This is a genomic window from Shewanella sp. SM20, assembly GCF_025654545.1.
Taxonomy (GTDB): domain Bacteria; phylum Pseudomonadota; class Gammaproteobacteria; order Enterobacterales; family Shewanellaceae; genus Shewanella; species Shewanella oncorhynchi.
This window is the reverse complement of sequence record NZ_JAKKRK010000046.1, coordinates 1-44,896: the sequence shown is the minus strand read 5'-3', so window position 1 is coordinate 44,896 and position 44,896 is coordinate 1. Positions and strand designations below refer to the sequence as shown.

Below are 44,896 nucleotides of genomic sequence, written 5' to 3'. Positions count from 1 at the left end.
TCTTATGATGATCAACGGGGTAAAAGCCTTTATTGATTATGATCCAGACGCTGAAACATTCCGTGGTGAGTTCGTAGGCTTAAACGGCGGCGCGGATTTCTATGGTGAAAGCGTCGCTCAATTGGAAGCCGAGGGCGCGAAGTCATTAAGCGTTTTTTTAGAGATGTGTCAGGAGCGTGGCATTGAGCCTTACAAAAACTTCTCTGGCAAATTCAACGTTCGGATCTCGCCAGAGGTTCACGCTCGACTTAATGAAATTGCGCTATCGCAAAGCATTAGTTTGAATGCAGCGGTAGAAAATGCAGTCAATGACTACATTGCACATTCAGCGTAGGACGGAAAATTGTTCCTCGTTTTGCGGGGATGCAAGTGTTGGCATATAGCTAATGTTAAACGGGGTTCACCATGTCAATTAAAGCATGGGCTTGGCAATCTAATTCCTGACTTGCATCTACACCCAGGCAGTCGTCGCTTTGCGGCGTTCTAGATCTTAGCTTCTAAATCGCCTCTACCGCCATTTTCAGCACGACACTATCCTTTGGCATTAATGCTATACGAAACCCGACTCCGCTAAAAACTCGATTAATCAACTCAACACCGTTTTTACCTTTATCACTTTCGATATCAGACAATGCTTTACGGCTAACGCCAACCATTTTGGCATATTGGTCCTGGCTCAGTGATAACAACTCAACTCTCAGCCATTTAAGTACTTGACCTTGAGTCTTTTTCCCCGAAAAGAGATCCAATGTAGCGGCTAATAATAAATCTTCCCTATCTTTAAGGGTCAAAGGCTTTCGATTAACCGAAATTTTTTTTCGACCACCTCTGCCTTTTGTTTCAATCGAATCCGTTGCAACATTAGATGAAACCGTCATAATAGCCCCCATTGCTGCATTCTCGCTTCTAACGTGGCAAAACCAATTCCCGAATGCGCAAGAATCGATTCTGGCACACCCCGCTGACGTAAACGTTGCTCAAGACCAAGCAAACGAGCAGCGGTTTCATTCAAAGCGCTCATTAACTCATTAGGCGACAGTAAATCAGATAAATGTTCTGCAATTGCAGGAAAGTTATACACGCCACCTAACTCCATTCCCTCACCCCAGGTAAAGGTACGAGTGATCATCTCATAATCTGCTTTCATTGGCGCAAAATCATAAATGGGTGCCAGCTGGACGCGGTTTCCATACTTGATAAAAGAGGTATTTCGGCCATGATTATCTGAATTTCCAAAGGCAATATTTAATAAATCTCTACGTACCCATTCAATAACAAACGCCTCAATGCCACTCTTGCCTTCAAGCTCAGCCTCAACGTCGAGTAGCGTCCTGGTATTACCATAATTTTCTTTTTTATTAAACGCGGCCAAAAGCCGTCTAATCACATCGGCATGTAGCAAAGGCTTTGCTGTCGGCTCACCTAAAATGGCATAAACCGACTCCATGCCATAACTCACCATTGCTCCCGCCTCAACACCGTAATCAAAGCGTGGCAACCATAAAGAAGGGCCACGTTCAGCTTCAATAAGCTTCATCGACTCAACGGAAATAGTCTCAAAGCCCAATTGTGTAAGCTCATGATAAAAATCATACTCTGCTCGCAAAATATCGCCATCCAGAGTGGTTTTACCCCTTGGAAACTTAACTAAATAAGGCTGATCGAGATTACGCGGATCATCTTGAAAGGTATCAATCCAAACATCTTGCTGCGCATTTAATCGCACTAATAACTTAGGTGCGGCCCCGCCTGCGCCGGAAGCGCCACCTGCTGCTGCACCGCGAGACTGGGCATACTCAATAAAATCAATCTGCAACTCACTGACATCAGCGATACTAAAGGTAACAGGTAATGATCTTTTAGCCTTTTCAGGCACCGATTCTTTTATACGTAAGTTGCCAATTGGCGCGATAGTTCCATATTTCAACAATTGGAAATCACGTTCCAAATTAGGCAAATCCTGCAATCCAAGCCGCTTAACCCAATAATCCCGGCTGGAACCTGCTGGCATAATATCTTCTAAAAAACGATGCCAGTGAGGGCTTCGCAACGGGATATTATCAACGGGTAACGATACACTCACTGCAGTTTGCGCAAATTGATGGAAGTAAGACGTGACATGTTCAATCTCATAATTTAATACACATGGCCCGCCAGTGCCCTTATCTGGCGCATAAAACTCCACCAAAGCAACATCACGCCATTCTCCGGCAATGTTCATCTGCACCGTTAAAATTTGCATTACCTAACCCCTAAAAGCAGACGACAATTAATGAACACTATAGCACTCAAAAATAGATAAAACAGCTAATTAATGCAACCTACAGCACTCAGTAATTAAGAAAAATACTAATTAATGACACCTAAAAAACGCAAAAACAGTCAGAGAAAATAAGATGGGAGGAAAAGCAAAGACGTTGACGGTTGACGGAACGATCGCAAGCTCACCGTCCGGGCGGAGCCCGTTCAGTAACCTGCAGCGGTAAAACGGCGTTCCTAGATGTATGGACTCCCTCCCACTAAGAGGGTACGGTCTTAATCGATTCAAAGATTAGCCAAAGGAGTCCATACATCTCGAGCAACGCTCCAGCTTCTGTTATATGCCAGTAATCAAAAAATCGATAGCCGCTACGATCTCATCCCTGAAACTACTCAACTCATTGACAGGCTCACGTAAAATCTTCGTTGGTACACTTGCCATTTGGTGAGTTAACATCACGAAGTCACCCTCATCGATATGGATCACAGGGCATAAATGCCTAGGGGCTTTTTTCTCCAATAGTTCAACAGGTGTTAGCGGAATAACTAACCGAGTATTCAAGATATTAAGCAATTCACTTTGAACATCAACAAAGTAAGGATATGCAATTGCAGTGCTCTTATCGTGGTTTTGGTATAAGGCAAACTGTGACATTAGAATACTCGGTAAGAATCAGAAAATAAGCCTTGTTTTTCAACCAATTCATTGCAAGCGTTAATCGCTTGGGCATTTTGTTCTAACCATTCGGCTTTTAGGCGATGCTTTACTTCTTTCTCAAGAGCCTTTTCCATTGTCGCTGAAAGATTTATGTTCAGGCGTTTAGCTTCCGCTAATAACTCACTGTTTAAGCTTAAATTTGTAGCTTTTTTGTGTACTTGATTGCTATATTTGTTTCTCATAACAATAACCCATGCGCGTTGTTTGTGCGCATAAATTATAAGTATGGATAGGATATATAACAAGCCATCAAAGATGGCGCTGAGTGCATCTATAAACTGCAGCAGTAAAACAGCATTCGTAGAATGCTTAAGCGCATCGCTACTAGAGTCTAAACCCTAGAGCCACGTAGTGGCGTTCTAGCAGTTGCGTCGCAACGCCAAAGCGTCTCCCAGCCGAAGGCCGTCCTTTTTGCTGCGCCTTATATGCTATATACTCCCCCTGTATTCATTAAATCGTGCAATGGGCCTATGCAACAACTAAATGAAAGCATTATTTGATGTTCAGTTTGGTGCACTCTGTGCCGTCATTGCAGGGGCTCGTGGTTGGACGGACATTCGTGAATACGTTCTGGGTCACCATGAATAGTTTCGCCGTCAACAGTTAGATGTAATATTTGGCGAGGATGCCTGCCAAATTTATCGGGAGAATGCGGCATAAAATGTCGCTAATTTGCATCATATGTCACTGAACATGCTACGAGCTACACCTCAAGCCCATACCGATTACCGATATACTTTTCAACGACCTGCTTCATTGCAATTAACATCTTACTATTGAAGTCCCTACCTCCTGCAAAATCAAGATATTCACTATATCGATTTGATTCTCGGCACAAACGCTGTGAAGTTCCGCCCTGAAAAACCAAGTTATCGAGTACCCTAGCTTCATCCAGTGCATACAAGATGTCGTAATGAAGAAGTTCTTTCTCAATGACAGGGCGCATATCCTTTGCGCCTCCTTGTTCCACAGCTTTAAGTTACTTTTATCCTACGAGTTTAGAAAATCAAAGCAATAAACCAACTACTTTTTTATAGCACCTAAAGGTGTTGTACTGAACTCTTCATGGCTACTAGAAAAAGGGTATAGTTTACAATTACAAGATCGATACAAAAAAGTCAGTGGTTCAAATCAGTTGGCAGAGGCGCTTTGATACGTAATAAGGATCTGTTGATTATTAATTGAAATAAGTTGAGCTACGCTGCCGTAAGCTCACCATTAAACGTTAAACGCTGATTGTTTCATGGTTTGCTCGGCTCGGCTGACCCCTAGCCGCTTAGCAACGGTTTGCCATTGCTTAACCGCCATTAATACTTCATCGTAAATTTGCGTGGCTTGGGTTTGCGAAAGCCGGAAGAAGTCTTTTACGTCAAAGGCTAATTGGTAGTCTAGAGCGTTGTCTGTATCGGTAATATTCAGATGCAGGCCATGCTTACCCACTATCGGGTTTAAATCATAAGCGGGTGATAACTTCCAACCATTCTTTGTTAATAAAAACCCATGGTTACGCAGGTGATCATCCGTGTTGGACACCGCAATATTAAACACGATACGTCGCCATAACTGTGCTAAATCAGCTTCGGTTTGCGCACCACAATTGGAAATAAATTCAGCAATCTCTAAGTAGCTGGCACCTTGAAATTGTTCACCATCATAGTATTGAAGCTGTGTCATGGCCGATGAAAAATGCAGTCGCTTTTCGCCATCGCGGTCAAACCGTTTTGTTAAAAAGGTATGGTGCTGTGACGAAAACTGCTTGATCTCACTTGGAAACATGTCAACACCTGCCGCCAAAGCCAATTCATAACAGACCATCTCCCATGCGCCCACGTCATGGGTATCATTTAGATTGGGAAACTTTGCAATCCACAAGTGGCCTTGTTCATCTGTGACACAAGCCTTGGGCCTTGCACCACCTAATGATGAGCCTGGAGAAATCAGCATTTTCAACCAGCGATAATACTCGTCACTGTCGATGTCATCGTCTTTTTCAATCTGCATGGCTGCGTGCTCTAGCTCTCGCAAAGAAGCCATTGGCGGCGCAGCAAATTCAGAATTGTCGTCCAAAAAAGCATTCGAGCCTGCTCGCTTAAATCGAATACCACCCATCCGGTAAGAGTCGTGCACGCCCAACAGGTAATCCAATTCGTTTAATCGACTTGTTGCTCGAATGCCTTTGCGCGCATCAATCGCCGCACGCCGTTGCATTAAAATACGTCCCCATCTATCAGGCGATGAATCAAGAAATGCGCGAAAGTTTTTATCGGCTTCATCGTTGTAGAGTTCACCGGAGTGAAGCGTCAAGATTGGATCAATTTGCAAGCGACAGGTTGAGGTTAAAAATGCTTTATCGTAGGCAAAACTAAACACGCCACCTCGGCTTGAATCGCTATAAGTAAGCCGCCCTATTAGCAGTGGCGCTTCGATTGGCTGCCAGTCGGCATAGACTTCGACGATTTCACGGCTCATCTTGAACCTTCCAGCAATTTTATGTTTTGCAGCTTGATACCCACTTCATCATGAGCGGCCATTTCCGCAAAGTTGCTTTCCATGCCAAGTACGGCCATTACTTTTAAGTAAGTGCCTATGGCAACGCCCGGATCACCTGCGAAGACTTTGTTCACGGTTTTATGATCAAAACCAGTACGTTCACACAGCAGCTTTTTTGTAAAACCACGTCGTTTCATCGCCAACAACAAGTCCTCACCAAAATGAGTCAGGATTTTGCGTTGCTTTGGAAACAGTACATTGTGTAAATCACGCTTAGCCACACCACCAACCAAAGGGACTATATTCCCACTATTCAGCCATTAATGGGAATATAGTCCAACTTTGAAATCAAAGCAACTCTAACATGTGAAAGGCAGGACTATATTCCCACTTTACTGAATATTATAGGATTTATATCCCACTTTTAGGTTTAGATTGCGCGTTGGCCAAAGCGATGATGTGAATCCCTGAATGTCAAAGGCAACCAAATCACACTTTTGTGTGATCTGATCCAGTAGTTCTGTACACCGCGCTAAGTGAGTAAAATCACATAACGAGGTGCCTATGACAACTAAAAAGAACCGTAAGACTTATACCGCAGAATTTAAAACCGAAGCCCAGAAACTGACCGAGCGTGTTGGCGTGGCCGAAGCAGCACCGCAGTTGAAGCTATACGAAACCCAGATTTACAACTGGCGTAATGCATCAGAGAAAAAATCCACTACTAGCCAGCGTGAAGCTGAACTAGCGGCCGAAGTAGCTAAGTTACGTCGCCAACTGGCTGATCAGGCTGAGGATTTAGCCATCTTAAAAAAGGCCGCAACCTACTTCGCGAAAAATCAAAAGTAGCTGCATTTGAATTTATGCTGGAGCACCAACACAGGTTCCACCTGCTGCGCATGGCCGCTGTGTTTGGTGTATCGCGAAGTGGGTATTATCAGTGGCGTCGTACCGGTGAAGAACCTGGCGAGAAAGCCCTACGGCGGGCCGCGCTGGACGAGAAAATCAATAAGGCTTTTACGCAAGGTAAGCAACGTGACGGTGCGCGCCATATTCAGGTTGCGTTGGCTGAAAATGGCGACCATGCAGACCTGAAAACGATATTGAACAGCATGAAAAGACAAGGGTTAAAAGCCAAAGCAGCTCGTAAGTTCAAGGTGACCACAGATAGCAACCATCAGTTGCCAGTGGCCCCAAATTTGCTGCACTACAGCAAGATCGGTGTTTTTCAAGGTAGTTACCCCTCAAACTGAAGCAGTGTTACCAACTACAATACACCTCCCGCTTGGCCCGCACCTAAAGGAGCGGGATTGCGCGGGCGTTTTGTTCAACGATTTTCTCGCGTATACCATAGTCGCAGCATGTAGATAATCGAATCAAGGATCTCATAACGAACATCGTACTCCCCAACCAAAATCCTCCTAACCTCACAGGGCTCAAACTGGAACAGTTGCTCTCCAATTCGTGGGTTGGTGAGCAAAACCGCCACCATCTAATCAAAATGATTGCATCATTTTGATTAGCCATATACTATAAAGCGCACTAAAGCAAAATGAGAAGTCCTATGTCAAGACTTGGTGATTTTCATCTCTATCCTCATGCTCAACGTAACCGCTTGGAGTTTATAGACTTCTGCCTCTACTACTTTGGCGAGGTGAGCAAAACCGATCTGCTACGCCAGTTTGCGGTCGGATCTGCCTCCTGTACCCGGGATTTGGCGCTATACCGTGAACTGGCTCCGGAAAACCTAGAGTTCAAACACCAAACCAAGCGCTATCACATAACGCAAAAATTTGTACCGCTGTTTAACCATGAGCCGGAAACCCTGCTCAGCCGCCTGAGCCAGGGTATGGGTGAAGGCGTAAAACAGATCTCGCCACCCGGCGAACACTGTGTAGATGCCATCCGCCTCATCCATCCAGACAGCAACACCATAGCCACCCTGATGCGCGCCATCACGCAGCGGCGGGCCATCAGCGTGCGCTATCACTCCTTAAGTTCCGGTGAGACAGAGCGTGAGCTGGTCCCCCATGTCTTGGTTAACAACGGCCACCGTTGGCATGTCCGCGCCTACGACCGGCGGCATGGTGAGTTTCGCGACTTCGTCACAACCCGCCTGCTGCAAGTGCACGAATTGGCGCAAGCCCCAAACACAGAACAGCGCGAGGCAGATCTCGCCTGGCAGCGACAGATGACGCTGACACTCGTCCCCCACCCCGCGCTTGTCCACCCAGAAGCCATAGCCTTGGACTATGGCATGACCGATGGACAATTAACGCTGACAGTGCGCGAGGCGCTGGTGGGTTACTTGTTGCAACAGTGGCGAGTCGACTGCTCACCAGATGCCCGGCTCGATCCCCGTTCCCATCCGCTCAGACTGGCCAACCATGACGTAGTCGCCACACTGACCAACTGCCGCCTGCTGCCTGGAGTTGCCCCATGAATCAGGATCTGAGCTTTGAGTTTCTGGAGCAGTTCAAGGAGCAAAGCTTGGCGCTGCGTCTGTTGCGCTCCCCTCACTTTGCCCTGCTCGCCAGCTTTCTGCATCGGGCCTTTCTGGCTAAAAACCGCCGTGCCATCCCCTATCAGGAACTGATCGACGCACTGGAACATCATCTGCAGGACATTGCCGACAGCCATGGTCCCGAGCTGTTTCCCAAGAGTGCCCGCGCCTATGTCGACGACTGGATCAACAGCCGGGGCGGCTATCTGCGCAAATACCTGCCACTGCAGAGCGATGAACCCGAGTGCGACCTGTTGCCCGAGATCGAAAAAGCCCTGCGCTGGATCGAGGAGATGCAGGGGCGCCGGTTTGTCGGCACCGAGTCACGGCTCAAACTGTTGCTCGATCTGATCGGAGAGCTGGTCCACGGCACCACTGAAGACAGTGCATCCAAGCTCGCCACCCTGAGCGCTCGCAAGGCCGAGATTGAGCAGGCCATCTGTGCCGTCGAGCAGGGACAGGATACGGGGATGTCAGCGACCCAGATCCGCGAACGGCTGTTTTTTCTGGGCGATCTCTCGCGCCAACTGCTGGGGGATTTTCGCCAAGTGGAAGCCAACTTCCGCAGTCTGGACAAGGAGACACGCAAGACCATCACCCAGAGTGGCCTGCATAAGGGACTGGTACTGGATCAGGTGTTTGGCGATCAGGATGTCATCGACAACTCGGACGAAGGACTGTCCTTCAGCGCCTTCTTCGAGCTACTGATGACGCCACAGATGCGCAGTGCCATGCGCCAGAACCTGCAGTCACTGCTAGAACATGAAGAGGCGAGAAATCTGGTGCAACAGGACACCCTGCTCAGTCATCTCTACAGTTACCTGCTGGATGCGGGAACCAAGGTGAACATCACCCGCCAGCAGATCACCGACCAGTTGCGCCGTTACATCCAAGAGCAATCCCAGGACAATAAACGCATTTTGGAACTGATCCGCGACTTCGAGGCACAGGCGCATCGCTTGGAAGGGCTTGATAGCCGCAGCTATCCGGATTTTGCCTCTGTGTCAGAGCAACAGGCCACGCTCTCTGTACTGCTGAGTCGCGGTCTCTACCATCAGCCGCAGAGCGAACAGTTCAATAACTCGGTAGCCGAAGCCGTGCCACAGGCAGAAGTGGATCTGCGTACCCTGTTCGAGGTGAGCCATATCGACGAACAGCAGTTGCAACGCCACATCCAACGTTGTCTGAGTGACTATCAAGGTCAGGTGAGCCTGGCCCAGGTCATCGAACACTACCCGATACGCCATGGCTTGGATGAGGTGCTCACCTATATCAAGCTGGCCTGCGAGCAAACGCTGCCTGCTCACATCGACACCACCCGGGAACAACAGATCCGCTGGCAGGCCGAGCCTGAACTCTGGCGGATATTGCGCATTCCAGCCATCACCTTTGTCAGGGAGCTGTAACCATGTCGACCATCCATGAAACAAGCGCACTGGGGGCGGATGCCCAACGGGACAAGTCTGCCGTGCTCATCCGGCTGCTCAAGGGCCCTCTCTATCTGCATCGGCAACGGGATCTCTGGCAGGTATTACTGCGCGAACAACACAGCATCCGCGACTACTTCCAGCAGATTGGCCTCTCCTTGCTGATCGACGAGGCCGAAGGGTACGCCTTCTTGAAGCAGCCCGAGAGCGCGGAAGAAGAGTCCGGTCAGGAGTTACCACGCCTGATCAGCCGCCGTAACCTGAGCTTTGGCCAGACACTGCTATTGGTCTGCCTGCGCAAGCGGCTGGCCGAGCACGACAGCGCAGAGAGTGCGCCCCGCCTCATCGTCACCCGGCAGGAGATCCACCAGTGGTTGTTACCCTACTACCCCGAGGTGGGTAATGAGGTAAAGCAACGCCGCGAGCTGGATGCGCTGATCAAAAAATGCGATGAGATGGGCTTCCTCTCAATGCTACCCAAGCATCCGGATGACTTCGAGGTGCCGCGCATTCTCAAGGCCTTTGTCACCGCCGAACAGATAGTGGAATTCAACCAGCTACTAGCGCAAAAACTGGCTGTCGCCGGGAATACGACAGAGAACGCTGAAGAGTACAACGAGGAGAACACCGAGTGAATAGTGAGCTGAACGCGCAAATCTCAGCCAAGCACAGCCTGCCAAACCAGGCCCTGCAGGGCTTTCGCCTGATGCGTTTCGAGGTGTTCAACTGGGGCACCTTCGATCAGCAAATCTGGCATCTGGCCGTAGAGGGCGACAACAGCCTGCTGACCGGCAACATCGGCAGTGGCAAATCGACACTGGTGGACGGTCTCACCACCCTGCTGGTTCCCACCCGCAAGCTGGCCTTCAACAAGGCGGCAGGCGCCGAGGAGAAGGAACGCTCGCTGGAGTCCTACTTCCATGGCTTCTATACCTCCCAGCAGGATGACTATGGCAAGGCGCGTCCGGTCGGCCTGCGCGGCAAGGATCACTACAGCGTTCTGCTGGCCCAGTTCCACTCCGCCGCCCTGCAACAGAGCGTGACCCTGGCCCAGGTATGCTGGCTGCCACCCGCAGAGAAGCGGGTCAAGCGACTGTTTCTGGTGGCCGAGCAGCCCCTTACCATCGCCAACCACTTCAGCGGCTTTGGTGACAAGATAGCCGGACTGAAAAAGCAACTAAAACAGCAGGGTGGCTGCGAGCTGTTCGACAGCTTTGGCCCCTATCAGCAAGCCTTTTGCAAGGCGCTGGGACTGGGTAACGATGGCAAGGCGCTGGATCTCTTCAATCAGACCATCTCGATGAAGTCCGTGGGCTCGGTCACTGACTTCGTACGCCAGAACATGCTGACCCAGCCCGATGTCGAGGGGCTGATCCAGGAATTGGAGCGCAACTATGACGATCTCAAGCGGCTGCATGATGCGGTGGTCGCAGCCCGCCAGAAGGTCGAGTTGCTGGAGCCTGTCAGCCGACTGGGGGAGAACGTGCTGCAGGCCGAACAGGAGAAACAGCATATCCAGCAGTGTCGGGAGCTGACCGATGGCTTCATGGCACAACATGCCATCTCCCTCTATCAGAAGCGACTGCAGCGCAGCCGCCAGAACCTGGACAAGCTACAACTGCAGCGCGAGAGCCTGGATCGTAGGCTCGGTGAGCAGGAGCAACAGGTTGCCACCTTGCATCAACAGATCCTGGAAAATGGCGGTAGCCGCCTGCAACAGCTGCAGGGGGAGATGCACCGCCTGAGTCAGGCGCGCGACACGGCTCGCCATCACTACAAAGACTATCGCGATCTGACCCAAGCCCTGGCCCTGCCGGATACTCTGGAACTCGACTGCTTTGTCAGCAACCAGGCCGCCGCCAAGGAAAGGGCCGAGACACTGATGGGCGAGTTGGCCCAACTGGAGCAGCAGCGAGATACGCTCAAGCAGCAGGAGTGGCAGCAGAGCGCCCAACTGCAGCAACTGGGCGACGAACTCGCCGCCCTGAAGAAACGCCAGAGCAACATTCCCGCTCAGCAGTTGGCCATACGCGAGCGACTCTGTGCCGAACTGGGGTTAGATGAGAGCCAGCTCCCCTTTGTCGGTGAGCTACTGCAGGTCAAGGGTAAGGAACTCGCCTGGCAAGGGGCCATGGAGCGGGTGCTGCACAATTTTGCCCTGAGCCTGCTGGTGCCGGAGCGACTCTACCCCACGATCAGCGAATGGGTGGAAAAAACCCATCTGGGCAGTCGCCTGGTCTATTACCGGGTACGCCAGCCTGCCGATTATCTGCCAAGCCCGGCGACGCCTGGCTCGCTGCTGGGCAAGCTGGAGATAAAACCGGCCTGTGAGCAATACGACTGGTTGCACAAAGAGCTGCAACGCTTTGACTATCTCTGCTGCGAGGATCTGGCCACCTTTCGCCGCAGCGACAAGGCGTTATCCATCAACGGCCAGATCAAATCCGGCCCCTCACGTCATGAGAAAGACGACAGGCACGCCCTGCAGGATAAGAGCCGCTATGTGCTGGGCTGGAGCAACAAGGAGAAGATCCTACTGCTGGCCCAACAGTACAGCCAGTTGCAGCAGCAAATCCAACAACGCCAGCAGCAGCTGCAACAACAGGAGCAGCGCCGCAGCATGCTCGACAAACTTCGTCATCAGGCGTTAAGACTGGCCGATTTCAATCTGGGGTTTGAACAGATTAACTGGCCACGTTTTAGCGAGCAGATAGAACGGCTGCAGCAAGAAGTACAGATACTGGAGCAGAGTTCGGACCTGCTTCAGACGCTGCAGCAACAATTAACCTTGGCCAAGCAAGCTTTCAAGGCGCTCGGGAGCGAGCGCGATAACCTGCTAACCAGCGTGGGGCAACAACAGAGTGAGATCGAGACCGATACCCTTGCCCTGACGGAAAAAGAGGCCTTGCTGGCTAGCGTCCCGCCGATCTTGCGCGAGCGCTGTTTTGCGACCCTGACCCAGTTCTATCAGGAGTATGGTGCCAGCGCCGGGTTGCGCTTCGACATGCTGACTAACCAGACCAGCTTGCTGCGCGGTAAACTCAACGAGCGGGTGCAACATCTGGAGGAGAAACGGCGCAAGAAGGAGGGGCAAATGATCGATGCCATGAGCACCTTCCACTACCGCTTTCCCAACGATGCCAGTGAACTGGACAAGAATCTGGCGGCATTGAAGGAATATCAACAGATCCTCCAACAACTGCAGCAGGAGGATCTGCCACGCCACGAAGCGCGTTTCAAGGAGATGCTTAACCGCGACACCATCCGCGCCATGGCGCTGTTTCGCAGCCAGCTCGACAAACATGAAGAGGAGATCAGTGCCCGCATCCGGCTCATTAACCAGTCGCTGTATGCACTGGACTACCAGATCGGCACTTTTATCGAGATTGACAGCGTCTCCTCCCCTGATGTGGAGATCCGCGAGTTCAAGCAGCGTATCAAACAGTGTGTCGAGCACACGCTGGATGACAACCTCTACTCGGAGCAGAAGTTCGAACAAGTAAAGTCACTGATCGAGCAGATGCGACAAGATGCAAAATGGACCCAGAAGGTCGTCGATGTGCGCTTCTGGCATTTGTTCAACGTTATCGAACGCTACCGGGAGGATGGCAGCGAGAAGGAGTGTTACTCCGACTCCGGTGGTAAATCGGGGGGACAGAAGGAGAAACTGGCCTACTCCATTCTGGCCGCCGCTATCTTGCTGCAATACAGGCTGGTCGGCAGCGAGACTACCCAGACCCGTGCCGAGCGCCGCTTCAATCTGGTGGTGATCGATGAAGCTTTCGCTCGTGGCTCCAAAGACAGCACCCGCTTCGGGCTGGAGCTGTTCAAGAAGCTGGGGCTGCAACTGCTGCTGGTCACCCCCCTGCAAAAACTCGATGTCATCGAGCACTATGTCCGCCATGTGCACTTTGTCGATCTGAAGCAGAATCGATCCATGCTGCTGAACATGACCATCGAGGAGTATCGGCAACGGCTGGCTCAACATCAGGCTCTCGGCAGCTACAGCACGCTGGTTTCTGAGGTCCCGATTGCTGAGGTGCAGGCTTCAGACGTGAATGGTTCCGTGGAGACATGACCATGATCGAACTCAAGACACTCAAGCAGAAACTACTGAAGAAATGGCAAGGTTATGGACTGCATCGGGCCTGGCTTGAGGGAGAATCACTGTTCCCCCTCACCATCAAACTATCCCGCCCCACCGACAAAGCACTGCTGCACGACTTTGCCGCCCTGCGCCAGCAGATCGCCCGCCTGCAGGAGGGACTGACCGATCTGCCCGGCATCACGTTGCAGCAGCAGGAGGTCAACTACCCGACCATGGGGCGCCAATGGCTGCCTGCTGCCGTCGAGTTTGCCGATATGGCCGCCTTGGCCCGCTTTGTCGGGCAGGCACAGGCTTGGCGGATCTTTTGCGATGAGCACGCACGGCTGCTCGCCGCCTTCCCGGCGCTGCAGGCCTGGTTGCTGGACAATCCGGCACAACTAGAAAAGCAGGCGGGTCATTGGCCTGAGCTCATCGCCGTCTGTCGCCACTTCTGTGCTCACCCACGCCCCGATTGCTACCTGCGCCAACTGGACATACCCGGCGTCGATACCAAATTTATCGAGCAACACAAAAGCATACTGAAGAGTCTGCTGGATCAGCTGCTACCAGAGCAGGCGATTGACCCGACCGTGACCAGCTTGCGCGATCACGGCTTCGAACGGCGCTTTGGCCTGCGCTACGAGGAGCCGCAGGTCCGCTTTCGTCTACTTGACCCGCAACTGGCGGCCGAGTTTGCCGGGGCCAGCGACATCACCTTGACGGTGCGCGACTTCGCCAAGCTGGACCTGCTGGTGGATCGGGTTTTTATTACCGAGAACAAGATCAACGGCCTGGCATTTCCTGGGGTACGCAATGGACTGGTGATTTTCGGCCTGGGTTATGGCGTGCAACTGCTCAAAGAGGTGCCCTGGCTGGGCGCTTGCCAGATCCACTACTGGGGCGATATCGACAGCCATGGCTTTGCCATGTTATCGCAACTACGCAGCTATTTTCCGCGTACCCGTTCTCTACTAATGGATGAAGCAACCCTACTTGCCTGCCGCTCTTGGTGGGGAAGCGAGCCTTCTGCCACAGCCCACAGAGCCGAACAGCTCCCCAACTTAAATGAGACAGAGCAACTGCTATACCAACGACTCAAGGCCCATTGGCAACCTAACTTACGACTGGAACAAGAGCGCATCCCTTTCTCTCTTCTCCAAACGTTAATTTGACATACGCATCAATTCTTACTGATGATGGAGTGGAAGTACCAACTTTACTTCACACTGCAAGCAAGGTCACAGGTGTTGATCTGGGGCTGTTTCATTTCGCCATCGAATCGAATGGCAAAAAGATAGCCAACCGAAGATTTGTAAAGCGTGCTGAGAAAAACCTCAGACGTAAGCAGCGTCAGCTATCAAGAAAAGCAAAAACTAGATTGATGGTCGCCAAATGCCATGAAAAAGCAGCGAATGCTCGCGCTAATTTAGTAAATCAGACTATGTTGATTAAGTTCAGCTATGCTGCCGTAAGCTTACAATCAGTTTACGCCGCCTACGACTGCCGTTGGTTTCTTTGGCTTTGTCCTGCCCTGTATATATCCAGCCGTGTGAGATTTTGGTTGCCTGAGTCTGAGTTAAATGGGCAATTAACTCTGCGGTTTGCTCAACAGATTACAGGCTTTGTGAACCGCGACATTTTCAGACTTGAGCTTCTCTGACAAGGTGTAATCGGCAAGGTGACGGCGGACCGTTGATTCATTTATCCGTAATGCTTGAGAAATCATTGCCGCGGTCCAGCCTTCGGATGCAAGAAGTACTGCTTTAATGCGGTCACAAACAAGCCCGTCACTCGTTTGAGCATGCAGGGTCTCTTTTGGTCAGGAGTAGTCTCGTGACAGCGACCTTAATCCTCATGTCACTGAAAATCAAGCATCTTCATTGATCACGAGTATAGGAGGGTTGAGCCATATCTGATTTCCTCTTCTTAACTGACCAATACTCGCACTTTTGCGAGCACTTCATTTAGCACTGCAACGGGAGCTTTTTCGATATACTTGACGTCCCTTGCTGCGTAGTCAATCGTCTTGACTTGTTGACACAAAACAACACCTTTGGTTTTGTCGGTATCAACAGCAACCTCGAAACCATGACCTCTAACCCTAGATGTTATTGGCGCGACTAAAGCAAGTTGAATTTGCTTGTTGAACGGCTCAGGCGAAAGTACCAGCGCAGGACGATGATGAGCCTGCTCGTGTCCCGCAGATGGGTCAAAATCAATCCACACTATGTCACCTCGTTTGGGGGTGTAACTCATTAGATTTCTTCCTTGCCTACAGGTGACGAACTCAGCCATTGAGTATCTTCTGAATCAAGTTCAAAAGACCCTTTTGGACTGGCACTTAGCAACTCATCAAGTGTGAATATTGGGGTTGCTGGGCTCATCACAATACACCCCTGAACAACCTCTATTTCAACTTGATCCCCCATACCGAACCCTGCTTTCTTCAGCACGGCAGCAGGGATAATTGCTCCGGCAGAGTTCCCCCATTTTTTGATACTGGTCTGCATATTAACCTCACCAACCATGATACATTGTTTAAACATGCTACCACCAAATATGGGGTTATACAATGTATAACTTCATATTGAGGTGCAATATCGAGTGCTTGGCTGATAGCTCGCGGATCAACATCAAGATACGGCCAACCCAGCAATTCAAGAGTTCTAGAATTAAAGGCGGCTGGACGGTCATTTCTGCTTATGGAAGCTGCGTAAGTTTCGATACTATCGAGCAGCGGCTAACGAAATAAAAAGCATCACCCGATAGGGCGGTGAGAAATCACTCAGTATCTGGATAAAAATGCCGTAATGGTTCCATTTGTTGATGAAGGATGCGGAGGATGTAGATCCCATAAGTCTGTTTTTTATAGAAAATCGCATGTTTATGATGATTATGACGTCGAAGTTCTTTAGCAATTTCTGGACATTCATGCCCCATTAGAGGCTGCTCAGTGATTGCCAACAAAGCATTATGCATACTTACCGTATAGTCATCCGCTTGCTTAACACCAAAGTTCAATAGGGTGTATTCAAAAATTCGCTCAAAGTCTTCGGCAGCAAGGTTGGAAAGTTTATACATTGTGCTTTTGTTTCACCATTGCAGCGATGTCATGAAGTGATAATGCGCATTCACCACTTTGCTCACCAGCTTCAATCGCCATTTTCAAAGCTATCGTCTGGTTTTCTTGTCTTTCTAATAGTCGTAAGGCAGAACGAACAACTTCGCTTGTCGAGCCATAGCGACCTGACGAAATAAGCTGACTGACAAATTCATCTAACTGTGATCCGATAGTAACACTGGTTGTCCGTGACATGTTTCCACCTATTTGTGTGAATAGTTAACACAGCAATAATATATGATGTTAGATACCAAATCAAAGTAATGTTAATGAGTAAGCGTCTAGGCAAAGGCACAAAAATGCTGGCCACACCTAAAAACCTTGCAACTGCCAAGACAACACTCAAAAAAATTAATGCAGAGATAGACTTAGGCTGCTTCCAATACCGTGATTATTTCCCCAAAAGTAAAAAAAATCGCTCAATTTGAGCTGTTGCAGCGTGAGAAACATCCTGATCGTGAATATCCATTTTTCAATGATTTTGCCTATCAGTGGTTTGAACGCAAAAAGGCGACGTGGAAAAATAGCTATAGAAATACCATACAAAACGTTTTAGATAAGTATCTGATCCCACAATTTGGCAATACATTGATGAATGAGATCATCCTATCGCAGGTCGATTTTTATCGTCAGCAGTTAATGCAAATGGTGAGAGCAGATAATACCCGTCAATTATCTAACCGTCGCATTAATAACTTACTGTGGCTCATCGTCTCCATGGTAAGCCTCGCGGCAGAAGAATATAAATTTGAATACCCATTGAGACGCTATCGCTCACTTAAAGAAGAAAAGGCTGAGTCTCATCCGATGACGATAAAGGAGGTGGAGGATGTCAAATTGGCCTTGGGTACTTTCTACCTTCTGATTTCTCGATTCGCCATGCTTGTGAGTAGTCATAGACCTTCCGTTATTTAGCTAATTGGTATTCTTTGACCAAGCAAGGCAGCGGGATTTTAAGCCCCTCATTCAGCTTGCGGATCATGTTCAGACTAAGCCGACGTTGGCGGTTTAGCACTTCTGATACTCGGCTACGTTGCCCAAGGAACGGCACCATATCGGCATCAACAAGCCCTTGCTGTTCCATGCGAAACTGAATGGCCGCGATTGGATCTGGCGCTTCAATTGGAAAATGAGCGTCCTCAAACGCGCTCACCAGCGTGATCAACACTTCCAGCTCTTCACCCTCTGGCGTGTTAGGTTCAGCATCAAAAAGCTGTTCAATGCGCTTTAAGGCTGCTTCATTATCAGCCACGGTTCTGATCGGTTTAATTTGCATTGCAAACCTCCTAAATTGTGGTTGCATCAACTTTGTCATACTCAGCATGAGAACCAACAAAGCAAACATAGACCATTGCAAACTTGTAATTCACGGCCACAATAAGACGGTACTTATTGCCGTGGATGTTGAATACCACCCTGTTATTGCCAACAAAACTCGCGTTGCGGTACAACGCTTTTATGTCTTGCGGATTTTGCCAGTTAGCGTTTTTAGCTTCCTGGTACCATGACTTGAGAGGTTGCTCACTATCTTGATAAATGGGCTGCTCCCAAAACTCCCGCAATGCGACTCTTGAAACAACTCTCATGCAATCCCCTTTTCTATATTTCCCATTATGGGAAACGCATAAACGATAGTCAATAATTAATTTCCCTTTTTGGGAAAATATATTAATTTTTTGATTTTTACCATATTGCTGCGAGCAAGCGTGTACTCTCCTTCATGCTCGGGTATTTGTGGGATTGTGTAGCTAAGAAGGTTCTGCTGGAATTGACATCCTCCCCCCTAAAGGAGGCTACCGTATGCACATATATCAATGTTGAAACAAACGGCGCGCTAGCAACCAACCTTGCTGCATGGATGAAAACCGCTGTAATCCATGCAGCATGGTTATTGGACCAGGTTTGCGTTCCGAGCTGTAACCTTTCCATCCACCCAGTCTTGCTATGATCCATGAAGACCAGGCCAGTGTTCTCTTTTCATGTGGATTTTTCTGCTTGTCGGTCTTGCCTTCCAATTCCGGTTGCAAATGCTCCAAAAAATCCTGCTCTTCCTTCGTGAACGTATCGCTGGCCGGACGGGTGGTATTACCTTCTCGCGCCAGGGTTAGCTGCATGGTCCTGACTGCCGCCGAGGCGGCTAATACCACTAATTTTTCCAGTCGTTCACCCTTCTCTACAAGGCTGGACTCCACATTTAATCCCTGCTTTTTCAACGTCCTAAAAAATTGCTCTATCTGCCATCGACTGCAATACCACTCAATACACTGCAGTGCCTGCGCGAGTGTAGACACCGGATGCGTCGTCAGAAGTCGCCAGTGAATAGGCTTCTCTTTACCAACCACTGTGCCGGGATCTTCCACCACCTCAATCATGTTCAGCGTTAGTTGTTTTGGGGCCTTCTTGTCCGAACAACTCTGGGGCTTTTTGATGGTCACCTGCTCAAAACGCACATGCATCAAGGCATCATGCGCCGTTCTCTTGTTGGCTATTGCTGGCAGCGACAGTATGTATTCTCCGCGGATGGGTTGCTCCGCTATCCACTCAAACAATTTCTGATCTGTGTGGGTGACCAGGTTTCGATCTCGACCGGCCCGTATTAATAGCTCGGTACTGGTGTCGGGAATTCGGCTCCACAGCTCGTAGATGTCCGCCTCTCTGTCCGCAACAACGGTTACTTTGGCTGCAGATTGCAAACATTCCCGAGCGCGCTGTGGCGCTTCTAACCAGCGATAACTCTCTTTTTCTTCAATCGGTTGCTTCTTGTAGTCGGGGGATTTGCCGTGAAGTCGTTGCCAGATGTGCAGGTCAGCTAATCCCAGACAGGCCCCATCCTCCGCATCAACCGTCAGAACAGGGTGCAGGAATAAGCCGAGGTCGGTGCCATTACCTACAGTGCCCAGTTCGCTGACTCGTCGAGCGTGGTTCTGATAGTTGATTTCGGTGGTGTCTTGAATCGCAAGCACATGCCTTCCAGCACAGCGAGCCAGAGTTGGAGCACAGACCCCGCTTCTTAATTCATGCATGGTGACGTTTTTGTTAGCCAAAAATCGCCCGAAACGGACTTCACCAGCCCGCACAGACCCCAGTTGCCGTAAACAAACAGTTTGCTGAGCAACCATCTTGGCATGCAATTCCGCAGCTGTTTTTTTAAACGTTCGTCGTTGAAATAGCCGACTGCGTACTGTTCTACGATCAATTCATCATCTCGAAGGAAATCCATTTTTATCCTTTAACTTTGTCTTGTTTGCCAACTGACGACATTAGATCAAAAAATGTGTGCATACGGTAGCCTAAAGGAGGTGGAGGATGTCAATGAATCACTCTTGCCTAAAGCCGCTTAAAAAGTTCTGAGGAGCTCATAGCACTTTTTGCAATTAAATCAATTTCTTACCACTGACTAGGTAAGCGTAATCGCGTGTGGAATATCCGTAGAATATGGATTTCATCTTGCTTAACCCTGTACGGGATGATGAACGGGTAATCCTGTATAACCAGTTCCCGTGTACCAACTACGCGCCCAGCCCGTCCCATGGCGGGTTGCGCCGGCAATAAGTTCACTAAGCGGTAAACGTCTTGCACGAATGCTTGAGCGACCTTGGGGTTGTCTTTGGCTAAATAATCATACGCATCTTCAAGATTTTGCGCGGCCTTGCGCAGCCATTTAACCCGCATTGTTCCCCCAACGCTGGAACTTGGCATTCATCTCGTTCTCTGGCACAAAATCACTGGCATCGGCTTCACGTAATGCGGCTTGGATTTCAGCAATTTGCCAAGCTTCCCGGTCTAAATAATCCTGAATCGCTTGGCTGGCCAACCACGATTTAGTTCTGCCAGTTGACTGGGCAAGCTGTACCAGCTTTTGCTCAATTTCATCGGATAAGCGTACTGACATGACACTCATGGTAAACCTCATCATACAATGTATACATCAAACTACATTACACTAATTGAGGATAAATTGCCATGTTTGGCTTATCAGCCAAACTGAGTGTTAGTATCCGTCCGGTGATCTGCACCTAGCCTAGTTTTGCATTCCAAGGTAACAAATGATCCAGGCTTTCTGGCTTGAGTGACAACTGATCTAGGCAGTACATGAGATAGTCAAAAGGCATAAGCCCATTAGCCTTGGCAGTTTCTATCATGCTGTACAGTATGGCACTGGCTTTTGCTCCATTGGCCGTATTGGCAAATAGCCAATTTTTACGGCCAATGACGAACGGCTTTATGGCTCGCTCTGCGCGATTATTGTCGATATTCAGTCGCCCATCCTCAAGATAGCGGTTCAGATTGGGCCATTGATTAAGGCAGTAGGTTATTGCCTTCCCAAAGCTGCTTTTAGGTGGCACATGGCGTTGTGATTTCTCCAGCCAACGATGCAACTCATCCAGTAAGGGTTGGCTGTGCAGCTGCCTTTGTTGGCGGCGAACCTCGGGACTTGAGTCTTTATTCAAGGTTTCGATTCGGTAGATTTTCTGGATATGGTTCAGAGCCCAGTTTGCCTTGCCCGTTTTGCCTTTAGGCTGAGCGATTTCAGCCTCTGTGAACTTACGACGAGCATGGGCCCAGCAGCCCACGAGTTCGGCATCGGTTTTAGCATAACCGGCGTAACCATCGACTTGCAGGTAACCACTAAATCCGTCGTTTATTTGAACTTGATGGATGAATAATCCGATACTGGTATAGGTCTAAATTTAGGTCTATACTTAGGTCTTAGTATAACTGTCGCAACAGTAGAAAATGGAGCTATGATGTTACAGAAAATTTTATGTGGCTATACCACACCGATCAGCAAGTTCAAATCAAACCCCAGTGCTGCATTAGCCGAAGCCCAAGGAGATGCAATTGCGGTGTCATCTAATAACCAAATCCAGTTTTATGCGGTACCGGCGTCACTGTTTGAAGAAATGACGGCGTTTTGTGAGTTTGCCCAACGTGGCACCACCACATTGGAAAGCATCCCTGCCCAGTTTACTGCTGCCAATCTAAACATGGATAAGGTTTCTACTCAGATGGCCAACAAACTGAAGCAAGGTGCCAAGGGAGAATTTGAGGAATGGAAGTAAAGGCGGTACGCATATTTACGCATCCCTATTTAAAAGAGGCCCTAGGTGAGCTGGCTACCAAAGCATTAGTAGATGATTTTCGGGTGTATAAGGAAGGTAAAGGCCTGCCTACCACCTTTGGCCGCGACGTTCCTTACCTGTTTACCCATAACCGCTCGTATCTTGAATTACAACATCTGCATTTCAAAGCTGCAGGTTTTCCGCTCAAGCTAGTGCAATTCAAACGGACCAGCGGTTATGTTCTGGTGTATTGTCCAGGCTTCTTCAACAGCCATTGTTACCTACTGATAGCCATCATTAAACATTGGGATAAGAACAAGCCGAATGATGTCGATAATACCGATCGTGATAGCGGCTTAATGAACCAACTGGAGAAAATAGCCGAAGGCTTCAGGGAGCAGTTTTAATCATACCGAATTTACCCAACGCGCCAAAAATGTAAAGTTAGCCTACATTAAGGCCTTGTTGCTTGTCCGCTGATACAGCATATCTCGACTCTCTACGAGCTTGTTGGATCATGGCTGTTTATTGGCAATTAATGTGAGTCCGCCAAGATAAATGTAAGCCCGTTGTTAATTAATCTGCGTCCATTGGCAGTTAATGTGAGTCGGTGGTCCCGCTTATTATCAGCTAATGTGAGCCCAGTTTGGCGGATGTAATCGCGCCGAAGGGATTATGTGTGCAAGCCACTACAGTTACCAAACATATCGTTCTCCTATGATTCAGAAGAACAAGGATAATGGAATGGACCCATCCACTTTTAATCGGCCTCGCAATGGGCCACGATGTAGTCGCTAAAACTCATCAGAAAGAGGACGGGTCCACCTATGAAGATTACTACAATCGGTTTAGATATCGCAAAGTCTGTTTTTCATGCTGTTGGCGTCGATAAAGCGGGTAAGTTAATCAAAAAGAAAATGCTTAGACGCAAGGACTTACTTCCCTTTCTTGCTCAAATTGAGCCGTGTCTGATTGTGATGGAAGCCTGTGGTGGGGCAAATTATTGGGCCAGAGAATTTGAGCTGTTGGGCCACAGCGTCAAGTTAATTGCTCCTCAATTTGTAGTACCTTTTCGGCAAGGTAATAAAAATGACTACAACGATGCGCTAGCCATTGCCGAGGCTGCGCAGCGGCCCAACATGCGGTTTGTAAAACCCAAAAGCGTCGAGCAGCAAGATGTGCAACTGCTCCACCGTATGCGGGAACGATTAACTAAACAATCAACCGCCTTAATCAATCAAGTCAGAGGGATGCTAGCAGAATACGGCATTGTGATGACCAAAAGTAAATCGGCTTTTAAAGTACAGTTCCCAGATATTTTAGCGGATGAAGCCAATACACTGACCACTAAAGGTCGGGCCATTTTTTATCAGTTATATGAAGAATTTAGTGATATAGAAAAACGGCTTAAGAGTTGTGATGCACAAGTGCTCACAGAAACTAAAAACAATGTGATTTGCCAGCGTTTAGAGACTATCCCTGGCATTGGTCCAGTCACCGCTACCGCCTTTTATGCCGCCGCAGGTGATGGTAAAGATTTCAGTAATGGCAGACACTTTTCAGCTTGGTGTGGCTTGGTTCCCAAACAACACAGCAGTGGAGGTAAAGATAACCTTCTTGGAATAAGCAAGCGGGGAAATGCGTATTTACGCACCCTGTTCATCCACGGCGCCAGAGCGGTGTTGCAACACAGCCAGAATAAGCAAGATAAGTTTAGTTGCTGGGCAATCCAGTTAGCAGAGCGCCGAGGTTTTAACCGAGCCTGTGTAGCCGTCGCCAATAAACTCGCGAGAATGGCATGGGTTATCGCGGCGCATGACGAAGAATATCGACTTCCAGTATAGTGCTGAATAGATTCAATAAACGTTAATAATTAACCAACCAGCAAGTTGCTAAGACACTTGAATTGATGATGAGACAGTCAGACTGATCTACTAAAAACCTTAGCTCGCCATAGGCTCATAATGAAGCCGCAAGGATGATAAGGACAGTAGAAGCAGATATCCATCAGGGCCAGAGGCATACCTCAATAACAGGCCGAATATATGGGTGCAATGAACTCTTCTCAAAATTGATATCGAATGTCTTGCAAACCGGATGGGTCCATATATGGCGACATATGGTCAAGTTATGAAGGTGTGCTTCGGCGGACGCTTACGTTATTCTCGATAATTGCTCCTGCATTATTCTACCTTCGCCCGTCCCTGGGCTCGTACCTCCTGCATCTAACTGCCATGGAGGGTGGAAATGTCATATTTTGTATGGAACAAAATTGACCATACAGTCGTTCGCGGGAATGACAGAAAAGAGAAGGATTACGGAACGCTCGCGCGCTCACTCACTGTCAGGGCACAGCCCGCTCCGTTATCCGTAAGTCACGCAGTGACGTTCCGTAGCCGCAAAGCGGCGTTCGTAGAAGCTATCGCTTCGCTGCCAGAGTCTAAAGCGACGTAGTGGCGTTCTAAAGCGAGCTGGCGAGCGTCCTAGGGCCGAAGGCATCCTAGCAGCAGTGCTTTTTGCTGCGTACTTGCGGCCGAAGGCCGTCCTAGCCGTTACGAAGCATCATCATTGCGCTATTTGTATTGCCAAAATTCATCAAAAGTTTCGTCATTAAACATAGCAAGATCAAAAATGTCGTTAAAACTCCCCCGTCGGCTACGTTGGTTTAATTCCTTTTGTATCGCTTGTACTGTTTTGATCTTAGTCACTTTTGCGAGTAACTCTTCAGTTTCAATCGTGAGATGATCACCATATTGGGCCAACTCCCTAGCGCGTGATGCTTTTGAACCACTCCCAAAACGTTGCCAAATCATACTTTTAATATCATCGCCATTCTGCATTGATTGATAATCTTGATTTAATAAACTAATTTTAACCTGCAACGCAGCCTCAATACGTTTAATCATATCTGCATCGGCCTCAAGCTTATACTCTGGCAGATATTCAAGGGCCAACATCAGCAAGGCGACAGCATCCTTGCTTTTCTTGGCTTGAGATAGTTGCTGCATCAACTCTTTTTTTAGCGCCTTTTTAGCAGGTTCAGGCTCTTTATCGGGATGAAATTGATTCGCCAATTGTCGATACAATTTGGTCATGGTTTTATCGCTAAATAACTCAAGGCTTAATGCTTGCTCTGGTTGACTCGATTCAAAGAAAAAATCATCCTCTTGGGCATCATACTCAGCCTCATCTTGCTCAAACGCATTTTCAGCGTCGCCGTCATCAAAAGCCTTATTGTGCTGCTCAGCCAATTTTTGCTCAAAAAATGCCTGGAACTTCGCCGGTTCATCAATGAGTTCAGACAGTTGCGCATCGTCTATATCCAACTCAAAGCCAAACATAGATTCTAACTCTTCACGAAAAGCATCAAGCTCGTGCTGACCAATGTCTTGCTTAGGCAAGGTTGCTTGATAAGCCATAAGCAAGCTAGTGAAGCTATCGCGTATTTCGTGAGTATTGATAGGATTAAACGGGTTCGATTCAATAATACTTATTTCTTCGTCAATCCATTCTAGCAGCGCCTCCCTTTGGCGACCTTTAATGGATTTACGCGGCACAAAAGTCAATAAATGACGCACCCATTGGGCTGAGGCATCACATACGGCCTGCTCTTTTTCAAGTAATTGTGAGGTGAACTCGCGATAAAAACCCTCTAATTTTGTTTGATAACGTTTATTTCTTAATTGCTTTTTTTCGTAGTCTTGCCACAATTTTTCGAGTATTTGCGAGCGGTTATGGGATTGACTTGAAACCGAAGTATTGATGATGCTCATTAATGACATAAATATTTTCTTCTGTTGAAATGTTTACAAACCCAAGTGACCAAAAATACAAAACTCGCATACCAAAATAGCGAAAAACGTGCCGACATCCTTAGCAAAGCGACGTTCGAAGAACGCTAGAGCGCTTCGCAGCTAGAGTCTAAAGCCAGCTTGTGAGTATCCTAGATTCTCGTGACTAAAGACCGTCCTCGATTCTCACTGCCGCAAGCAATTACTTATAAACCAAGCAATGATTGATCAGTTGATTCTGTATGCTTGGTCGTTGGTTCAAAAAAAGTAGCACAGTAACAAGAGACTCATCATTAATGTAGCTAACCTCGTACAGTATTCTAAAATCCTCTTTTATCGCGTGCCTTACTTGAGTAATGCCAAGTTCAACTAACTCTTGACATAATGCATGGCTCAAAGGATTTTGCGTCACAGATGCTTCAAATGCCTCAATAACTGCCTCAATAACTGCCTCAACTCTCTCAATAATAGTGATCTCGTCATGCCATTGGGAATAGTGAGATATAGCACTATCTACGGTATCTTCAAATGTCTTGGTATATTCAAGTTTTACCACAGACATACTACTTATTATCCTTTAAAGCCAGTTTACGACCCGCCAAGCGTTCCTTGAATGCACTTGATGACATAGTGCGGCCATTTTGTTGATCGCTTTTTGCAAAACTGACTAGCTTGAGTAAAGCTATCGCCTCATCACGTCGATTTCTATCCGCTACCGACTCGATAACGTAAGCAGGTACACCATTTTGAGTAATAATCATCGGTTCATCGAGGGTTAAGCTCGCGGCATTTTTCTTCAAAAAACTGATTGTTTCTATGTTCATAGGTTGATGCCTAGTTGATTAATTGAAAATAAGAAAACCCATTCACTAAGCCAAAATCATATCATGCGATAGATTAAAGACCAAAAAAAGACTAAAAAAAGACTAAAGACATCAAAACGCTCAACGCCGTGCTGACGGTTGACAGATTACGGATAACGGAACGCTCGCAAGCTCACTCACCGTCAGGGCGCAGCCCGTTCCGTAACCTGTAACCGCAAAAAGCGGCATTCCTAGCCCCTAGCAGCGAGCTTGCGAGCGTCCTAGCAGTTGCGCAGCAACGCCCTAGTTTCTCCCAGCCGAAGGCCGTCCTTTTTGCTGCGCCTTATATGCTATATACTCACCCTGTATTCATTAAATCGTGCAATGGGCCTATGCAACAACTAAATGAAAGCATTATCATCAACTTACTACAAGATAACATCCCGCAGTTGAGATTGATCTACCTATTTGGCTCCTATGCACAGGGCACGCAACACCGCAACAGTGATATCGATATTGCGGTACTCGCCGATGTCACTTTAGACAATATCGCCCGCTGGCAACTTGCCCAAAAACTCGCCTCAGCGTTAGATACTGATGTTGATCTTGTTGATTTACGCACGGCATCCACAGTGTTATGTCAGCAGGTAGTCACCCAAGGAAAGCGACTTTGGGGAACGCGACAAGATGATGAGATTTTTGCAGTGAAAACCATCTCAATGTACCAACATCTACAAGCTGAAAGACAAGCAATTATTGATGATGCAACGGCCAAAACAACAGCCAACGATCACAGGGGACGTCACTTTGAATGACATTATTATCAACAAAATAGCAACCATCAAACGCTGTATAAAACGCATCCAACAAGTTTATGGTGATGGCAGCATGTTCAAACAAGACTTCACCCTGCAAGATAGCGTTATCCTCAATTTACAACGCTGCTGCGAAGCCAGTATCGACATAGCAAACCATATTAACCGCCAACAACAACTGGGTATCCCCCAAAGTAGCCGTGATAGCTTTACACTACTTTCACAAAATAAAATAATTAATCAGCAGCTTGCAGACAACTTAAAGAAGATGGTTGGCCTAAGAAACATCGCAGTACATGACTATCAAGAACTCAACCTCGATATCGTTGTGCATGTTGTACAGCATCATCTTGAGGATTTTGAGCAATTTATTGAAGTGATAAAATTTTGTCCAAGAATGAGTTATTGAATCACTCTTGCCTAAAGCCGCTTAAACAAGCCCTGAGGAGCTCATAGGGCTTTTTTTAATTAAATCAAACTATTAACACTGACTAGGCAAGCGTAATCGCGTGTGGAATATCCGTAGGATATGGGTTTCATCTTGTTTCACCCTGCGGTTGTCGCAAAACGGCGTTCGTAGAAGCTAGAGCGAGTTTGCGAGCGTCCTAGCAGTTGCGAAGCAACGCCCTAGATTCTCGCGCCACGCAGTGACGTTCCGTAGCCGCAAAGCGGCGTTCGTAGAAGCTAAAAGCCTAGAGCCACATAGTAGCGTCCTAGGGCCGAAGGCCTCCTAGCAGCAGCGCTTTTTGCTGCGTCCTAGCAGTTGCGAAGCAACGCCCTAGATTCTCGCCCGAAGCGCCCGCTTTACGCCGCTCTTACTGCCTCTGCGATAAACTCGGCTTGAGTCTGAGTCATCAGATTATCCGTTGACTCCACCATCACTCGGATTAAAGGCTCTGTGCCGGACTTACGTAATAGTACGCGTCCTTGGTCGCCCAAAATCCCTTCTGCTTTTACCACGGCTTGCTTAACACTGTCTAAAGCCAAAATGCTGTCGGCACTGCCTGATGATAAACGCACATTAATAAGTACTTGCGGCAGCTTGGTCATGCCCGCTTTAATGTCGGATAAACGTTTGCCTGACTCTAAAATGGCTTTAAGTACCTGTAGAGACGCCACAATACCATCACCCGTTGAAGCGTGCTTTAAACTCAAAATATGCCCAGAACCTTCGCCGCCCAGTTGCCAACCCGTTTCTTTAAGCTGCTCAACCACATAGCGGTCGCCTACCTTTGCACGTACAAAGGGAATGTCCATTTGCTTAAGGGCCAGTTCTAAACCAAGGTTCGACATTAAAGTACCAACCACACCGCCGACCATTTCACCTTTATGGCACGCGGCTTGTGCCAGAATAAATAAAATTTCATCACCATCAACCACATGGCCATTATGGTCAACAAACATCACCCTATCCGAATCGCCATCTAATGCTATACCTAAATCGGCCTCATGCACCATCACGGCGGTTTGCAAACTATCTAAATGTGTTGCACCGCAATGGTCATTAATATTCACCCCATTAGGTTTGTCATTAATGCTAATCACCTCAGCCCCTAACTCTCGGTACACATTCGGCGCGATATGGTAAGCGGCGCCATGGGCACTATCGACGACAATCTTCAACCCCGTCAAACTTAAATGATTCGGGAACGTTCCCTTACAAAACTCAATATAACGGCCTGCGGCATCATCAATACGGCGAACCTTACCGAGTTTTTCAGAGGCCACACACTGCATCGCATTATGCTGCAGCGCCTGTTCTAATAAGGCTTCAATTTCAAGCTCCTGTGCATCATTTAACTTAGTGCCAGAGTTTGAAAAAAACTTAATCCCATTGTCGTAATAAGGATTGTGGGAGGCACTGATCACCACCCCAGCATCGGCGCGAAATGTCGATGCCAAATACGCCACCGCAGGTGTTGGCATTGGGCCAATCAACGCCACATTCACACCCGCCGCTGAAAATCCCGCCTCCATTGCCGACTCAAGCATATAGCCACTAATACGGGTATCTTTACCAATCAACACTTCTTTAGTGCCAGTGGACGCCAGCACAGTGCCAGCCGCCCAACCTAACTTCATCGCAAAATCAGGCGTTATAGGGAATGTACCCACCTTGCCACGCACACCATCGGTACCAAAATACTTCCTAGACATACTGCATCCTTAAAAACCTCATAAACGAAAAATGACTTAAACTAAGAAACCAAATTAACTACTTTAGCTTTAACATCAATAGGTTTAGACGATTTCTTTTGTTGCCAGACTAAATCGCAAATACCATCTGTTGGTGCAAACCCCGTCGGGGCCGAGAGCAAAATTTCACGGATCGCCTCATGGTTAAACTCATGGCAAGCGTTATCTAAACGATTAAGAATTTGCTCTAATTGGGTCCAGGGTAGAAATATCTCATGAGCCGTCATAATACGCTCATGGTCTGTCCCTGTTACATCATCACCAATCAGCAATTCTTCATAGAGTTTTTCACCAGGGCGTAGGCCACTAAACTCAATGGCAATATCGCCATGTGGATGATCTTCATCTTTAACCTCAAAACCACTGAGACGGATCATTTTAGCCGCCAGATCAACAATTTTGACTGACTTGCCCATATCAAGCACAAACACATCGCCACCCTTACCCATTGCCCCTGCTTGAATAACCAGCTGAGATGCTTCGGGAATGGTCATAAAAAAGCGGGTGATTTCAGGATGAGTTACAGTAACAGGGCCACCATTAGCAATCTGTTTACGGAACAAAGGCACAACTGAGCCTGAAGAGCCAAGCACATTACCAAAACGTACCATACAAAAACGTGTTTGATGCGACTCTTTAGATAGCGCCTGCAATGCCAGTTCGGCCATACGTTTAGTGGTACCCATAATATTAGTGGGGCGCACGGCTTTATCGGTAGAAACCAAAACAAAGGTTTCAACTTTTGCTGCAATTGCGGCTCTAGCGGTATACAAGGTACCAAATACGTTGTTGCGAACACCTTCAACCACATTATGCTCAACCAAAGGCACGTGTTTGTAGGCTGCTGCATGGTAAACAGTTTGTACATTAAAGGCTTGCATTACCGCTTGTACACGATTTTCACGTTGTACAGACCCCATCATGGGCAAAATTTCAATATCAATACCCAAATCATGGGCAGTAGCAGAAAGCTCACGTTCAATGGAGTAAAGTGCAAATTCTGATAACTCAAATAGCACTAGCTTTTTAGGTGACTGCTTTAAAATCTGCCGGCATAATTCAGAGCCAATCGAGCCCCCTGCTCCTGTCACCATCACCACTTTATTTTTGATGTTAGCGGACAATAGGTTTTGTCTAGGTGCAACAGAATCACGGCCCAGTAAATCTTCGATTTCTACTTCTTTTACATCACTAAATAATTTATCCCCACTAACAAGATCTGCCATAGCGGGTAAGGTCATCACTTTTACAGTAAGTGGCTCAAGCTGATTAATAATTTCTTGCCTACGTGAACGCGAAGCACTCGGCATAGCAAGCAATACACGGGTAGTCACATTCTGCTTGATTAACTTACGTAGCTCTTGCGGCGCATGTACATGCAGGCCTTGAATTACCGTACCCTGCAAGGTTTCATCATCATCTACAAAGGCAATAGGATGGTATTCATGGCTTTGTGCAAGGGCAATGGCGGTTTGACGACCACTGACACCAGCACCATAGATCACTACAGGTTCACCACGGCGATTCATTCCGGCACCCACCAGTGAACGCATTAGCGATCTAGCCCCTCCCACAAACACCAAAGCAAAGGCGGCATAAATAAAAGGCACAGTACGAGGTAAATCGACCTCACCGTAGTAGGCAAGTAAAACCAATACAACGGTAGACGCCAGAACCCCTGCAACTATTGCAGTAAAAGCCTGTGACCCAATATAACGCAATACGGCCCGGTACAAGCCAAGCCTCACAAAAGCAGCAATACTGATAGGAATGGTTAACGCGATTAACCCCCAGTATTGGGCTTTAAGTAAGACCTCAGCCGAATCCAAACGCACAAGTAATGCAAACCAAAAAGCAAATAGCAAAAACACAGAGTCTACAACAACACTGACTAAACGCTTTTGCGACCGTTTTAACGAAAATAAAAACTGCAAAAATTCCATCTTTTGCTCCAAAGACATTTTCTTCATAAGTTAACCAATAACACTGTCGTGTAGACGACACCGCCCGATACATCAGGGATGTCGCATTATAGCACCCGGGTAGAGTAAAGATGCAACATCGTGGCGCCGTCTGAGAGGTATTCAACAGTTCACCACATTCATTTCTTAAAAAGGGTCGAATGTAGCGTTACCACACTCAACATTTTGGCTACGCAAACCAAGCAGGGATGAATGCATCCTTCGCGAGTAAACCACAACCAGATCCTGCCATCTTAGCAACGCCGCTTAACGCACCGGCCACCGACTGACTGACACATAGAACTCGCAGCGAAAATAGGCTCCTAAATCGGCGCAACATGGCAGAATACATCGCTGCAAAAAACAGCCCTGAGACAGTTTTTTCGGCCGTTCATCAAATTTGAGACAGATCCCAAAAACGCTAAACGTTACAAAACAACCGCCTAGCGTTAAAGCACAAATAGAGATAGCAGTCAATGTGCTACACGTCGAATAGAGATAGCAGTCAATGTGCTACACGTCGAATAGAGATAGCAGTCAATGTGCTACTTTACCGCATCGCCGCTGCCACTGCCGGTTACTGTCATCAAAATATACTTAAAGTAGTTTTTGATATTCAGCGTATCAATCATTTGCTTATCCGTTTGTGCAAGCAGCTTTGGCGTGGACATATCAATGTTCTGCACTTGCGCAAGACCTGTAACACCAGGCAACACATCATACACACCAAGTGCATCACGCTCTTTAATCAATTCTTCTTGATTAAATAAGTTTGGACGAGGACCAACTAAACTCATTTCACCTTTAACGACGTTAATTAATTGCGGCAACTCATCAATCTTTGTTTTACGTAAAAATGCACCGAGCTTAGTGATGGATGCGTTACTGGCTAAATGACTTGCCACTGACTTAGTTTCAACTGACATGGTGCGAAACTTTACTAGTTTAAACGGCTTTTGGTTTTTGCCGACTCGAGTCTGAACAAAAATCGGTGAGCCTGTGTCAAACAAGCCGATAATAGTAACAATAAGTAAAATTGGCCAAAGGAATAGTAAGCCAAAGAAAGCTGCTATAAAATCGATAAAACGGATCATTTATATACTCTATTTATTTTTATTAGAAAGAAATGCATCTGCGGTTTCTTTGAAACCTTCTTCAAGTGTTTGTGGTGGTGCCCACCCCAATGTTTTCTTAGTATGAGTAATATCAACCTGCAGGGAACCCACTAAGCGATTAACTACATCACTCTTACCCGTAATCTTACCCACTAAGCGATAACACCATAAAGGAACTGGTAGTAATCGACTCGATTTCCCGAGCGCTTTTGACATATGCTTTACCATTGATGCAGTAGATACATCATGATCATCAGAAACCAGAAACACTTGATTGGCTGCTTTGGGATGGTCGATACAGGTAACAATCAGATCGACAAGATTTTTAACAGAAACCAAACTACGTTTATTATCAGTAATACAACCAAATGGCAGTGGTAAGCCTTTTGAAACTAAATTCAGTAACGATGCAAAATTAGCTTTAACACCAGGCCCATAAACTAATGTAGGCCTAATAATTACAACCTCTAAACCTGTTCCTTTAGCAAGTTTTAGTAATTGTTCTTCAGCTTCTGATTTAGATTGACCATAAAAGTCCTCAGGGTTTCTAACATCACTTTCAGTGAAAGGTTTACCAATCTCGGTTGACTCACCATTCACTTTAATTGAACTAATAAAAATGAAACGCTTAACACCTGCTTCAAATGCTTGACGAGCAAGGTTAATTGTTCCCGCGGTATTAACTTCTCGATATAAACTCAAAGGGTCAACACAACCATCATTCATTACGTGAACACGCGCAGCACAATGAATAATAACATCAACGCAGTTAATTGTAGCCGAGTAATCAGTAGAACCATCGATATCACCAACTACTATGGAATCGTCATCAATAGATGAGCTTAACTTCCTAACGGCAGAAAGAACTTTCACGTGAGTACACTTTTTCAGCTTAGAAATCAGAACTGAACCAACAAAACCAGTTGTTCCTGTTAACAATACTTTCATCTAGTCAGCCCATTTTGTATTTCATTGAGTAAATGATTTACCGCAGATTCCACTGAGAAGTGGTTAATTAATACCTGCTTAGCGTTACAACCAATGCGATGCCTTTCTGGCTCATTTTGTAATAGATACATAGCAGAAGATAATAGTTGTTCATCTTCTCCATTGACATAAGCAAAACCGGATGATTCATCGTTAATAAATTTAATCAAATCATTACCGGGATTAACACTACCCAAAATTGGTAACGATTGAACCATGTAGCCTAGAAGCTTCCCAGGGAAGTTATGGGCTTGATGAGAGCGAGCAAGAGAAAACAAGCCTACATCGACCTGAGTAAGCAACTGCTTATACTCATCTTGTGATACAGAAGGGATGAACGTGAGATTTGTTAGATTCTTATCCTTTTGCTCTTGGAGCACTAGCTCCACTTCATCCCCCTGACCGACAAATAGAAAATGGGCTTTCGTATGCTCTTTCATAGCACAAACCAGCCTCAACAGGTTACTCATATCTTGAGCATGTCCAATGTTACCTCCATAAAAATAAATGACTTTATTCTGAAGGTTAAATCTCTCTCTAATATTAAGTGTTAAATTGATTGAACTGTATGGATTTGTGTCGGCCCAATTACGTAATACTTTTAGGTTTTTATACCCTGGATGTAACCGATTAAAATACTCAACATTTGCATCAGACATCAAACCAATGGTATCTGAAGCTTTGTAGTTTAGTTTTTCAAAGAATCGAAAATAACTAGTAATAGGTGATTTGTCAGAAATCAAACCTTCGTCTATCGCCCATTGGGGAAACATATCTCGTAAAATAAGATAATTAAAACAACCATACTTTCTTTTTAGCTTCCTCATTAAAGGGCCAAAAAAAATTGTAGGTGAATAATTTATACACGCATCAAAAGATCGCTCTTCAAGCTTGCTTTTAACCGCCAACCAAGCATTAACAGATAACAAGGTTTCGTTGATTGCTCGAAATACTTTACCAACACCGCGAGTTTGGCCATTTCTAAATCGCCAAACTTCCACGCCCTCAAAAAAGTCGACGCATAAACGCGTTGACTGATTAGGTTTACCTGGCGTAATTACGACAACTTCATGCCCCTGACGTATAAACTCTAGAGCCAATTCATGAAACATTTTACCATGAACACGTGTACACTCTGGTAAATACTCATCAGGGAACAGTGCTATTCTCACTACCCTTTTCTCCAAACAACTCGGTTAACATAATCGGTATAACTTAATATAGTTCTAACTACTTTATCTGACACATTAGGTGCAATGTAGTCTTGAACTTTATTAATTAAACGCTCATAACCTCTTGGTTGATCGTCTAAAATTTCAATCGCTTGCAGAATACGCTCCACACTCATACCAGTGAACATTACAGCACCTTCTTCAAAACCTTCAGGTCTTTCTTGTGCATCACGAATGTTTACTGCTGGGAAATTTAAAATAGACGACTCTTCAGTAATTGTGCCGCTATCACTCAATACGACCTTGGCATCAATTTGTAATCGAACATAATCGCTAAACCCTAATGGCTTCATCAATTTCACTAAGTCGTGAAATTTAAGATTTAATGCATCGATCTTTTTGCGTGTACGTGGGTGAGTGGAAACAATAATCGGGAATTGATATTTCACCGCCAACGTATTTAATGCTTCAACATACTTATGGATATTTTTTTCAGAGTCTACATTTTCTTCCCTATGGACGCTGACTAAAAAGTATTCCCCTTTCGATAAAGAAAGGCGTTCAAGTACATCTGAAGCATCAATTTTATCTTGATAAAAGGTGAGCACTTCATCCATTGGGCTGCCTGTTTTTACGATTAAATCTGGCTTAATACCTTCATTTAATAAATACTCACGGGCAATATCGCTATATGGCATATTGACATCAGAAATATGATCGACGATTTTACGGTTAATTTCTTCAGGCACGCGCAAATCGAAGCAACGATTCCCCGCTTCCATATGGAAAATTGGGATTTTTCTTCTTTTCGCCGATATAGCAGAAAGAGCGCTGTTAGTATCACCCAAAATAAGCATCGCATCGGGTTTTAATTCATCAAATAATTTATCTGATTTACTAATTACCTGAGCCATCGTTTCTGCTGCTGACGAGCCTGCACACTCAAGAAATACATCAGGTGCACGTATACCAAGATCATCAAAAAAGATTTGATTCAATTCGTAATCATAATTTTGCCCAGTATGCGCTAAAGTGTGATCACAATACAGATCTAATTTTGCAATCGTACGAGATAAACGAATAATTTCCGGGCGTGTACCAACTACGGTAACAACTTTAAGTTTGTTCATGCTTGATACCTTTTCACAAAATCTTTATGCATATATTGAATTAAGTCAGCCCATACTGGTGGCTGGAAGTGAGTGGCAGCTCTAAATCGTGTTGAATCGAGAGAACGATCAATCACTAACTCAGCCGACTCATTAATCTCAATTTCTTTTTCATACACTTTGGCAACCAAATTTAATAAGGTAAACTTATCTATAGGATCAAGCGAAAGGTGATATAAGCCGCTAAGTTCTGGATTTGGCAAAATAGTATCAACAAGAAGTTTTGCAATATAACACGTTGGTAAACCTGAAAAGACCGCTTTAGAAAAACCTTTAATAGAACCTTGCTGCGATAAAAACCAGTCCACTAAACTCACCGACGAATTAAGCTCATGCCCAATAATTGAAGTTCTCAGTGTTAAATGATTACCATAAGACACTTCACCTAGGCATTTTGATTTACCGTATAAATCTCTTGCATCTGGTAGATCTTCTTCGGTGTACAGCCCTTTTTCGCCAGTAAACACACAGTCGGTAGAGAAGTGAATTAAACGCGCATTAAAACGATCACAAAGGTTAGCCAATTCATGTGGCAGCAATGCGTTTATTTTAACCGCATCAATATGTTGCTTTGAAATACTGTGCTGCTTAATAAGTCCAATGCAGTTTATGACCACATCAGGCTTCACTTGACTGATAGCTGACTCTAATGAGTGGAGATCATAAACATCAATATTAGATATTAGCTGTTCATTATAAGACTGAAAAAAATCTTCTTTACCCTTAAGATAACGAACCGTACCAAACACGGTTAAGTTTTCTTGTTCATTAAGGTTAGCAAATAGGCTATAACCGAGCATGCCTGTTGCCCCTAAAATTAATACTTTCATATTAAACACCTTCAGGAACAATTATATTGCCAGCTTCGATTTCACGCATAAAATCTAATTTACGTAAAAGCTGTTTCATTTCTTCGACCGTTAGGCGCTCTGTATTGTGTGAATTATAATCTTCAATCAGAGACATATCCTTTTCACCTTCTTCAAAATACTTCGAATAGTTAAGATCCCGGTTATCGGCAGGCACTCGATAATATTCGCCTTGTTCTTGAGCAATGAACATTTCTTCACGGCTACATAACGCTTCATAATGCTTTTCGCCATGGCGAGTACCAATAACATTCACTTGATGATTTGGTGCCTTGAGCATTTCGAGTAACGCCTTAACCAATACGTCAATAGTTGCTGCTGGTGCCTTTTGGACAAAAATATCGCCGTTCTCACCATTTTGGAACGCATGCAAAACCAAGTCTACTGCGTCGTCTAATGTCATCATAAAACGAGTCATACTAGGATCAGTAATCGTTATTGGATCGCCATTTACTACTTGACGAATGAACAAAGGAATCACCGACCCACGAGATGCCATAACGTTACCATAACGTGTACAACAAATAGTGGTGTTGGTATTTTCTAGATTTCGGCTTTTAGCAACAATCACTTTTTCCATCATCGCTTTTGAAATCCCCATAGCATTGATAGGGTATACAGCTTTATCTGTACTCAGGCAAACTACACGCTCAACATTATTCGCGATAGCAGCTTCTAAAACATTTTCGGTACCAATAACATTGGTCTTAACCGCTTCCATCGGATAGAACTCACAACTTGGTACTTGCTTTAGAGCCGCTGCGTGGTAAACATAATCGACGCCGCGCATCGCGTTTGAGATGCTTTGGAAATCTCGTACATCGCCAATATAGAATTTTAATTTATCCGACTGGAAATGCTTACGCATATCATCTTGTTTTTTCTCATCACGAGAAAAAACTCGAACTTCTTTTATATCTGACTCAAGGAACCTACGCAGAACAGCGTTACCAAAGGACCCCGTACCACCTGTAATTAGCAAAACTTTATTATTAAACATTTAAAAATTCCAATTTGATTTAATGATTTTCTCTTTATTGTAAACAAATTTATTGACGCAGATAGCGTCAAGATTGATTGACTTTACTTCATCATAGATGGTAATCCCTTCTTCTATATCAAACTGTTTAATTATGTGAGTGATATAATCACGCCTGAAAACTAAGACATGAGTGTTAGTTAACAATGCTTCAAAGATCGGAAGAGCTAGAGTCTCAAAAGTAGAGCAAATAAAGACTAAGTGAACTTCATATAAGAGTTTTTCAAAGTCTAACTTTGACAGATTACTGACAAACTTAATATTCGAGGGATAATCGCATTCTTTTATTTGCTCCGCAGTAACACTAAAATCATAGTCTGGATTATTAATGGCTAACTCTATTACATGAGAGAAATTTTTATGCTTCATCCTAACATCAGTTATTGGAACCAAAATAGTATTTCTTAAAAATCCACTTTTCTTACTAAAATCACCCAACCTTATTAAGCTTACTCCTGGCCAACAAACTTTATTCTTAACATCAGAAAAAAAATTGGATTTAAAATATGAAAGAACATACTCAGTTTGAAAAATAAAAAGAGTGGAACGATGATTAAGGTGATTAATAACGAAGCGAATGATTTTGTACTTAAAAGCATTATCAGTAAATATAAGGAAATTATGAAAATAGTTAACCCTTGCGCCTAAAAAGAAGATAGCATTATGATTATTAAAGGAAACAAGGACTTTACAATTCAGCAAAGACGCATGTAATGAAGACAGTAAAAATGTATATACGAAAGTAAAAAATGAGCTACCTCCAACCTTTAACCATGTAATATTTCCACCAACATAATCAGGTCTAATAGGCGATGCAATTATATAGTCATTTTTTAAACATTTAGACTTTGACTTACAATACATGTTCAAAATCGTTAAAGCACCGCCATATTTAGCGCCTGTTGCATTTACAAAAACTCTCATAAATAAAACCTTAGAACAAATCAGATAAAACTGTTTGATAATTAGAATAATACTTAACTGTATCGTCCTGATTTAAAAATTGGTAAAACTGCATACTGATAAAAAAAACAACACATAAGTAAACAAGAAACCTTGATACTCCAGCCTTAAAACATAAAATAAAATTAACTAAAAGCAAACATTCAAAGATTTTAAAGTACGGCATCATTCGCGCAGCCAAAATCGGTATAGAATTAAAAGCAATAAATACACACAACCCCGAAACATAGATAAATAAAAGACTCTTAGTTTCTTCATAATTTATTTTTGTTTTAACTGACACATAATAAACTGTGAATGAAAGCATGATCTTAAGAACTAGCCCTACTGTGATCCCAATAGGAGTTATATCTTCTGAATAATCGCTTAGTTTATCACCAAAAACTAGAAGAAGTGTGAAAATTTGTTCTCTATAAAAGGGAATGTAATAAGATATTGTAAATGAGAGTAAAAGCATCAAAATGAGTGTCAAAAAATTAACCTTGATTACTTTTGACAAATAAATTATGGGATACATAATTATTGCACTATAATGAAAAAGGCAAGCAAACAAAAATAAAAAAAAAGTTTTGCTATTACATTTACGATAATAATAAAACATACCCAGCACGCAAGATACAGCTAATGATTGTCTAATTATTCCTAATTCAAGGTTGAGATACGATGTAGAATAATAAATAAGAAACAAAGCAGAACTGAAACTTGGAATAATTTTAACGAAAAAAAAGGCTTTAACTCCAAAGCTGATTGTTGCAACGATTAACAAGTGTACGACATAATCATCAAAAAACCTTGTAAGCATTTGCACAAATTCGTAAAGAGGCTCAACTTTTGTTTCATAGACTCCTGTATGTATCATTTTATAATTATTGAAGTCAAATCCGACATCGGTTCTAAGTGCTGCAAAAAAAAATAGGAATAAAAAAACAATTAAAGATATAGAAATATTATAACTGCTACGTCCACTGTCAACCGTCCTGCAAGCCATAAGAGGAGCGACCATAGTGGAAATAGAAATTAGAACAAAAATGTAAATACTCATTGATATTCCTCAAATAACATCCTCCACCTATTCATCACAATTTCAATATCATATTTTTTAACGCTATGAAATGAGTTGATTGACATTTCCAGATATTCGGCATCTTCTAGATTTAACAATCTGTCAACAGATGCAGCAAATTCAGCTTTATTCCTGCCTTTGATTAAAAAACCATTTTCAAGATCTCTTATTAGTTCTGATGGTCCACTATCACAATCGAAAGAAATACAGGGCACACCATATGATAAAGCTTCTAACATTACCATCGGCATACCTTCATAATAAGATGACATAAGAAGTGCTGATGATTTTTTATAGACTTCAACAATATTATTCGTTGGTGGTCTAATGCTGATTTTATCAACTAAGCCATTTTGTATTATTTTTTTATCAAGCGTAGCGCATAATTCTCCCTCACCATAGATATCAAGTACCCAATTAGTGTTTTTTATAAGAATCATAGCATCAATTAAATCTTGAAAACCTTTTTGGTCGTTTAACCTTCCAATTGCAACCAAGTTACCTCTATTCTTGGGTGATGATATTTTCAGTTGCTGATCAGCTTGAAAAATATAGTTTGGTATTTCGATACATTTATCAAGACCTAGATACTTAGACCAATTTACTCTGTCCCTTTCTGTTAATGAAACGACTTTGTCAGCTTTCCTTAATAAAAGAATATAACGTATTAACTTTAAAGCACCAATAACTTTATAAAGTAAACCACTACCTCTAGAAACTTCCCGTAAAATGGGGAAATGAAAACAAAAGTGTATTTCAGATATTTTTATAATTTTTTTGGATAACTGGCCTAAAAATGCAACCTCTTTCCCCCCTGTAGAAATAAAGAAATCGGGACTAAAAGAATTAACATAATGTATCAACCTTGCCTTTTCTGAAAGATCAAATGCTAAAATTTTAACTTTTTCTGAAACATCAAAAAATGAATCTGTACTATTATTTAAAGTGATTATTTGAACATTATATCCAAAAAAATCCGAAAAGTATGAAGCTTTAGTTGTAATAACCCTTTCCATACCACCTGAATTACTTAAGCCATGAATGCAAAAAACAATTTTCAAAAAAAACCTCAGCTTTAATAAAAAAATGCGAATTTAAGTTCGAAGTGCAACGCTAAGCCCTGAAGAATCCCCTGATGATTTACAAATAAATCATCAAATTAGRGTGGAAGCGCATCTTGTTGCATGATCAAATGGTTTCGCYAAAAACTACACTTGGACAACAAGATGCGCGAAGCCAATATCCTACAACATTCTTTACACCAATACTGCCCAGAACTTCACCTAAAACGATTAAACAGCTTGATGCTGGCCTCTAAGGCACTGATTGAATGTAAGACACTGACCTTGACTGAGTTAGGTCGAAATTTACCAACCACGGCCCGAACCAAGCACAACATCAAGCGCATTGATCGTTTGCTCGGCAACACGCATCTGCATCAAGAACGGTTAGCTGTCTACCAATGGCACCCACAACGGTTTTTTAGCGGACTTAGCCAAGATTTTACCTTTGCATGTTACCCCTCTCATCGTGACTGACGCGGGGTTCAAAGTGCCTTGGTACAAAGAGGTTGAGGCGCATGGTTGGTTTTGGCTAAGCCGTATTCGCGGTACAGTTCAATTTGCAGATATTGGCGCTGAAAATTGGCGTGCAGTTCGCAGTACACATGACTTGGCCAACGGTCAAGCGAAGAGCCTGGGTTGTAAGACCTTGACCAAAACTAACCCTATCAATTGCCATCTCACGCTTTATCGTAGCAAACCTAAGGGGCGTAGTTCAATGCCTGTTGTGGCTAGTTGGTTTACACGCACAGCAACAGGGCTGGGATAAGCATTTTCAGGCCAATACCATTGGGCATCGAACGGTACTCTCAACGATTCGCTTGGGATTGGAGGTACTCAGGCGGCCTGATTATCAAATCACGGAGAAAGAATTGCTGGCGGCCTGGGTATTATTCGCCAATCAGTTGCTCAAATATGGCTATGCTATGGCTGATTTATGAGGGGATCCTTCAGAGCTAGGTTAGAAAGTGAGTTTTCAAAAGCCTATCACATCATTACCCGTGACGATCGTTTAGAAACAATCGCAAAAGATTTAGTTGAACATTATATTAATCGTTCGCCCTTTAGTGATGGCCGCTTAGGCAAGGCTATGGTGGTATCTATTGATAAAGCGACTGCAATTAAAATGTTCGATAAAGTCCAGAAAGCATGGAAAGATAAGTTAGTAAGTTTAAAAACTCAGGCTAAGTACGCCAAAGGTAGCAGGTTAGCTAAGTTTCATTTTCAGATTGAGCACATGGAAACGATAGACATGGCTGTTGTTGTGTCAGGAGGTCAAAATGATGAAGCGAGACTATCTAAAAAAGGCTTAGATTATCGTTTTCATCGAGAACGTTATTTGAATGAAAAGCTAGATGAAAGGTTTAAAGATCCCGAAGATAGTCTACGAATTGTGTTCGTTTGTGCTATGTGGCTTACAGGGTTTGATGCGCCATCAGTATCAACACTGTATTTAGATAAACCATTAAAAAGTCATACACTAATGCAAACAATAGCTCGAGCAAACCGAGTTTATCCAGGTAAAAGTGCGGGGCAAATTGTAGATTATATCAATATCTTTAGTGCCCTTCAGCTAGCCTTAGGTTTGTATGGCGGAGGACAAGTTTCTGAGCCTGGAGCGGGCTATCATATTGATAGCCCAGCAAGAGATAAGAGTGAGCTTGTGCATGCATTAGCGGTTGCTATTGGAGAGCTAAAAGCTTTTTTGAGCAAACAGGATATAGACATCGAGTCGATAATTTCTGCGCCTTCTGAGGGGTTTACTAAGCTGCAGATGTTAGACGATGCGAGTGAAATACTGCTTAACCCCGATATTAAAGATGAATTTACGGCATTTTTAAGGCAGATAAACAGAATTTTTAAAGCCATACTGCCAGATGACAATGCGAACGCTTTTGTACCTCATAGAATTGCTATCAATATTATTTATGCTCAAATGCGACTTAAATCGGGCCTGACAATTGATGATGAAGATGTCCTAGATGTCGTTAGGCATCAAGTAAATGAATTGCTTGATGATGCTATAACAACTATTCAGATAAAAAGTAATTTACCGGAGCCTATCAATATTGCGGGTATAGATTTCGATGCCTTGGCTGAGATGGTTAATAAAATTAAGAAACCAAAACAATCAGATGCTGAGCGTTTGAAAAATATCATTGAACGTAAGCTCCAAGTGATGATGTTAAAAAATAAGTCCAGACAAGATTTACACCAGAAGTTTCTCGAGTTAATCGAACAATATAATTTAGGTGCATATAGTGCTGAAGAGTTCTTTAATGAGCTTAAAAATTACATCCAAGATCTTGATCATGAAGATAAACGGACTGTGCGAGAAGGTCTAAGTGAAGAAGAGTTGGCCGTATTTGATTTGATGAGTATGGTTGTACCTCTCAATGAAAAGGAGAGAAATGAGGTAAAGCAAATCGCTAAAGAGTTGGTTAATAATATGAAAGAAATTTTAGTCATTGATTGGCGAAAAAAACAGCGCACAAAGGCTAGGGTTCGAAACTTTATTGAAGATAAACTGGATGTGTTACCTGACAGTTTTGATGATGAATTGTGGCCTAAAACCTGTTCGGATATTTATATGCATATTTATGAGAAGTATCCAGGGCAAGGGCAGAATGTGTACGTTTGATTGTATACGCGTATATATAAGTGGGGGGGTAATTGATTACAATTCAAAAAGATGAATCTATTTACAGTTTGATTTTCAGAACTCATATTGTAAATGGCGTTTCAAATTTCACAAATATAATCACCATAAAAGGACTTTGGGATTGTTCTCCTTCAATTTTAAAAAGCACATTACAATTCTATCAACCTGTGCAAGATAGCCTGTTTTATGAACTACTTAAAAAAATTAGTTTTTTTAGTAATGAACGCGATATGTTCACACTATCACAAATGGGAGCTTCTGAGCTGAGATATTTTTTTACCGATGAACCTCAAATTTCATCTAGAAGAGGTGATTTTCCCATAAGATATTGTCAATTTTGTATTTCTGAACAACTTAAAAAGTTAGGTTTTTTTTATTTTAAAAATAGCTGGTTAAAGGAGGCTGAGTGCAAGAGACATAATGAGGTTTTGGTTCAAATAAATGCAACTAATTATTCGAGATGCTTAAAAGTTTTAGCTAAAATACATAAAATTAAATCAACTCCCCAAAGAGGAAGTTATTGCAAAAAACAGCGAAAATCCACTCAATTTAAAAGAGAACATTTCGCACCATGCATGGCTATCTCAATGTATCAACATTTGTCATATAGGGTTGGTCTTTTTCCTGAAAAAGCTTATGGGTATAAGGTCATGAGTCATGATTTATTAAGGCAACCCCATATTCTTCAGCATGTATTTGATACTATAAAAGAGGAACAGCATTACAGTTATTTTGAAGTAATGAAAATTTCGGCGTTATATACTTTTTTTGTTGGTTGGGAGAATAAAAAATCTATTAAAATTAGTATTTATAAAAATAAAATAAGTAATTGTTCAAACTGTCAGTACAACTCGTGTATAGCTAACAAAACTATAATATATGCAGCTGAGTATTTCCCATTATTGAATAAGTGTGAATTTAATAATGAACTATTATTGAAGTATGTTACATCATCTGAATGCTTTTCAGACAAACAAAAGCGAATAGCAATTCAGGATTTGACTTCAGATACAAAGTTGGGACTTATTAATCAATTAAAGGATATTACAAAGTTAGAGCTCCGTAGACGATTTACTGAGCCATATTATAGATGTTAAAAATAAAATCATGAATACTTTCGAGGATTAATTACAAGTGGTTATCCTTTGAATCCATAAACATCTACTATGAGGCCACTGCAGTGTGACTATATGTCGGTGTGCCACTACAGCCAATACATATCACCTCTTTTGGCGTTGTTTGCGAATATCAACGCTATAGGGATGAAAGGAAGCTGAATGCAAAAAGAAAACTTTTTTATTGAACAAAGAGGCTTAGTACTGAAGAATCCCCTGATGATTTACAAATAAATCATCAAATTAGAGTGGAAGCGCATCTTGTTGCATGATCAAATGGTTTCGCTAAAAACTACACTTGGACAACAAGATGCGCGAAGCCAATATCCTACAACATTCTTTACACCAATACTGCCCAGAACTTCACCTAAAACGATTAAACAGCTTGATGCTGGCCTCTAAGGCACTGATTGAATGTAAGACACTGACCTTGACTGAGTTAGGTCG

Annotated in this window: 46 protein-coding genes and 7 pseudogenes; 20 read left to right on the top strand and 33 right to left on the bottom strand. The window is 44.5% G+C overall.

All coding sequences use genetic code 11. The features are described 5' to 3' along the window. The coding region (locus L5M18_RS17500; protein WP_263197250.1) for a type II toxin-antitoxin system HicB family antitoxin at positions 1–334 on the top strand (334 nt) is incomplete at its 5' end. Positions 335–497: 163 nt separating this feature from the next. Here the strand turns inward: L5M18_RS17500 and L5M18_RS17495 are convergent. The 7 genes from L5M18_RS17495 to L5M18_RS17460 all read right to left on the bottom strand — a co-directional run bounded on the left by L5M18_RS17495 (position 498) and on the right by L5M18_RS17460 (position 5,748). After that, positions 498–890: a helix-turn-helix transcriptional regulator gene (locus tag L5M18_RS17495; protein ID WP_014610890.1), complete on the bottom strand. Its 393-nt coding sequence runs from the start codon at positions 888–890 to the stop codon at positions 498–500. After that, the gene (locus L5M18_RS17490; protein WP_263197986.1) at positions 875–2,242 is read right to left on the bottom strand and encodes a type II toxin-antitoxin system HipA family toxin; all 1,368 of its coding nucleotides are present in this window, start codon (positions 2,240–2,242) and stop codon (positions 875–877) included. Before L5M18_RS17490 ends, L5M18_RS17495 begins: the two co-directional genes overlap by 16 nt. A gap of 354 nt (positions 2,243–2,596) precedes the next feature. Next, complete coding sequence (locus L5M18_RS17485) at positions 2,597–2,914, bottom strand: CcdB family protein (protein ID WP_014610892.1); 318 nt, start codon at positions 2,912–2,914, stop codon at positions 2,597–2,599. Further along, positions 2,914–3,159 (bottom strand): type II toxin-antitoxin system CcdA family antitoxin, encoded by a 246-nt coding sequence (locus L5M18_RS17480; RefSeq protein WP_014610893.1) that lies wholly within the window; start codon positions 3,157–3,159, stop codon positions 2,914–2,916. Before L5M18_RS17480 ends, L5M18_RS17485 begins: the two co-directional genes overlap by 1 nt. Before the next feature lie 521 nt (positions 3,160–3,680). Continuing rightward, on the bottom strand, positions 3,681–3,923 hold the full coding sequence (locus L5M18_RS17470) for a nucleotidyl transferase AbiEii/AbiGii toxin family protein (protein WP_220777344.1): 243 nt from the start codon (positions 3,921–3,923) through the stop codon (positions 3,681–3,683). A 272-nt stretch (positions 3,924–4,195) separates the two neighbouring features. After that, complete coding sequence (locus L5M18_RS17465; RefSeq protein WP_014610931.1) at positions 4,196–5,446, bottom strand: type II toxin-antitoxin system HipA family toxin; 1,251 nt, start codon at positions 5,444–5,446, stop codon at positions 4,196–4,198. Further along, positions 5,443–5,748, bottom strand: a complete 306-nt coding sequence (locus L5M18_RS17460) for a helix-turn-helix domain-containing protein (protein WP_004249763.1) — start codon at positions 5,746–5,748, stop codon at positions 5,443–5,445. The genes L5M18_RS17465 and L5M18_RS17460 overlap by 4 nt, the downstream gene beginning before the upstream one ends. Before the next feature lie 283 nt (positions 5,749–6,031). Between L5M18_RS17460 and L5M18_RS17455 the strand changes: the two are divergent. Beyond that, a pseudogene (locus tag L5M18_RS17455) lies at positions 6,032–6,672 on the top strand (transposase); the annotation flags it as partial. A 122-nt stretch (positions 6,673–6,794) separates the two neighbouring features. Here the strand turns inward: L5M18_RS17455 and L5M18_RS23430 are convergent. Continuing rightward, positions 6,795–6,950: pseudogene (locus L5M18_RS23430) on the bottom strand (type II toxin-antitoxin system RelE/ParE family toxin); the annotation flags it as partial. 81 nt (positions 6,951–7,031) lie between these two features. Between L5M18_RS23430 and L5M18_RS17450 the strand changes: the two are divergent. The 6 genes and pseudogenes from L5M18_RS17450 to L5M18_RS17425 all read left to right on the top strand — a co-directional run. After that, the gene (locus L5M18_RS17450) at positions 7,032–7,910 is read left to right on the top strand and encodes a helix-turn-helix transcriptional regulator (RefSeq protein ID WP_261762700.1); all 879 of its coding nucleotides are present in this window, start codon (positions 7,032–7,034) and stop codon (positions 7,908–7,910) included. After that, complete coding sequence (locus L5M18_RS17445; protein ID WP_263197984.1) at positions 7,907–9,376, top strand: DUF3375 domain-containing protein; 1,470 nt, start codon at positions 7,907–7,909, stop codon at positions 9,374–9,376. The genes L5M18_RS17450 and L5M18_RS17445 overlap by 4 nt, the downstream gene beginning before the upstream one ends. 2 nt (positions 9,377–9,378) lie before the next feature. Further along, positions 9,379–10,032, top strand: coding sequence for a DUF4194 domain-containing protein (locus tag L5M18_RS17440; RefSeq protein ID WP_088585322.1), 654 nt, complete (start codon positions 9,379–9,381; stop codon positions 10,030–10,032). Next, complete coding sequence (locus L5M18_RS17435) at positions 10,029–13,475, top strand: ATP-binding protein (RefSeq protein WP_263179933.1); 3,447 nt, start codon at positions 10,029–10,031, stop codon at positions 13,473–13,475. Before L5M18_RS17440 ends, L5M18_RS17435 begins: the two co-directional genes overlap by 4 nt. A 2-nt stretch (positions 13,476–13,477) precedes the next feature. Continuing rightward, positions 13,478–14,656: a Wadjet anti-phage system protein JetD domain-containing protein gene (locus L5M18_RS17430; protein ID WP_069453191.1), complete on the top strand. Its 1,179-nt coding sequence runs from the start codon at positions 13,478–13,480 to the stop codon at positions 14,654–14,656. 29 nt (positions 14,657–14,685) lie between these two features. Then, positions 14,686–14,913 (top strand): annotated as a pseudogene (locus L5M18_RS17425) (transposase); the annotation flags it as partial. A gap of 40 nt (positions 14,914–14,953) precedes the next feature. On the opposite strand, the pseudogene L5M18_RS17420 reads toward L5M18_RS17425, so the two are convergent. The 5 genes and pseudogenes from L5M18_RS17420 to L5M18_RS17400 form a co-directional block, all read right to left on the bottom strand. After that, positions 14,954–15,291, bottom strand: a pseudogene (locus tag L5M18_RS17420) (helix-turn-helix domain-containing protein); the annotation flags it as partial. A gap of 119 nt (positions 15,292–15,410) precedes the next feature. Further along, the gene (locus L5M18_RS17415; RefSeq protein ID WP_014610905.1) at positions 15,411–15,740 is read right to left on the bottom strand and encodes a type II toxin-antitoxin system PemK/MazF family toxin; all 330 of its coding nucleotides are present in this window, start codon (positions 15,738–15,740) and stop codon (positions 15,411–15,413) included. Then, positions 15,740–16,030 (bottom strand): AbrB/MazE/SpoVT family DNA-binding domain-containing protein, encoded by a 291-nt coding sequence (locus tag L5M18_RS17410; protein WP_220777345.1) that lies wholly within the window; start codon positions 16,028–16,030, stop codon positions 15,740–15,742. The genes L5M18_RS17415 and L5M18_RS17410 overlap by 1 nt, the downstream gene beginning before the upstream one ends. Positions 16,031–16,265: 235 nt before the next feature. Then, positions 16,266–16,565, bottom strand: a complete 300-nt coding sequence (locus L5M18_RS17405) for a type II toxin-antitoxin system RelE/ParE family toxin (protein WP_014610935.1) — start codon at positions 16,563–16,565, stop codon at positions 16,266–16,268. Next, a complete protein-coding gene (locus tag L5M18_RS17400) occupies positions 16,558–16,800 on the bottom strand; it encodes a type II toxin-antitoxin system ParD family antitoxin (RefSeq protein ID WP_014610908.1) in 243 nt (80 codons plus the stop codon). Before L5M18_RS17400 ends, L5M18_RS17405 begins: the two co-directional genes overlap by 8 nt. A 68-nt stretch (positions 16,801–16,868) precedes the next feature. Between L5M18_RS17400 and L5M18_RS23520 the strand changes: the two genes are divergently transcribed. Continuing rightward, positions 16,869–17,033, top strand: a complete 165-nt coding sequence (locus tag L5M18_RS23520) for an Arm DNA-binding domain-containing protein (protein WP_411569277.1) — start codon at positions 16,869–16,871, stop codon at positions 17,031–17,033. Continuing rightward, entirely contained in the window at positions 16,993–17,520 is a 528-nt protein-coding gene (locus tag L5M18_RS17395; RefSeq protein ID WP_263197983.1) for an N-terminal phage integrase SAM-like domain-containing protein, read from the top strand. Before L5M18_RS23520 ends, L5M18_RS17395 begins: the two co-directional genes overlap by 41 nt. Here the strand turns inward: L5M18_RS17395 and L5M18_RS17390 are convergent. The 6 genes and pseudogenes from L5M18_RS17390 to tnpC all read right to left on the bottom strand — a co-directional run. Continuing rightward, on the bottom strand, positions 17,513–17,881 hold the full coding sequence (locus L5M18_RS17390; RefSeq protein ID WP_263197982.1) for a type II toxin-antitoxin system HigA family antitoxin: 369 nt from the start codon (positions 17,879–17,881) through the stop codon (positions 17,513–17,515). The two genes, L5M18_RS17395 and L5M18_RS17390, sit on opposite strands and share 8 nt — an antisense overlap. A gap of 10 nt (positions 17,882–17,891) precedes the next feature. Next, positions 17,892–18,191 (bottom strand): type II toxin-antitoxin system HigB family toxin, encoded by a 300-nt coding sequence (locus tag L5M18_RS17385; protein WP_263197981.1) that lies wholly within the window; start codon positions 18,189–18,191, stop codon positions 17,892–17,894. 225 nt (positions 18,192–18,416) lie between these two features. Further along, positions 18,417–19,724 (bottom strand): IS4 family transposase, encoded by a 1,308-nt coding sequence (locus L5M18_RS17380; RefSeq protein WP_263197980.1) that lies wholly within the window; start codon positions 19,722–19,724, stop codon positions 18,417–18,419. Positions 19,725–19,992: 268 nt separating this feature from the next. Beyond that, positions 19,993–20,277: a type II toxin-antitoxin system RelE/ParE family toxin gene (locus tag L5M18_RS17375; RefSeq protein ID WP_263197978.1), complete on the bottom strand. Its 285-nt coding sequence runs from the start codon at positions 20,275–20,277 to the stop codon at positions 19,993–19,995. After that, a complete protein-coding gene (locus L5M18_RS17370; RefSeq protein WP_263197976.1) occupies positions 20,267–20,506 on the bottom strand; it encodes a CopG family ribbon-helix-helix protein in 240 nt (79 codons plus the stop codon). Before L5M18_RS17370 ends, L5M18_RS17375 begins: the two co-directional genes overlap by 11 nt. A 115-nt stretch (positions 20,507–20,621) precedes the next feature. Beyond that, positions 20,622–21,263 (bottom strand): annotated as a pseudogene (gene tnpC, locus L5M18_RS17365) (IS66 family transposase); the annotation flags it as partial. Between the two features lie 87 nt (positions 21,264–21,350). On the opposite strand from tnpC, the gene L5M18_RS17360 reads away from it, so the two are divergent. The 4 genes from L5M18_RS17360 to L5M18_RS17345 all read left to right on the top strand — a co-directional run bounded on the left by L5M18_RS17360 (position 21,351) and on the right by L5M18_RS17345 (position 24,122). Further along, the gene (locus tag L5M18_RS17360) at positions 21,351–21,668 is read left to right on the top strand and encodes an antitoxin of toxin-antitoxin stability system (RefSeq protein ID WP_206194672.1); all 318 of its coding nucleotides are present in this window, start codon (positions 21,351–21,353) and stop codon (positions 21,666–21,668) included. After that, positions 21,659–22,075 (top strand): type II toxin-antitoxin system YafO family toxin, encoded by a 417-nt coding sequence (locus L5M18_RS17355; RefSeq protein ID WP_014610941.1) that lies wholly within the window; start codon positions 21,659–21,661, stop codon positions 22,073–22,075. Before L5M18_RS17360 ends, L5M18_RS17355 begins: the two co-directional genes overlap by 10 nt. A 420-nt stretch (positions 22,076–22,495) precedes the next feature. Further along, a complete protein-coding gene (locus L5M18_RS17350; protein WP_106649633.1) occupies positions 22,496–23,512 on the top strand; it encodes an IS110 family transposase in 1,017 nt (338 codons plus the stop codon). 403 nt (positions 23,513–23,915) lie between these two features. Then, positions 23,916–24,122 carry a hypothetical protein gene (locus L5M18_RS17345; protein WP_263179928.1) on the top strand — a complete coding sequence of 69 codons (207 nt, stop codon included), beginning with the start codon at positions 23,916–23,918 and terminating at the stop codon, positions 24,120–24,122. 119 nt (positions 24,123–24,241) lie between these two features. Here L5M18_RS17345 and L5M18_RS17340 read toward each other — a convergent pair whose 3' ends face one another. The 3 genes from L5M18_RS17340 to L5M18_RS17330 all read right to left on the bottom strand — a co-directional run bounded on the left by L5M18_RS17340 (position 24,242) and on the right by L5M18_RS17330 (position 26,283). After that, a complete protein-coding gene (locus L5M18_RS17340; protein ID WP_263197971.1) occupies positions 24,242–25,450 on the bottom strand; it encodes a J domain-containing protein in 1,209 nt (402 codons plus the stop codon). Between the two features lie 211 nt (positions 25,451–25,661). Next, a complete protein-coding gene (locus L5M18_RS17335; RefSeq protein WP_263197970.1) occupies positions 25,662–26,021 on the bottom strand; it encodes a type II toxin-antitoxin system RelE/ParE family toxin in 360 nt (119 codons plus the stop codon). 1 nt (position 26,022) lies between these two features. Then, positions 26,023–26,283 (bottom strand): type II toxin-antitoxin system Phd/YefM family antitoxin, encoded by a 261-nt coding sequence (locus L5M18_RS17330; protein WP_115017884.1) that lies wholly within the window; start codon positions 26,281–26,283, stop codon positions 26,023–26,025. Between the two features lie 371 nt (positions 26,284–26,654). Here L5M18_RS17330 and mntA point away from each other — a divergent pair, with 371 nt between their 5' ends. Beyond that, complete coding sequence (gene mntA / locus L5M18_RS17325; protein ID WP_088585314.1) at positions 26,655–27,077, top strand: type VII toxin-antitoxin system MntA family adenylyltransferase antitoxin; 423 nt, start codon at positions 26,655–26,657, stop codon at positions 27,075–27,077. Then, positions 27,070–27,486 (top strand): type VII toxin-antitoxin system HepT family RNase toxin, encoded by a 417-nt coding sequence (hepT, locus tag L5M18_RS17320; RefSeq protein WP_088585313.1) that lies wholly within the window; start codon positions 27,070–27,072, stop codon positions 27,484–27,486. Before mntA ends, hepT begins: the two co-directional genes overlap by 8 nt. Before the next feature lie 395 nt (positions 27,487–27,881). Here hepT and glmM read toward each other — a convergent pair whose 3' ends face one another. The 11 genes from glmM to L5M18_RS17265 form a co-directional block, all read right to left on the bottom strand. After that, entirely contained in the window at positions 27,882–29,234 is a 1,353-nt protein-coding gene (gene glmM, locus L5M18_RS17315) for a phosphoglucosamine mutase (protein ID WP_263197968.1), read from the bottom strand. 41 nt (positions 29,235–29,275) lie between these two features. After that, positions 29,276–31,216, bottom strand: a complete 1,941-nt coding sequence (locus L5M18_RS17310) for a nucleoside-diphosphate sugar epimerase/dehydratase (RefSeq protein ID WP_263197966.1) — start codon at positions 31,214–31,216, stop codon at positions 29,276–29,278. Positions 31,217–31,779: 563 nt separating this feature from the next. Continuing rightward, positions 31,780–32,328 carry a sugar transferase gene (locus tag L5M18_RS17305; protein WP_263197964.1) on the bottom strand — a complete coding sequence of 183 codons (549 nt, stop codon included), beginning with the start codon at positions 32,326–32,328 and terminating at the stop codon, positions 31,780–31,782. A 9-nt stretch (positions 32,329–32,337) separates the two neighbouring features. After that, positions 32,338–33,297 (bottom strand): UDP-glucose 4-epimerase family protein, encoded by a 960-nt coding sequence (locus L5M18_RS17300; protein WP_263197962.1) that lies wholly within the window; start codon positions 33,295–33,297, stop codon positions 32,338–32,340. Continuing rightward, positions 33,294–34,508, bottom strand: a complete 1,215-nt coding sequence (locus L5M18_RS17295; RefSeq protein ID WP_263197959.1) for a glycosyltransferase family 4 protein — start codon at positions 34,506–34,508, stop codon at positions 33,294–33,296. Before L5M18_RS17295 ends, L5M18_RS17300 begins: the two co-directional genes overlap by 4 nt. After that, entirely contained in the window at positions 34,508–35,638 is a 1,131-nt protein-coding gene (gene wecB, locus L5M18_RS17290) for a non-hydrolyzing UDP-N-acetylglucosamine 2-epimerase (protein WP_263197958.1), read from the bottom strand. Before wecB ends, L5M18_RS17295 begins: the two co-directional genes overlap by 1 nt. Beyond that, positions 35,635–36,507: a dTDP-4-dehydrorhamnose reductase family protein gene (locus tag L5M18_RS17285; RefSeq protein WP_263197955.1), complete on the bottom strand. Its 873-nt coding sequence runs from the start codon at positions 36,505–36,507 to the stop codon at positions 35,635–35,637. The genes wecB and L5M18_RS17285 overlap by 4 nt, the downstream gene beginning before the upstream one ends. Position 36,508: 1 nt before the next feature. Further along, entirely contained in the window at positions 36,509–37,546 is a 1,038-nt protein-coding gene (locus tag L5M18_RS17280) for a polysaccharide biosynthesis protein (RefSeq protein WP_263197953.1), read from the bottom strand. After that, positions 37,547–38,509, bottom strand: a complete 963-nt coding sequence (locus L5M18_RS17275; protein ID WP_263197952.1) for a hypothetical protein — start codon at positions 38,507–38,509, stop codon at positions 37,547–37,549. It abuts the gene before it with no gap. Between the two features lie 10 nt (positions 38,510–38,519). Then, a complete protein-coding gene (locus L5M18_RS17270; RefSeq protein ID WP_263197950.1) occupies positions 38,520–39,590 on the bottom strand; it encodes an EpsG family protein in 1,071 nt (356 codons plus the stop codon). After that, positions 39,587–40,672, bottom strand: a complete 1,086-nt coding sequence (locus tag L5M18_RS17265; protein ID WP_263197948.1) for a glycosyltransferase family 4 protein — start codon at positions 40,670–40,672, stop codon at positions 39,587–39,589. The genes L5M18_RS17270 and L5M18_RS17265 overlap by 4 nt, the downstream gene beginning before the upstream one ends. A 165-nt stretch (positions 40,673–40,837) precedes the next feature. Here L5M18_RS17265 and L5M18_RS17260 point away from each other — a divergent pair. From L5M18_RS17260 to L5M18_RS17245, 4 genes and pseudogenes are all read left to right on the top strand, one after another. Next, a pseudogene (locus tag L5M18_RS17260) lies at positions 40,838–41,613 on the top strand (transposase). Further along, positions 41,610–43,313 (top strand): type I restriction enzyme endonuclease domain-containing protein, encoded by a 1,704-nt coding sequence (locus tag L5M18_RS17255; RefSeq protein WP_263197947.1) that lies wholly within the window; start codon positions 41,610–41,612, stop codon positions 43,311–43,313. The pseudogene L5M18_RS17260 and the gene L5M18_RS17255 overlap by 4 nt, the downstream one beginning before the upstream one ends. A 32-nt stretch (positions 43,314–43,345) precedes the next feature. Beyond that, positions 43,346–44,431 carry a hypothetical protein gene (locus L5M18_RS17250; protein ID WP_263197945.1) on the top strand — a complete coding sequence of 362 codons (1,086 nt, stop codon included), beginning with the start codon at positions 43,346–43,348 and terminating at the stop codon, positions 44,429–44,431. Between the two features lie 328 nt (positions 44,432–44,759). Continuing rightward, positions 44,760–44,896, top strand: a pseudogene (locus L5M18_RS17245) (IS4 family transposase); the annotation flags it as partial.

Coding starts and splice junctions, on each gene's coding strand:
- L5M18_RS17495 (WP_014610890.1), bottom strand. CDS start 890: ATGGGGGCTATTATGACGGTTTCATCTAATGTTGCAACGGATTCGATT.
- L5M18_RS17490 (WP_263197986.1), bottom strand. CDS start 2,242: ATGCAAATTTTAACGGTGCAGATGAACATTGCCGGAGAATGGCGTGAT.
- L5M18_RS17485 (WP_014610892.1), bottom strand. CDS start 2,914: ATGTCACAGTTTGCCTTATACCAAAACCACGATAAGAGCACTGCAATT.
- L5M18_RS17480 (WP_014610893.1), bottom strand. CDS start 3,159: ATGAGAAACAAATATAGCAATCAAGTACACAAAAAAGCTACAAATTTA.
- L5M18_RS17470 (WP_220777344.1), bottom strand. CDS start 3,923: ATGCGCCCTGTCATTGAGAAAGAACTTCTTCATTACGACATCTTGTAT.
- L5M18_RS17465 (WP_014610931.1), bottom strand. CDS start 5,446: ATGAGCCGTGAAATCGTCGAAGTCTATGCCGACTGGCAGCCAATCGAA.
- L5M18_RS17450 (WP_261762700.1), top strand. CDS start 7,032: ATGTCAAGACTTGGTGATTTTCATCTCTATCCTCATGCTCAACGTAAC.
- L5M18_RS17445 (WP_263197984.1), top strand. CDS start 7,907: ATGAATCAGGATCTGAGCTTTGAGTTTCTGGAGCAGTTCAAGGAGCAA.
- L5M18_RS17440 (WP_088585322.1), top strand. CDS start 9,379: ATGTCGACCATCCATGAAACAAGCGCACTGGGGGCGGATGCCCAACGG.
- L5M18_RS17430 (WP_069453191.1), top strand. CDS start 13,478: ATGATCGAACTCAAGACACTCAAGCAGAAACTACTGAAGAAATGGCAA.
- L5M18_RS17415 (WP_014610905.1), bottom strand. CDS start 15,740: ATGAGTTACACCCCCAAACGAGGTGACATAGTGTGGATTGATTTTGAC.
- L5M18_RS17410 (WP_220777345.1), bottom strand. CDS start 16,030: ATGTTTAAACAATGTATCATGGTTGGTGAGGTTAATATGCAGACCAGT.
- L5M18_RS17405 (WP_014610935.1), bottom strand. CDS start 16,565: ATGTATAAACTTTCCAACCTTGCTGCCGAAGACTTTGAGCGAATTTTT.
- L5M18_RS17400 (WP_014610908.1), bottom strand. CDS start 16,800: ATGTCACGGACAACCAGTGTTACTATCGGATCACAGTTAGATGAATTT.
- L5M18_RS23520 (WP_411569277.1), top strand. CDS start 16,869: ATGTTAATGAGTAAGCGTCTAGGCAAAGGCACAAAAATGCTGGCCACA.
- L5M18_RS17390 (WP_263197982.1), bottom strand. CDS start 17,881: ATGCAAATTAAACCGATCAGAACCGTGGCTGATAATGAAGCAGCCTTA.
- L5M18_RS17385 (WP_263197981.1), bottom strand. CDS start 18,191: ATGAGAGTTGTTTCAAGAGTCGCATTGCGGGAGTTTTGGGAGCAGCCC.
- L5M18_RS17380 (WP_263197980.1), bottom strand. CDS start 19,724: ATGGTTGCTCAGCAAACTGTTTGTTTACGGCAACTGGGGTCTGTGCGG.
- L5M18_RS17375 (WP_263197978.1), bottom strand. CDS start 20,277: ATGCGGGTTAAATGGCTGCGCAAGGCCGCGCAAAATCTTGAAGATGCG.
- L5M18_RS17370 (WP_263197976.1), bottom strand. CDS start 20,506: ATGAGTGTCATGTCAGTACGCTTATCCGATGAAATTGAGCAAAAGCTG.
- L5M18_RS17360 (WP_206194672.1), top strand. CDS start 21,351: ATGATGTTACAGAAAATTTTATGTGGCTATACCACACCGATCAGCAAG.
- L5M18_RS17355 (WP_014610941.1), top strand. CDS start 21,659: ATGGAAGTAAAGGCGGTACGCATATTTACGCATCCCTATTTAAAAGAG.
- L5M18_RS17350 (WP_106649633.1), top strand. CDS start 22,496: ATGAAGATTACTACAATCGGTTTAGATATCGCAAAGTCTGTTTTTCAT.
- L5M18_RS17345 (WP_263179928.1), top strand. CDS start 23,916: ATGTCATATTTTGTATGGAACAAAATTGACCATACAGTCGTTCGCGGG.
- L5M18_RS17340 (WP_263197971.1), bottom strand. CDS start 25,450: ATGTCATTAATGAGCATCATCAATACTTCGGTTTCAAGTCAATCCCAT.
- L5M18_RS17335 (WP_263197970.1), bottom strand. CDS start 26,021: ATGTCTGTGGTAAAACTTGAATATACCAAGACATTTGAAGATACCGTA.
- L5M18_RS17330 (WP_115017884.1), bottom strand. CDS start 26,283: ATGAACATAGAAACAATCAGTTTTTTGAAGAAAAATGCCGCGAGCTTA.
- mntA (WP_088585314.1), top strand. CDS start 26,655: ATGCAACAACTAAATGAAAGCATTATCATCAACTTACTACAAGATAAC.
- glmM (WP_263197968.1), bottom strand. CDS start 29,234: ATGTCTAGGAAGTATTTTGGTACCGATGGTGTGCGTGGCAAGGTGGGT.
- L5M18_RS17310 (WP_263197966.1), bottom strand. CDS start 31,216: ATGGAATTTTTGCAGTTTTTATTTTCGTTAAAACGGTCGCAAAAGCGT.
- L5M18_RS17305 (WP_263197964.1), bottom strand. CDS start 32,328: ATGATCCGTTTTATCGATTTTATAGCAGCTTTCTTTGGCTTACTATTC.
- L5M18_RS17300 (WP_263197962.1), bottom strand. CDS start 33,297: ATGAAAGTATTGTTAACAGGAACAACTGGTTTTGTTGGTTCAGTTCTG.
- wecB (WP_263197958.1), bottom strand. CDS start 35,638: ATGAACAAACTTAAAGTTGTTACCGTAGTTGGTACACGCCCGGAAATT.
- L5M18_RS17285 (WP_263197955.1), bottom strand. CDS start 36,507: ATGAAAGTATTAATTTTAGGGGCAACAGGCATGCTCGGTTATAGCCTA.
- L5M18_RS17280 (WP_263197953.1), bottom strand. CDS start 37,546: ATGTTTAATAATAAAGTTTTGCTAATTACAGGTGGTACGGGGTCCTTT.
- L5M18_RS17275 (WP_263197952.1), bottom strand. CDS start 38,509: ATGAGAGTTTTTGTAAATGCAACAGGCGCTAAATATGGCGGTGCTTTA.
- L5M18_RS17270 (WP_263197950.1), bottom strand. CDS start 39,590: ATGAGTATTTACATTTTTGTTCTAATTTCTATTTCCACTATGGTCGCT.
- L5M18_RS17255 (WP_263197947.1), top strand. CDS start 41,610: ATGAGGGGATCCTTCAGAGCTAGGTTAGAAAGTGAGTTTTCAAAAGCC.